Raw genomic sequence first — 57,671 nt, 5'->3', positions numbered from 1 at the left:
TCTCTGCCCCGCTTTCGAACAAGGGCAAAAGGGCGGCATCAAAACCGGGGGGCGCTGCTTCCTGGGTCAGGGGCGTATGCGATGTCTCCATCGGCATACGCTGTCCGGGCAAATTAAGATCGGTCGGCCCAATCGCCTCCCCATTCATCACCAGCAGTGCGTGATGAATGACATTCTCAAGCTCGCGGATATTGCCGGGCCAGGCATAGGCGGTCAGCAACCGTTCTGCGGCGGGTGACAGCCCGATACTGCGCATGCGCAACCGGTCACCGTAGAGTTTCAGGAAATGCCCAGCCAGCGGCAGGATATCGGCAGGACGTTCGCGCAGCGCCGGCACCCGGATCTGGGCCACGTTCAGGCGGAAATACAGATCCTCCCGGAACCGTCCGGCCCGCACGGCCCCTTCCAGATTGACATGGCTGGCGGCGATGATGCGGACATCGATGGGAATGGACGCACGGCCACCGACCCGGGAAATCTCCCGCTCCTGTAGAACCCGCAGAAGCTTCACCTGCATCGACAAGGGCAGGTCGCCAATCTCATCCAGGAACAGGGTGCCATGCTGGGCCGCTTCAAACCAGCCACGCTTGGCGCTGACCGCACCCGTGAAGGCGCCGCGCTCATGGCCGAACAACTCGCTCTCCACCAGGCTTTCCGGCAGGGCGGCGCAGTTGATGGCGATGAAGGGCCGGGCGGCGCGCGGGCTCAACCGGTGCAGCAGACGGGCGACCAGCTCTTTGCCGGTCCCCGTCTCACCGGCCACCAGGACCGTCGCCTCAGACGGGCCGATCCTGCCGATACGCTCGTAAAGCTGACGCGATGCCGGATCTTCGAACACGACGGCGCTGGCCCGGATGCTTTGCGAGTGAAAGCCCGGACTGTCGAAGGTCATTAAACCGGGCGGTCCTTCCCGCCCGCCAGGTTGCAGCGCCATCGCGTTCGCCTTCCCGCATCGGACAGCAGAGAAAATTCCCTACTCTTGTGCTTCGGATTTTAGGGCGTCGAAATTGCGGTGTCAAACAGTGAATTTTAATAATATACATTTAAAGAATGTATATTCTATCAAGCTCATCATGCCTCCCCCCGCCAATAGCCTTCAAGACCAAGACTTTTCAACGCATTCCCCGCGAAGGACGGCGCCAGAAGCGATGCGGCATCAATCCGCTGGCGGATCAGCTTGTTATCCAGGGCGTATTGCACCGTGTCCTGATAGCGTTGGGCAATATCGGGGGCGAACAGAGGCGCCCAGCGCTGCCGCCACGCGTCACCCTGCTCATCATAGGTACGGTTCAGTACGCTGCGCGGTGTCCCCGTCCGTCCCTGGAACTCCAGGTACTTATCCTTGTTGGCCGGATCAGAGGCCCAGTGCGCGGCTTTGATATAGGCGGTGACAACAAGCTGGGTCAGTTCCGGCTGGCTTTCGATGAAGTCCTTCCGCCCGAACATTTCCGTCCGCATCTTCCATTCCGGCCCCTGCCCCTTGCTGGACCAGAGGATGCGGGCAACGCCCTTTTCTTCGAGCAGGTAGGCGTCGGTCATCGTGAACAGCCCGTCGATCTTGCCCGCCGATACAGCCGCCGCCCCCGTCATCGGATCGATATTCAAAATGGTGAAGTCGGATGGTGACAAGCCGCGTGCCGCCAGCAGCCGGAAGAAGGGGATTTCCCAGGGCCGCCCACGATGCACCGCAATGCGTTTACCCTTCAGATCCGTCACATCCTTGGCCGTGGACCCGGCCGGCACCACTAGGAAGGTGTCGCCGCTGCCGCCCATGCCATTGGGAACCAGCAACCGTGTCTGCACGCCATTGGCATTGCAGATGATGGTGGGCAGATCGCCATAGGAGGCGAATTCCAGGGAACGGTTGGCAAAGCCCTCATTGATCTGCGGGCCCGTCGCCTTGTGTGACACGGCAAACGGCTCCAGCGCCACACCGCGCTTGTCCAGTTCCGCCGCCAGCCAGCCCTGATGCTCAATCACGGCGACATAGCCGGTCAATTGCAACTGGCCCTGGGCGAAGTTCACGCCGCCGGCGATGCGGATGGATTTGGGCAGGGCTTGCGCACGGGTGACGATGGCGGGTGCGGTGACGGCAGCCAAACCGGCAACACCGGCCTTCAGAAGGAAACGGCGATTGATCATGGTCCAACCTCCTTATGCCGCGGTCCGGATGCGGGCCTGCACCTCGGCCAGCGGGCGCGGGTCGATCCAGTCGTGAATGTTGAAGTCTTGGTCGAGCGCCCCGATGGAGGCGATGTAGTCCTTGAAGACCCCCAGTCCCATGATGCTGTCTTCCGAAAGCTCCACTGACAGCGACCGGTGCAACTGCTCCCCATAGGCGCGGCGCAGCCAGCGCTCCGACCAGCCCGTCTCCCGCGCCACCAGCGCCGTGGCATCGTCGGGATGCAGCGCCGCCCATTCGCCGGCCTTCACCACCTGACGCAGAAACCGGGTGACGATCTCTGGATGGTTCTCAATCGTCTCCTCGTTCACGGTTAGCGGACGTGGGGTGCAATTGGACACGCGGATAAAGGGGTCAGGATGGAAACCCAGATCAAAAATGATCCCGGCACCCAACAATTGCGTCACCTCCGCCCCGCGCACATCCTTGACATACACGGCGTCCACCTCGCCCCGGACCAGGGCATAGACCTCGTTGGTGTAGGAATGGCGACGGCGGCGACCGGCGAATGTTATGGTGGCGTCCGGCGCGCGCGGATCATTGGCCAGCGGCACCGCCTCATCGGCCAAGTCCTGCAATTGCACATCCTGGAGGGTCAAGCCTTCCGTCTCCAGCGCCACGGTAAAGGCACGCAGGGCGGAGATACGGTTATGATCAACCAGACTGCCATGATGGGGGATGCCCACGCGGCGGCCACGGAGATCGCGGACGGAGCGGATGCCCGACTGCGGCAGGGCAATGATGGCCTGGTATTCATCGGTCCAGGTGATGCCGATCACCTTGGTCCGCACCCCCTGCCCCCGCGCCCAGATGGGCGGAACCGACCCGCCCTGGCGGAAGGAATGGCGCAGGGAGTGGGTGAAATGGGATGCCTGCTCCGCCGGATCGGCAGATTCCCGCAACGCCTTGACGATGATGCCATCGGGGGCGAATTCCTGCTCGAACCAGGCGAACTGTGCTGCCAGCCCAAACGGTGTGGGCACGGAGCAGCGGGTGTACCAGAGCGTGTCAATATTGGCCGGGGCAGCAAGGGTCATGATAGGTTTCCTGAAGAAGGGCCGCGCGCGGGCTTAGCCGGCATGCAGCAGGGAAAGAATTTCGGCCTTCAGCGGCGTCAGGGCCGGGTCGGCGCGGTCACGCGGCTGGGTGCTGGGCACATGCAGGATGCGGGCGATACGACCGGGCTGCATGACGACAATGACGTCACCCAGGAACAGCGCCTCATCCACATCATGGGTCACCATGATCATGGTGCTGCGCCGGGTCAGCCAGATGCGTTGCAATTCCGATTGCAGACGCAGCCGGGTCAGGGCGTCCAGCGCCCCCAGCGGTTCATCCAGCAGAAGCACCTGCGGCTGTGGGGCCAGGGCGCGGGCAATGGCGGCGCGTTGCGCCATGCCGCCCGACAGCTGATGTGGAAAGGCCTGGGCAAACCCGTCCAGCCCCACCAGTGTCAACAGACTGGCCACGCGCGCCCGTTTGTCCGCCGCTGCCTCGTCGCTGTTTGACAGGGCCAGCAGCACATTCTGTTCAACCGTCAGCCAGGGGAACAGCCGGTGATCCTGAAAGATCAGGCCACGGTCCAGCCCCGGTCCCGACACAGGCACCCCGTCCAACAGGATGTCGCCGCTATCTTGCCGCTCCAGCCCAGCTATCAGGCGCAGCAAGGTGGACTTGCCGCAACCACTGGCCCCGACGATGGAGACGAACTGTCCGGGCGCAATGGTCAGGCTGACATCCTCCAGCACCGACAATTTGCGACCGTCGATATCGAAGCCCTTATGCACGTGCCGGATGGCAAGGCCGCCCGTGGCGGGCGCGCTGTCCACCTGGACGCTGCGCGGATCAATGATGGCATTCATGATGATCTTCCCACGTTCAGCCGGTGACGCGCCAGCGCAGCAGACGCGCGCGGACCAGCGACAGGATCAGGTTCAGGCCATAGCCCATCAGGCCGATGGCGATGACGCACAGCAGAACGACACCCATGTCGCCCGCCATCTGTGCGGTGTGCATCAGGGACCCCAGTCCAGCCCCCGTGCCAAACAGCAGCTCCACGCCGATGGTGGAAATCCAGGCAAAGGCCAGCGCTTGGCCCACACCGGTCAGGATTGACGGCAAGGCCGTGGGCAGCTGGATGAAGCGGAAACTCCGCCAGCGGGACAGCACCAACACCTGCCCTACCTCCAGATGCTTCTTCTCTGCCTGGGCAAAGCCCTCGTACGAATTGAGCAGCAGCGGATGGAAGGCAGCGACGGCGACCAGCAATTGCTTGGCCTCCTCCCCGCTGCCCAGCCACAGGCCGACCAGCGGCAACCAGCCCAGCAGCGGCACCTGCCGGAAGGCCTGCAACAGCGGCCCGAACAGCCGTTCAACCACCGGGAAACCAGCCATAAGGCTGCCCAGCAGGATGCCCGACACACCGCCCAGCGCCAGCCCGGTCAGGGCGCGGCCAAGGCTGGATCCGGCATTTATGGCCAGCTCGCCGGTGGACAACAATTGCAACAACCGCTCCCAGACCTGATCTAGCGGCACAAAGGCGTAAGCCATGCTGGCATCGATGCTGGACGCCCAATGCCAGGCGGCAGCCAGGAGAAACGGCAGCACCAGACCGCGCGCCCGCTTGACCAGGGCAACAAGCCAGGCCGGCGGCGGATCATGATCCTCAATGCGTTCGGCATAAACGAAAGAGGTGGGAGGGAATTCAGCGATCAGTGACATGGGTCCAACCCTCCTCAAACCGTTTTCCAGCGGACCAGCCGGCGCTCAGCCAACCGCACCCCCTGATCCAGGGCAAACCCGATCAGGCCGGTCAGGGCCACCCCCACCATCACCGTGTCGATGCGGAACATCTGGCGGCCCATCTCCATCATCTGGCCGATGCCATTCTCCGCCGCCATCAGTTCTGCCGCGACCAGCACGATCCAGGCGCGCGTCAGTCCCAGACGCAGGCCCGTCAGCACCGGCGGCACCGTGGCCGGCAGGATCAGACGAAACAGCACACGCAGGGGCGACAGGCGATAGATGGCGGCCACTTCCAGCCATCCCTTTGAAATGCCCTTGACCGCATCATGGGTGGCCAGAGCCACGGGGAAGAAAGCTGCCTTGGCGACGATGGCCAGCTTGAACCCCTCATCCACACCTAGCAGCAGGATCAGCATGGGCAGAAAGGCGATGGACGGCACCTGCCGCACCGCCTGAAAGAACGGGCCCGCAAAGGCATTCACCAGGGCGGAGCGAGCCAGCAGGATGCCGAAGCCCAACCCCAAACCCGAACCGATGCCGAAGCCCAGCAGCAGACGCGACAAGCTGGCGCGTAAATGGTCGGCCAGCTCGCCGCTGGCCAGCAACTCGTTGAAACTATCAAGAACGGCAGCGGGTGGCACCAACACCTGGGCCGTAAAATCATCCCCGCTGGTGACGGCGAACCAGGTGGCCAGGATCAGTCCGGGAACCAGTAATGGCAGCAAGCGTTGTTGAAGGGTCGATCGCATCGTCTCGCCTCCACCTCAAGCCACGACCGGAACGCCGGCCAGCGTTCCCCGCGTCAGCCGCGCCACTTCATCGGCAATACGATCCGCCTGGGCCAGCAATGCCGCAGAGGACAAGACGTAGCTGCCATCGACATCGACCTGAAAGTCCCCATCCCGGACGAACAGGCCCGTAGGCACCGTATGGGTGCCGAAATAGGCGAAAAGCGGTCGCAGTTGATGATCAATGATCGACAGCGGGTCCGCCGCCGCCCCCGTGGCGGCCAGCACCACGGTCTTTCCGGCCAGATCATCCGGGTCCAGCAGGTCAAGGAAATGCTTCAGCAGTCCGGTGTAGGACCCCTTCTGAACCGGCGTGCCGACCACCAGGATATCGGCAGTGCGCAGCGCCGCAAAAGCGTTGTATAGCGCGGGCAGCGCATCGCGCGGGTGCAACGTCCCGGCCAGGGCCGGGGCCAATGCCGCCACCTCCACCAGCCTTGTTTGGGCGGGCCCCAGCTGTGCGGCCAGACGACAGACCATATCCTCCACCAGCGTGGTGATACGCGACTGGCGGGACAAGCTGCCGGATAGGCCGACGATACGCATGGGAACCTCCATGGTGGGCGATATTGCCATGGAGCGTATTGGCAAATATCATGCCATATCAGCCAATATAGCGGCGAAGGCCGGAGTCTTTAGAGTTTTAGTATGTGAAACAAAAAATTCAACACAATTGATTTGTTTATTTGTTGGCTGAGCAACAGCCAAGCACCAGCCTGCCCATTCGAGGGTTGCGTATTCAACGGCTTCAAAAGACTTCCACAGTGCTCGCCTGTGGATGAGGTCCGCTGTGAGAGGCCATTGACCGTTTCGGCCTTCGTCACCCCTTCGTTCAGCGTGTGCGCCGAACAGCCGATCTTGGGACCACCGACGCTTTCCCCCCCCCTCGGCTTACGACCGATCTCTCTGTCGGTTACAGGCGCAACATCCAGGATGATCTCGTATCTCCAGAAGCCAAGTCATGGCCAGCCATCTGCCCCCTCTGCCAGAAGGTTGCAATAACCCGCATCTCAAAATAAGAAATTAGTAATTAACTTACGTCTCCCGGATGATTTAAGCCTATGGACCCCCACGTCTCGCCAAACACCGATACCTTACCGACATCGCTAATCCGGTATTGGCGCCAGTGCCTCCGGGAAGGGCTTCTGCGATCGCCGGATATGGCGGGGGCGCAATCGATCGATTCCGACGCCATCGGCCAGGGGCAGTTGCCGGCCACCGTCATGGACAGGCTGTATGATCAACTGAGCCCAAGGCGATCCGCCGCTCCGACGACGGGGAGGAAACGGGCTTCCAACGATGAGAATGGGGCTTTCCGGAAGGATCCGATCGAGCGTTTTCCCATCTCCGTCGTGGTCGCACCCTACTGCGTCTCCCCGGTCAGTGGTCGGTCGCGCGAGACCGATGGCGACCAACTGCCTCTCTATTGGGTACCCGCAATCCTGAACCCTGACGGCGGGCTGATGCCCGATCCCAGCCATCTGCCCTTCATCCCCCGTCCGCTGCTGGACCCTCCCGTGGGGGACAGAGCCAACGGCTGGCCGCCCCCGGTGGCGACCTATGACGACTACGATGCCGCCATCCGTGAGCAGGTGGTGAACAGGCAGGAAGACTGGTCCGCCCGACTTGCTTATGCCGAGGATATGTTCGCCAAGATAGCGGATGAACCCGCCCACCAGTGGCTGCCGGCGGGATGGCAGCGCGAACGACCTCTGGTGCTGGCCTGGGATCGGAATTCATCCTCCGGCAAGCTACTGCTGCCCCTCTATGAGGCGTGGGCAAAAGCCGAATCACTGCCCGCCACATTGACAGCCGTCATCAAAGGCAATCAGGGCCAATCGGCAGTCCCCATTCCCCCGAACACGCGTCGGTTGGGCCATACCGGTGGACGCGCCCTAAATGCTAAGCAACGGGACGCCGTTGCAGCGGCAGCCCTGTTGGAGGATGGCCAGGTCCTGGCGGTCAACGGTCCGCCGGGCACGGGAAAGACCAGCCTGCTCAAAAGCCTGATCGCCGACACGGTGGTGCGCGCGGCCGTCCTGGGACAGGAACCGCCCCGCATCATCATCACCTCTACCAATAACCAGGCGGTGCTGAATGCTGCCAAAGACATCGGCAAATCTGGTGCCAGCGCGTCGATTGAGGGTCAACGCTGGCTGCCGCAAATCGACCAATGGGTAGCCTACGTCTCGTCGGAAGACGCCAAGGCAAAAGCCAAGGAAAGCCTGATCTTCGATGAGTTGCGCGTCCGGCTGTTCGCCAAGCCCTATCAGGAAGAGGCACAGGTATATTTTCTAAGCCGGTTCACCGAATGGCAGCAGGCAACTGGCCCCCAATTCCGCGCCATTGATCCCGATGACGACGACATCACTACCGCATGCAAAGCGCTGTCCGCGGCGCTGAAACATGTCGTCAACGAGATCGATCAGCAATCCTGTCGCAAGCAAGATGTTGACCGCTGGCTGGCTGCCAGAGCGGCTCTTGCCAACCATATCGCCGCCTTGGCCGCTGCTGAAACGGAAGCCATCGCGGATCTGGCGCGCCTTGCCGACCGCAGGCAGCAAGAGCAGCAGCACCTGAAGGAAATCAGCCGGGAGCATGACAACGCCATCAACACGTTACGCTATCGCGCCACTCTGCATCCCTGGTGGATGAAACTGTTTTCCTTCGTGGCCGGGATTGACGCCGCTCGCGCTGAACTGTTGCGACAGAGCGCCATTTCACTGGCTATCCTCCCCCCGGAGACACCGGCACTACCCACGCTGATGTCCGTCTTTACCAGGGTCGATGCCCAATTCCAGGCTCAACGCCCAAGTACCCTGCCGGCCAATGCCGAAGCGGCAGCACAAGCACGGATCCAGGCGATACAGAGCGAACGAGCAGGGTTACTGCAAGCCGACACAGAAGGCCGGCAGACCGCAGAAGCGCTGCGCGGCTGGGTGGGCACGGAACCCGGCAACCCTGAATTTGAGACAGCCTTTCAAGACCGGATGGACAATGAACTGCGCGCCCGCGCCTTCGACTTGGCCCTGCGTCTGCGCGAAGGGCAATTTCTACAGCGCGTCAGCGATTGGGACGAAGCCTGGACCGGTAGCCGTGGCTACAAGGGGCGGGCAACACGCCCGCTTTTCCTGACGGCTTGCGCCCATGTGGTCCCCTGCATCGTCGGCACCGTCTACAAAGTGGCGCAGCACAATTGCTATTACAGCGGGGACCGGGACGGTACCCAGCCATTGCCCCTCCCCGTTGACCTGCTGATTTATGATGAGGCTGGTCAGGTTGCCCCCGACCTGGGCTTGGGGCTGCTCGGTCTGGCCCGCCGCGCGATCGCCGTGGGCGACGTGCACCAGTTGCAGCCTGTGGAAAATTTCTCCGAAGCGTCGGACGGGCAGCTTTTGGAAGCAGAAGGCTTTACAGACGCCCAGCAGATCGCGTGTCGTCGCCAGGGGTTGAACCATGCTGGCGGCTCTGTGATGGCTGCGTTTCAAATGGCAACGGCATTTGGCGATTCTGACACACAGGTGCCCGGCATACTGCTGCGCGAACATTTTCGCTGCGTGCCAAAGGTCATCAGTTTCTGCAACGACCTCGTCTACAAACGCCTCATCTGCATGAAGCCGGAGGAGAGCGATCCCTGGATCGAACCCATGTCCTGGGCCCATGTCAGGGGGCAAGCCAGACGGGTCGGTAAATCCTGGACCAACATGGTGGAAGCCCAGGCCATCGCTGAATGGCTGGCCCGCCATTGGAACACCCTGGGTGAATGTTACGGCGGCCCGCCGGACGAGCGCGTGGCAGTGATTACCCCATTCGGCTCGCAATGCGGGGTGCTTCGCCAAGCACTGGAGAAGCACCTTGGCGATAAGGCTGCGTTGGTGACGGTAGGAACCGTCCATACCCTGCAGGGGATGGAGCGAAATCTGGTGGTGTTTTCACCCACGGTTAACTTCGCCTCATCAAATGGCGGCACCCCCTTCTTCAACCGCGGCGTTCACATGCTGAACGTCGCTGTAAGCCGAGCAAAAAATACCTTCGTCGTCATTGGGGACATGAGCCTTTTCGATGCCTCGGCCGGTCACGCTCCCTCCGCCATCCTCGCGCGGCATCTTTATCGTTCGCCCGAGAACGAATTGACCGATGTGCGACCCGCTCTGGCCTATAGCAGCGCTGCCGCCCAAATGGAGCGGATCGACGGAACGGAACAGCACCGCACCCTGCTGGTGGAGGCGTTCCAGATTGCGCGAGAGCGGCTACTGGTCTCCTCCCCCTTCCTGACCCAGGCGGCCATCAATGCTGACCAGATCCTAAACCTTATAGAAACGGCAACGGACGCGGGCGTTGAGGTGACGATCTATACGGGTATGTCAACATCCCAGGAAATGCGCAGCGAGATCGATACAGCACCCCTGCGCACTGCCCTGGCCAAAGCTGGCGCTGCCGTCATGGTTACCACCAGGGTGCACGCCAAGACCCTTGCCGCCGACGACACGCTGCTGGTCGAAGGGTCGTTCAATTGGCTGTCCGCCAGCCGAGACTCTGCCTATAGCCGCAAGGAGACGTCGTTCGCCCTGCGTGGCACCCCAGTTCAACATCACACCAAAACACTATGGGAAGAATTTAGCGCGTTGGGAGCCAAACGATGGAGAGCTGATCCCTTGTGAGCAGACAGTTTCTGCACGGCATTCGGCATAGTCTGATCAACTCCTCAGGTGTCGGAGCGGCTTTGCAGCCCAAGGAAAGCCGCTCCGACACCACACACAGATGAGTTTTTCAGAATAAACTGATATGATTCGATGGTGCGCAGCCTGTGACGGGGTGGCGATGGGTGTTAACAGGCTTTCGCATCTGATGGACTGCGATTGAAATACCTGACTCCGGTCGGAATATAAAATAATAACAATGCGTTGAGGGGGCCATGCAGGAGTTGCTTCTGGATTTATATGCCTGCACATCCGCGCCTGACCGGTGGCCGCTGGCGCTTGACCACCTTTGCAAATACATGTCCATCCGTAGCGCAGTCGTCCAGGTTCTGGACTATAGGGCGGGGATTACGCGCCCCATCTGGAACATGCGGGATACCTATTCGCTGTCCCACCAGCAGAACCATGACCGTATCCTCAATAACGACAGCAATCCCCGGCTTCGCATTCCCCCCACACAACATATGGTCGGACAGGTGGCCATTGAGCGGGATGAGGAGATATTTCCGGCAGGTTCCGTGGAGTTGAAGGAAATACAGCGTCGCCGTCAGATGCTGGAATTCGGCCCTAACCTCAGTGGCATTATCGAATTGTCTCCGGGGCGTTTCCTGGCCCTTATCCTTCATCAGCCGGCAACAACCGATCAGCAGATGGGCCAGGAGGAGGAAAGGCTGACACAGCAGCTTCTCCTGCATCTACGCCAGGCAGTCCAAATCAGCGGGCAATTACAGGCGGCGGTATCGCGTGCCGATCTACTGATGGAGGCAGGCAACGCCCTGGGAGCCGGCCTTGTCCTGTGCAACGATACCGGCTTCATCATGTGGGCAAACAACGAAGCCTTGTCCATTCTGGATCGTTCCCCGGTCCTGCGGGAAGTTGCCGGACATATCCGCGCCATTCACCCCGTTGACAGCGGGGCCCTGCGATCCATGCTGGCGCAGGTGGCAGTTGATGACGGTGAGCGGTCACCGCAACTGACCTTGGGCCGGGCAGATGTGGAAACGTCGGTACAGGTCATGGCCCTTGGACTGCGTTCACAGTCGGCACAGGGCGCACGGGACATGTCCGGGACCGTGGCGCTGCTGCTGCGGGAACCGGGACGCCCCCTAAACATCTCTCCGGCGGCGGTCGCATCGCTTTTCGGCATGTCCAATGCGGAAGCGCGTTTGACGGCGGGCCTCTGCGATGGCCTGTCGCTGCGCGACTATGCCCAGCAACGCGGCATTTCGGAGGGAACGGCCCGCATCCAGCTGAAGAACGCCTTGGCGAAGGCCGGGTGCCCGCGGCAAGCCGAACTGGTCCGACGGGTCTGTACCTCGCTCGCCATGCGGCTCAGCCAGTAACGTTGCGGGCGTGGACGTCGCCCCTGCGAGCTATGGCATGACGCGGATAAATCCGCGCTGATCGTTACTGCGATATCCCATATGGGAGTCGCCGGTCATCCATCACTTCCCCAACAATGCAGGCACGAAAGCGAACGGAGACGCCATCCAGGCTCCAGTTTCGCAATGGTGCGGCCCAAAGCCGCCTGTCAGGGGGGAAGCTATGAAAGCTGGTCGAATTCTTCGTAACAGTGCTTTGGCGCTTATGGTCGCGCTGGCGCCCGGCATGGTGTTGGGATACCCGGCGCCGGCCCCGGACCCGACGCTGCCGGCATCGACCGTGCCGCCGGCGGTCCAGGATCTTCGCCGCAAGATGAATGACGCGGACGTCAATGCCCTGACGTTCCACGAGATGGATTATCTGTTCACCACGCGCACCGTGGCCCGGTCCGGCAGCATCTGGGAACTGCCCCGCGCCGACCATGCGCTGGATTTCACCTATACCTACAAGGGGCAGCAATATACGCCCGAACAGTTCCTGGAGCGGAATTACACCAACGCCTTACTGGTCATGAAGGATGGCCGGATCGTTTCGGAGATTTACCGGAACAATACCAATGCCCAGACGCGTTTCATGGCCTGGTCCGTCACCAAGTCCATCACCTCGATCCTGATCGGCGTGGCTGTGCAGGAGGGGCGCATCAAGTCCCTGGATGACAAGATCACCGTCTATCTGCCGGAACTGAAGGGCAGCGGCTATGACGGCGCGACCGTCCGTCAGGTTCTGCAGATGCGGTCGGGTGTCGATTACGAGGAACGGTACGATTTCGCCAATCCCGGCATTGCAGCCCGTAACCATGAACAGGCGCTGGTTTCCAACGTCATCCGCTTCGTCGATGCCGCCAAGACCATCAAGCGGCAGCACAAGCCGGGCGAGGTCTTTCAGTACAAGACCCTGGATACCGCCGTTCTGGGCCTGCTGCTGGAACGGGTCAGTGGCGGCAGCACCATTGCCGCCTATGCCGCTCAGCGCCTGTGGGAACCGTTGGGCGCGGAACGCGACGGGTTTTTCATCATGGATGGCCAGCCCGGCGTTGGGCGGGAATTCAATGGTGCGGGCTTCAATGCCACTGCGCGCGATTTCGCCCGCATCGGTCAGATGATGCTGCTGGACGGCAAGGCGAACGGGCGTCAGATCGTGTCGCCTGAATGGGTGCGGGAATCCACCAAGGCCACGGGTGGGCCGGGGCCCGGCTATGGCTATCAATGGTGGATCCCCAACGACCATTCGTTCCAGGCGATCGGGCTTCAGGGCCAGTACATCTTCGTTGATCGGGCGACCCGCACCGTTGTGGTCAAGCTCAGCTATTTCCCGCCCGGTAATGATGAGCCCCATGAGGAAGCCGATGCGTTCCTGGCCGCCGTCTCGGCATGGACGCCCCGGTAAGGGCCAAAACCCACGATCAGTTGAAAACAAAAATACCAACAAACCCGAATAAGACAGGGAGGGAATGAACGATGACGAAGGTCCATCGGAAAGTGGCGGGCTTGACCCTGGCCACCGCCACCGCGATCAGCACCGCCGCATTTGCACAGACAACGCCCCCGGAAACCGACGAAAAAGCCGGCTTCGTGCTTGAAGAGATTGTCGTCACGGCCCAGCGGCGTTCGGAAAACCTGCAGAAAGTGGCCATCGCCATCACGGCACTGGACGCCAGCCAGTTGGAAGCCAAGGCGGTGGTGCAGTTGGCCGATCTGCAAACCGCCACACCGTCGCTGTCGATCACCAATGCCGGCCAGACCCAGTCCGTGAACATTCGCGGCATCGGTCTGGCCAGCAATTCCCCCAATGCCACGGCAGGTGTTGCCACCTATGTGGATGGCCTTTTCCAGCCGCCAATCGTGCAGTTCAACAGTTTCTATGATCTGGCCGGTGTGGAGGTGCTGCGCGGGCCGCAGGGCACGCTGGTCGGTTCCAACTCTACCGGCGGGGCGATTTTCCTGACGTCACGCAGCCCCAAGATTGATGACCAGAGCGGGTACGTCACCGCTGGCTATGGCACCGACAACACCTATTCGCTGGAGGCCGCAACCGGTGTTCCGGTCGGCGATACGCTTGCCTTGCGCGTCGCGGGCTTCGTGCGGGGTCACGACAGCTATTACAAGGATGACGGGCCGTTCAATAACAAAGCGGGCAAACTGGAGGAGAGGGGTGCCCGTATCGGCCTTCTGTTCGAGAATGAAAGCGTCGAGGCCCTGGCCAAGGTTCAGTATAATGACATGCGTACCGGTGGTTACGCGTACCAGCCCATTCCCGGCACCTATTTCGCGCCGTACACCCCCCGCGACTATTTCGGGCTCAGCTACGACACCCCGACCATGCACCGGGAAGAGGCGCTGATCACCAGCCTGGAACTGCGCAAGACCTTCGCCAACGATATCGTCCTGCGTTCCGTCTCCGGATATCAGGACAAGACCATCAACAGCCTGGACGATATTGACGGTACCCGCGCCCCGGCGTCACTCGGTGGGCAGGTCGCCTGGGACTATTACGCCAATGAAAAGCAATATAGCGAGGAATTGAACCTGATCTCCCCGGAGGAGGAACGGTTCAACTGGATTCTGGGCGGCTATTTCCAGCGCAATGTCATTGATGTCCGTATCCTGGAAAACAGCGGCGGTTTCCCGACCGACATCCTGCCCCAGAACAAGCGGACCACGACCGGTCTGTTCATGCAGGGCAATTACGATCTGAGTAATCAGTTTGAGTTGCAGCTGGGCGGGCGGTATTCACACTACAAGGCGACGGGAACGGGCGGCGTCTTCATCGGGCGTGGCATTCCGGGTTTTCCGCCGACCGGGCTGGAGGTCAGCGACCTTTCTGGCGCGCACAAGGAGTCGGTCTACACCGGCAAGGCCAACCTGAATTTCAACATGGACGAGGATAACCTTTTCTATGTGTTCGCTGCCCGTGGGTACAAACCCGGCGGGTTCAATTCCATGGATTCCCGGTTCCGGGCGGAGACGGTCTGGGATTACGAAATGGGCTGGAAATCCACCCTGTTCGACGGGCATGTCCGCACCCAGGTGGCGGCCTTCTACAATGATTATTCGAACTTCCAGTTCGATATCCTGGACACCGCGTCCGGGCAGGCCGGTATCCGGAACATCACCAATGCCACCATCAAGGGTTTGGAGGCACAGGTGGAGGGACAGTATGGCGGCTTCCGCTTCGATGGCGGTGTGTCTTATGTGGATTCCCGCCTGAATGGTGGCGTCCCCTATGTCAATACCCGCCCGTTGCCGCCGGGCACCCTGGGCCCGCAATGCCCCGCCGGCACGCCGTCGGCACCGCCGCTCTGCTTTAACTATATGCCGTTCATGGCGGTGACCAAGGCAGGACCCAGCCTCTATTCCCCGACCTGGAGCGGCAATATCGGCGCCCAGTACACGTTCAGCATCAACGACCAGACAACGCTGGTGCCGCGTCTGAACTATTCCTATGTCGGTAAACGCTACAGCTATATCGGCTACTCGCCGATCTCCGACAGGCTTGCCGCCTATGACCTCATCTCTGCCCGCCTGACCTTGAACCGGGATAATTGGCGGGCGGAGTTGTATGCCACCAACCTGACCGATGAACGCTATGTCGCGGGCATGGCATCGGCGTCCACCAACCAGTTCCTGGGCGCACCCCGTGAAATCGGCGTGCGTTTCGGGGTGGATTTCTGACCGGATGGGGGGCGGCGGCGTCAGCCACCGCCCTTCAACGCAACAGATGCCGCCCGCGGATCCATGAACCGCGCCGTCGCAAATCTAGAATTTTCAGAGATTCCCAGGTCTTATCTAAGACGGGTGCCTGTTTCAGCCCCCGGCACCGGGCCGATCTGTGTAGTCCAGAGCCGGGGCACGGTCGCCCAGCAGGGGCGTGTATGTAAAATCCCTGCCCCGGCTTTTCAGAAGCTCCTCCTTCGCCTTCACGGCGATCTCCGGTTTGCGGAACAGTTCCGTGGCGGAAAGAGCAAGCGTCTTGGCCGCCACCACCGCCCCCTTGACACCGATGCTGGTGCCGCTGGCTGATGCCGCCTGCCAGCTATGGGGTGGTGTGCCAGCGGGCCAAGTGGCGGTCCCCAGACTGGCTGTTGGCACGACCCAGCTGATATCACCAACATCAGAAGAAGCGGACCCTTTGCGGCCAAATTCATAGGCCCCGATCTTCGACGGGTCGCCCGGATCGCCGTTGCCGCCGGGCAGCGTGGCCGCGACTGCCTTGGCATAGGCTGCTTCTTCCGCCGTGAAGCGATAGCCGCCAACCCGGTTCAGACTGGCATCCACCACCCGGCCCAGCGTGTCATTGGGCAAGGTGGAATAGGAACCTCCGATGATTTCAACCGAGACTTGCGTCCCGGTGGCCAGCGCCGCACCATCCGCCGCCTTCTTCACCCGGTTCCAGACATCCTGGACGACAGCCGGATCATGGTGGCGTACATAGTAGAAGCTCTGGGCATTGGCGGGTACGATATTTGGCTGATCGCCGCCGTTGGTGATGGTGTAGTGGATGCGGGTTTCCTGTGGCACATGCTCGCGCAGGTAATTCACCGCAATATTATGGATTTCCACGCCGTCCAGGGCCGAACGCCCCCGCTCCGGTGCCGCGGCGGCATGCGATGGCACCCCTTTGAAGGTGAACTTCGCGGTCAGCATGGACAGAAGCTGTCCCTGCGATGCCCGGTTAGAGCCGCCCGGATGCCAGGACAAGACGGCATCCACATCCTTGAACAGGCCCTCGCGCACAAAATAGACCTTGGCAAAGCCCCCTTCCTCTGCGGGGCTGCCGTAAAGGCGGATGGTGCCCTTGACGCCTGTTTTGTCCAGCCATTTCTTCAGCGCGATGGCCGCCGTAACGGAAGCAGCCCCCAGCAGATTATGACCGCAGGCATGGCCGGCAATACCACCGGCGGAATGCCGCTCTGCGGTGGGCGTTTGCGACAGGCCAGGCAGCGCATCATATTCGGCCAACAATGCAATGACCGGCCCGCCCGATCCCGCGGTCGCGACAAAGGCCGTGGGAATGCCCGCGACACCGGTTTCAATTTTGAAACCCGCGTCCTTCAGGTCCTTTTGCAGCCGCGCGGTGCTCTTTCCCTCCTTGAAACCCACCTCGGCATAGGACCAGACATCCTGGGCAGCAGCCGCCAGTTTGGGCGTCAGGCTGTCGACAGAAGCCAGGATGGCCTTGGCATCTCCCTCCTCCGGTGCCGCATATGCCGGAACCGACAGGCACAGCGCGATGCCGAGAGCCCGCAAGCATGCCTGCTTTTGCAATTCTCTTTTCATGATCGTCCTCCTTGGAGATGCAGGTCAGAACTTGGCATTCAGGTTCACGCCAACGGTGCGCGGCGCGATGCTGGTGACCGTCTCAATGCTGCCGCCCAACACATTGCCGGCGGCAACACGCCCGACCTCATCCGTCAGGTTGTTGACATAAAGCTGCAGCCCCCAGGTCCCATTATCGACGCCCAGCCGGACATTGCTCTGGTAGCAATCGCCCAGGGCGCGATAGCCGATGGCATTGGGCCGGAAGTCGGCGCGCGACGGCCCGACATAGTTCACATCACCCCGCACAAAGCCGTTCCACGCCGCGCTCACCGCCGCCCCATAGGTGGCGGACAGGGAGAAGCTTTTGCGCGCGATAAAGGGGACACGGTCGCCCTTGCGGGCCGTGGTCGCCAACGGCGTCACCCCGTCGGGTACCTGATCCTGGGTCAGCTTGGCCGATGTCAGCACCCCATATCCGGACAGCGTCAAGCCATCAAGCGGATGCAAGGCGGCTTCCAGTTCCAGCCCCTTGATGCGGGCGGCACCGGCATTACCCAGATAGACGAAGGATCCGGAATTGATGGACACCTGCATGTCCGACCAGTCGGTGATGTAGCCGGACAAGGCTCCCGTCAGCAGCCCATCGAACAGTGATGCCTTGGCCCCGGCTTCATAGGTTTTCAAATCATCGGGCTGATAGCCCAGCGCCTGGGCCAGACCCAGCACCTGATTGACGCCACCGGGCCGATAGCCACTGGCCGCCTGGGCATAAAGCTGGACCGCATCGTCGGGTTTCCAACTGATATTGGCCTTGTAGAGGCCACCCTTGTCACCGGACTTGTACAGCGCAAAGGGTGTCACGCTGGTGCGCAGAATGTCCAGACCGACCGTCGTATCCCCGCCGACTGTCTTGTCGTAATCGTAATAGCGACCACCACCCGTCAGTTTCAGGTCGGGCAATATCTCATAGGTTACCTCACCGAAAACCGCCTTCTGCTTCAGATCATCCACGACATGTCGCTGAAGCAGCGGGGCGGCAGCGATGGGCAGACCATTGGTGCCGCTGGTCCGCCGGGCCTCCGACAGGACCCTGGCATCACGATCCTCATAATAAAGGCCGACCGTCCATTGCAGCGGACCGCCATCCGACGATTGCAGCCGGAATTCATTGGTCCAGTTGCTGACCGATTGCGGCTGGTAATAGATAACGGGCGTCAGACTGTCGACATAGGCGTTGAAGGCCGTGATGCCGGCGGGCGTGGCGCAGAAAGCGGTGGCAAAGCGGGTCCGGCAATTGGCCGCCGAGTTCTTGAAGGACTGGAACAGGTAGGTGGGATCGCGCGTCACCACGCTGTCGCGGTCCTGATATGAGGTGGTGAAAACCGCATCGGCAAATCCCAGCTCGGCCTTGCCGGAGAAGCTGAACACCCGCTGTTCATCCGAATAGGGCACCTGGGAGCGATTGACGGCATTATAGGTGCCCGCCGCCGGTGACCATGTGCTGGCCCCGCCGGAGGAGCGCAGGTAATGCGCCGCCAGGTCCAGGGTCAGACCTTCCACCGGCAGGGCCCGGACCAGAAGGCGGCCACCATGGCTGAAGGTCCGGTTGATACGCTCCAGCCCCAGACCGGGATTGTCGACCCAGCCATCATCCTGCTGACGGAAATAGACGACACGGGCCGCCAGCTTGTCCGCCACCAATGGTGCGTTGAGGGCTGTGTTGATCTGATAGCCCTTGCCACCATGCCGGGTGCTCGTGCCGGTCAGGTCGATCTTGGCTTCCGGTTCGAAACCCGGCTTCTGCGTGACAAGACGGATGGTGCCACCCACAGAACCGGAACCGTACAGCGTACCTTGCGGCCCGCGCAGAACCTCGACCCGCTCGATATCGAACAGCCGGAAATCGGACTGGCTGGCGCCAGCATCACTGGTGGTGCCGGGCGGACCGACCAGCGGTGTTTCATCATAATAGATGCCAACCTGGGCATCACCAGCACTGCGCACACCACGCAGGGTGAAACGGCGCTGGCCCGGTCCCTGATCGGTGATGGTCAAGCTGGGCACGGCGCGAACCAGATCGTTGGCGCTGTCGATGCTGCCGGCCTTCAGGCTTTCTTCCCCCAGGGCCGTGATGCTGGCCGGCACGTCCAGCAGACGTTCACTGCGCTTCAGAGCAGTAACAATGATCTCGGTGATCGGACCGTTCGCCTCGGCCTCGGCGGCGGGCTGTGCATGGGCAATGGAAACGGCCAGCGGCAGAATGGGCGCCAGCAACATCGCCTTGCAGCGGATACGGGGGGTCATGATGGCTCCAGAACAGGATTTTGGAAATCCGTTCGACCAAAAATCACTCATGATTTTTGTTAATTTTGCCGAACTACATTTTACTCAGCAAATGCTGTACCAATTTTACAAATCCAAGGAAGATCCTGATAATTTTGATCTGGCCCCAGCGACGTCCTGGTGGGTTTTAACCAGCACCTGCGCAGAACCGCACACAGACGAATGCAATCCTGTGCAGATATGAGGGACGGGGTCTCAATCGTCGGCGCGTTTCAGGATACCAACCCGCTTCAGATAAGTGCGGATGACATTACGCGTCACGCCCAGGATGGAGGCCGTGCGCACCTGGTTTCCCTGCGCGAAGGCATGGGCCTCATGCATGATCAGATCGATCAGCCGGTCCAGCAGGTCCGGTTCCCCGCGCTGAAACAGTTGATGCAGCAGCGGACGGATGGCGTCCAGCGGGTCCTGGACGGGGTCGGGCACACGCGACCTGCCGGCGTCGACGGTCGGTAGGGGGTGCGCCGCCGTGGGCAGCAACAGGTCAGGCACCCGGATCAGGCCACCCTGGCAGACCAGCGTGGCGCGGTGGACGACATTTTCCAGCTCTCGGATATTGCCCGGCCAATGATAGGCGCGCAGCGCCATCGCCGCTTCCGGGGCGATGATCAGCGGGAGAGTGCTTTCATTGGAGGCGTAGAGACGCACGAAATGATCGGCCAGGGGCAAAATGTCGTCCCGGCGGTCCCGCAACGGCGGCAGCGGCAGATGCACCACCTGCAATCGGTAATAGAGATCCTCCCGGAAGCGCCCGGCGGCCACCGCCTTCAACAGATCGACATTGGTGGCGGCGATGACGCGGACATTGACAGGGATGCTGGTCCGCGCGCCCACCCGCACAACTTCACGTTCCTGCAGGACACGCAGCAGTTTCACCTGCAGCGACAAGGACAAATCCCCGATCTCATCCAGGAAGATGGTGCCGCCATGTGCTGCCTCGAACCAGCCGGGGCGGCCGGCGAACGCCCCCGTGAAGGCCCCCTTCTCATGGCCGAACAACTCGCTTTCGATCAGGGTCTCGGTGAAGGCGCCGCAATTGATGGCCAGGAACGGCTTGTCGGCGCGGTTCGACAGGCGGTGGATATGGCGGGCCGCCAGTTCCTTGCCCGTCCCCGTCTCACCCGTGATCATCACCGACGCATCGCTGGGCGCCACGCGCGCCATCAGGGACAGCAGCGCCCGCGATTTGTCATCATTGAAGATCAGGGCGCGGGCACGGGCGACACGGGGCGGGGCCTGGACATGATCCAGATGGATGACCTGACCGGCGGGGCCGGGCGACGGGTGGCGCGACAGAGCCGCGCGGTCGGTTCCATGGATCATCTCATCTTCCCCTTCGGCCGGGTCCGGCCCGTCATGCATGTCGCTGGCTGTCCTTGCTGTTCATGGAAGGCCGATGGGACAACAGAGATGACGGATCATGACGCCACCGCCCGGCCACTGGCCGCGATCAGGGATCGGGTATAGGGGTGGTGCGGGCAGTCCAGCAGCGGACCCGCCGCCCCCTGTTCCACAATGGCCCCGGCATTCAGCACCACCACCCGGTCAGCGATGGAGCGGACAAGGGCCAGATCATGGGTGACGAACAGTAGGGTCAGCCCCTCTTGCTGCAACCCACGCAGAAGCTCGACAATTGCCGCCTGCACCGACACGTCCAGGGCCGATGTGATCTCGTCACAGATCAGCAGATCGGGTTCGCAGATAAGGGCGCGGGCAATGGCCACGCGCTGCTGCTCCCCACCCGACAGTTCGGCTGGAAAACGGTCGGCGGCACTGGCGGGCAGCGCCACCTTGGCCAGGGTTGCGGCCACGCACGCCGCCGTCTGCCCCCGGTCCAGGGGGAGGAAATGCCGCGCCACAGCCCCCAGGATATCTCCCACCTTTTGACGTGGGTTCAGGGCACGTGACGGGTTCTGGAAGATGTACTGGATGCGGCGGCGCTGTGCCGTCCCCCGCAACCCCTCACGCAACCCTTGCGCCACACCGTCCAGCAGCAAGGTTCCGGCGATATCTTCCCCTAGCCCCATGATGGCGCGGGCCAGCGTGGTCTTGCCGGACCCCGACGCCCCCACCAGGGCCGTGCATTCACCGGCATGAAGATCAAGATCCACACCGGACAGCACCACCTGCTTGCCATAACGGGCCGTGGCACCCCGCACGGACAGCAAGGGCTCACGGCCACCGGTGCCAGCCGCCGGACCGGTCTGTTCAACGGCGACGGCCAGGGAACCGGAGACAGGATGATGACAGGCAACCCCATGCCCGCGGCCCTGCTCCTGCCAGGGCGGCAGGTCAAGGCAACGGTCGGTGGTTGCACCACAACGGCTGCGGAACGGACACCCCTCCCCGCGCGCGGCCGGGGCCGCGGCATGGCCGGGCACAGCCAGCAGATGGCGGCGCACCGCGATATCGGGCATGGCCGCCAGCAGGCCGCGCGTATAGGGATGGCGCGGCTCCGCGAACAGGGTATGGCTGGCCGCCGCCTCTACCACCCGGCCTGCATAAAGCACGACCAGACGGTCGACCAGATCGCGCACAACGCTGAGATCATGGGACACATACAGCGCGCATGCCCCCTGCCGGCGGCAGAGATGGTGCACGGTTTCCAGGACCTGCGCCTTGGTCACGACATCCAGCGCCGTCGTCGGCTCGTCCAGGACAACAAGCCGGGGCCGCAGCAGGAAGGCCAGGGCCAGCAGCACACGCTGCTGCTGGCCGCCAGAAAGTTGATGCGGGAAGCGCTGGCGAAAGGCGGTGTCGGTGGGCAGGCCGACATCCGCCATCACCGCCGCCACACGCTCCACCCGCTGATCCGGCGTCATGCCGGATGCATGTACATCCAGCACTTCATCCAGATGCGCACCGATGCGCAGCATGGGGTTCAGCGCGGCACCCGGGTCCTGCGGCACATGCGCCACCCTGGCCCCACGCAAATCCCGCAGGGCCGGTGCATCGGCGGACAGGATGTCCAGATCGTCCAGGATCACCCGCCCGCCCGTGATCACCGCTCCTTTGCGGGCATGGCCAAGCAGAGCGGCGGCAATGGTGCTTTTGCCCGATCCGCTTTCCCCGACCAGCCCCACAATCTCCCCGGGGCGCAGGGTGAAGCCGATATCGCTGACGATATCGGCCCTGGCACCTGTCAGGGAAACCCGCAACCCCTCCACCCGCAGCAGCGGTGCCGACGCGGGACCGATGGCGAATTCAGCCGGCATTGGTTTTCCCCCCGGTTGCGGCACCGATACGGGCATTCAGGCGCGACACGCCCTCGGCCACCAGATTGGCGCCCAGCGCGAACAGTCCGATCAGGACGACCGGTGCCAGGGCCGCCCAGGGCTGCAGCACCAGACCCGCCCTGTTCTCATTGATCATCAAACCCCAATCGGCGGTGGGCGGCGCAACGCCGTAGCCCAGGAAACTCAACCCCGCCAGCATGGAGATGGCCCAGGTCAGCATGATGCCGAAATGGACCAGCAGCGGTGTGGCGATGTTGGGCAGGATTTCCCGAAACAGGATGCGGGTGGCGGGATAGCCCAGCAGCCGCGCCGCCTCCACAAATTCCAGACGGGCCACGCCCATGGTGACGCCACGCGCAAGCCTTACGACACCGGGGACAAAGGCGATGGCCACCGTCAGCACGATCAACCCCGGCTCCCGCCCCAGCATGGAGACGACCAGCAGCACCAGGATCAGGTCGGGAAAGGCCAGCAGGACATCGGTGCCCCAGACGATGGCCTGATCCGTGCGCCGGCCCGCGAACCCGGCCAGGATGCCGATGGCGGCCCCCACCACCAGAGCGGCCAGTGCCGAGGCCAAGCTCATCCACAACACCGTCCAGCCGCCATGCAGCAGACGCGACACCACATCCCGGCCCAGATAATCATAGCCCAGCCAGACCGTGCCGGAGGGGGCGCCATAGGGCTGCCCCACCAGCGCATCCTGCGCATGCGGGGCCATAACGGGCCCGGCCAGCGCAAACAGCAGCACGCCCAGCAGCAGGGCCAGACCCAGGCGCAACTGCCGTTCCCGCGGCAGAGTTGGAAACGGCAACCTCATGTCCCACCCCCGCTCAGCTTCCAGGCCGCGCGCGAGCCGGGCTTCAATGTTGGCCGCGCCGCCGTGCGCAGGCGCGGGGTCAGCAGCACCGTGGCGATATCAGCCACCAGATTGACCAGCACCACCAGCGCCGCCTGCAACAGGGTGATGGCTTGGATGACCGGGATGTCCCGCATCTCGATCGCGGAATTGAGCGCACTGCCAAGGCCGGGATAGGAGAAGACCACCTCCACGATCACCGCCCCACCCAGCAGGACACGCGCCGTCATGGCGATACCCTGCACCGTGGGCACCAGGGCGTTCGGTACCGCATGCCGCCAGAGCAGGCGCCGTTCCGACAGGCCGCGCAGCCGGGCGGCGGCCACATAATCGGCCTCCAGCACCTCGATCACTCCGGCCCGTACCAGCCGCACCAGGAAGGGCAGGATGGACAGGACCAGCGTGACCGTGGGCAGCACCAGATATGAGGGCTGTGCCAGGGGAGACCGTTGTGGGTCCAGCAGCGACACCGCCGGCAGTACCTGCAGGATATTGGTGGCGAAGATCAGGATCAGACCGATGGCCAGGATGAAGCCGGGCAGCGCCTTGAACAGGATCAGGCCCGCCATGGCGATGCGATCCAACCGGCTGTCCCGCCGCACGGCCAGCGCCACGCCCAGCAGCAGCGACAGCGGCACCGTGACCGCCAGCACCAGCAGCATCAACACCAGCGAATTGCCGAACCGGTCGCGCACGATGGCGACGGCTTCGACATCGCTGTCGAGCGATCGGCCAAAATCAAGGCGCAAGGCATCGCCCAGCCAGTGGGCATATTGAATGGGCAAGGGCTGGTCCAGCCCCAATTGCCCGCGCAGCACGGCCACCGCCTGTTCGGTGGCCTCAGGCCCCAGGATCACGCGGGCCGGATCGGATGGCAGGGCCTGGGTCGCGGCGAACACGATGATGGTGATGGCGAATACCGTCGCCAGCCCGACCAGCAGCCGGCGCAACAGCCAGGGCAGCCAGGCCGGAACCGACCATGCGGCACGGGTATCCGTCAGAACGGGGGCAGTGCTGTCCGATGCCGTCATCCCACTTCCCGCCGCCAGAGGTCATCGAAGCGCCAGCCCGCGAACTGTGTCAGTTCCGATGCCAGACCACCGATATTGGCCCGCGCCGCCGCGCGCACATGGTTGAAACCCCAGATCAGCAGGCCGCCACGTTCATGCTGTATCTGCTGCGCCTCATGCACCAGGGGGGTGCGCTTGGTGATGTCGGGTTCCTTCAGCGCCGCTGTCAGCAATTCGCCGAAACGCGGATCGCGGAAATTGGTGCGGTTGGACGTGGCCGTGGGTGCATCATAATGCAGGGCACTCGCCAGGAAGCCGCGCGACGGGATGCCGCCCGTGCTGATCGCCCGCTGGTTTTTCTGCGGACCATTGAAGCTGGCATCGTCCAGTTTCTTGATGGTCAGGGACAGGCCCGCCTGTTTCGCCTGCTCGGCAAAGACCAGGGCCGCTGCGGCACCGGCATTATTGGTGGTGATTTCCGCCGCCAGCCCTTCGGCACCTGCCTGTTTCAGCAGGAAACGCGCCTGATCGGGATCATGGGGGCGCTGTGCGATGGCGTGGTTATAGGTTGGGTCGTGCGGGGCGTAGAGGTCGTTGGCCACCCGCCCCTCCCCACGCAGGGCGCGATTGACCAGATCCTGCCGGTCGGCCAGCAGCCGTAGCGCCTGACGCACCCGCACATCCTGAAACTGCGGATGGTCGAGATTGATGTCCAGCGACTGCACATTGTTGGTGGGCGACACCACCACGGCCACGCCCGGTGTGGCCCGCAGAAGCTGCGCCTGTTCAGAGGGCACCAGATCGGCAACATCGATCTGACCAGCGATCAGGGCATGGGCGCGCGCCGTCTGATCCCCGAACTCGATGATTTCCAGCGCGTCGATATAGGGCTGGCCCGGTTTGTAGTAATTTTCGAACCGGCGGAAGGTCGCGCGCTGGCCCGGCACAAAGCTTTCCAGCCGGAACGGCCCCGCCCCCACGACATTGGTGACGGGATGGTAATCGGTGGGCACAATGCCGCCGAAACTGATCCAGGTTTCCGGCAGCGCCACCAGCCCCTGCCCCGGCTTGGCGTGCAGACGCACCGTCAGATCGTCCAGCCTTTCGATCCGGTCCCTGTCCACCGGTGACACCAGGGCGGCATAGGGGGATGCGACGGCAGGGTCCGACAGGCGGCGGATGGAGAAGATCACATCATCCGCCGTGATCGACTTGCCATGGTGGAATTCCAGCCCCCGGCGCAGCCGTACGGTCAGGCTGGTGCCATCGGCACTGGTCTCGCTCTCCTCTGCCAGAGCCAGACGCGGGGCGCAATCATGCGTCCATTCCCAAAGCTTGGCATAGAGCGCCCAGCCCCGGATGATACCGGCACCCAGGGGCGCATGGGCATCCAGATTGCCGGATTGCGTCGCCTCGATGGTGCCGACACGGATCAAACCACCCCGGCGCGGGGTGTCATCAGTCTGAGCGGTGGTCGCAATGGGCGCCGTTCCGGACCCTCGTGCCAGCCACAGGCCCCCGCCAATAGCGGCGCCCCCGGCCAGGGCGCTGCCAAGGATAAGGCCACGGCGCGTGAAAGGCGGGCTTGTCATGCGACCAGGGCCTCCTTGGCATTGGCAGCCGCCTTTGGCTTGGGAGCTACCTCACTCACCGGTGGGGTCACCCGCAGCGAGGGGATGTCGAACCCATGATCCAGGTTCAGCAGCGGGAACAGCAAATCGGCGACACGCTGCGCTTCCCCCACCAATGGGAACCCGGACAGTATGAAGGCATCTGTTCCCTGATCGGCATATTCGCGAAGGCGGGCCGCGACATTCTCGGCACTGCCGACCAACGTTGTCCCCGAGGCCGGACCCATGATGTCAAAGCCAAACCAGGCGGGTCCCACCCAGACATTGGGGTAGATTTCCAGATCACGCGCGCTGGGCAGGCGACCGGACCGCAGACTTTCCAGATTGCGCTGTACCTGCGGATCGTCGCTGACATAGGTGTCGAACGTCTGTCCCGGTGGCAGACGCTGTTCCACCGACCGGCGGGCATTTGCCACCGAAGAGCGCTGCAACAGCCATTCGGCATGGGCCCAGGCCTCCTCCTCCGTCTCGCGCACGATGACCTGCAACCGGGTGCCGTATTGCAGGGTCCGCCCGATCTTCGCGGCTTCTGCGCCGACGCGGCGGAACTTGTCGCCCAACTTGGGCGGGGTATTGGCGAAGGACAGATAGACATCCAGCAGCTTCACCGAATGCGCCACGCCGGGATCGGACGTGCCCGCACCCCAGAGCGGCACACCCGCTGCCTGATACGGTCCGGCCCAGACACTCATCGGGGCAGCCCCTTCCGGGCGCGGGGCCAGCTTCACGAACTGACCGTCATAGCCGCCGCGTTCACCGGCATAGACCCGGCGGAACGCATCCCAATATTCGAAGCTGAACTCATAGCGCTCGTCATGGGGATAATGCACACCCAGCGCCGCCAGACCGGCATCATTGCCGTTCACAACATTGAACAGCAGCCGGCCCTTGGAGAAATGGTCGAAGGTCTGCGCATATTTGGCCAGGACGGCGGGCGACACCTCGCCCGGATGCTGGGCCACCAGAAACTTCATCCGTTCGGTGGCCGGGATCAGGGCAGCGGCCACCGCCAGGCTTTCATAGGCGCTGGTACCCAGCAATGCGCCATAGAAACCCAGCCGGTCGATGGTGGCGGCCAGTTGCTGGAGATGGTCCAGGCCCGTATGCCACCGCCCCTCCGGCTGCCACGGATAGGGGCCATCGGGGGCGGTCAGATACCAGAGCAGCTTGATCGGTCGGGTCATGGATCAGGTTCCGTTGAACGGGGCAGCAGCCTTGCTTGTGATATTACGCAAGGACCATGCCAATTTCACACTTATTGAAATGGTATTGCTGCGTAACGATTGGACAGTTTATCATTGTTAAACTGTTGTTTTATGCACAGGGCGCGCACAGAACTGGTGATATCTGCGCAGGCCTGCCCCGGCCCCTGCCAACCGCTGTCACACCCACAGCTTATCGAAGCGCCAGGTCGGGAAATGCGAGTTCTCGGCCTCCGCCCCACCGACCCGGTCGGCAATGCCATCCAGGGTGTTGGAAAAGCCCCAGATGATCATGCCGCCGCTGTCATGCTGGATACGCTGCGCCGCATGCACCAGGGATTTACGCTTTTCTAGGTCCGGTTGGGCCAGGGCCGCCGTGAACAGACGGGCAAATTCCGGATCGCGGAAATGGGTCTTGTTGCCGGCGGAGGTCGGGGCATCGGTATGCAGGCCCGTGGGGATCCAGGACAGGCCCAGCATGCCGCTGCCCATGGCCCCGCCGCTGGAAAGGGCCCAATCCAGCCGCTGCGGTCCGGTGAAGGTGGGATTGTCCACCTTGCGCACCGTGATTTCCACACCCGCCTTCTTGGCCTGTTCGGCCAGGACCAGGGCGGCACTGGCCGCCGCCGGACTGGCCACCAGTTCCACCTTTAGCGTGCCATACCCCGCCTCATCCAGCAGACGGCGGGCGGCGGCGGGGTCGTGGGTGCGCTGGGGGATGGTACTGTCAAAGGTCGGGTCATGCGGGGAATAGAGGTCGTTGGCGATGCGTCCCTGCCCCAGCAGGGCACGCTCCACCAGATCCTGGCGGTCCACCAGCAGGCGAAAGGCCTGCCGCACCCGGACATCGTTGAACGGGGCCACGGATGTGTTCATGTCAAAGGATTGCCAGCCATTGGTCTGCGACACCAGAACCCGCGCCCCGCTGCCCGGCCGGATCAGCCCCACCTGTTCGGGCAGCAGCGCATTAGCCAGATCAATCTGCCCGGCCAGCAGGGCCGCGATGCGGCTGGTCTGGTCCTTGAACTCAATGATCTCCAACTCGTCGGCATAGGGTTTGCCGTCCTTGAAGTAATTCCCGAACCGGGTGAACAGCGCCCGCTGACCCGGTACATAATCGCCGGGATTTTTCAGCTTGTACGGCCCCGCACCGACCGGGTTGGTGACCGGGTGATAATCGGCCGGCACGATGCCGCCAAAATTGGTCCAGGTGTCGGGCAGGGAGATGAAGCCCTGACCAGCGCGCACGGGGACGCGGACAGTCAGCCCGTCCAGCCTTTGCAGATTGTCCCGGTCGATCTGGTTGACCAGTGACCCATAGGGCGAGGCCAGTTGCGGATCAGTGAGACGCCGGATGGAAAAGATCACGTCATCAGCCGTGATGCTTTTGCCATTGTGGAATTCCAGGCCGGGTTTCAGGCGGATGGTCCATTGGGTGGCATCGTCGTTGACCTCCGCGAATTCGGCGAGGGCCAGGTCCGGCGTCATCGATGGCGACCATTCCCACAGCTTGCTGTACAGCGCGAAGCCACGGATGGTACTGCCCAGCCCCACCGGCTTGTGCGCATCCAGATTGCCCGACCGGTCGCCATCGACAATGCCCAGGCGCAGACGCCCGCCCCGGCGCGGCACCGGGCCCGGGCCCGGTCCGGTGGATTTCTGCTCCGACGGTCCGCAGCCCGACAGGGCCAGCAAGCCACCGGCACCTGCGGCTGCAAGCAGAAGGCGGCGTGTAAGACTGTTCATGGTACCCCTCCCACTCAACCCGCGCCGCCGGCCCGCAGGCCCAGGCGGGGAATGTCGAAACCATGGTCGATATCCAGCAGCGGGAAGACCAGGTCGGCGAAACGCTGCGCCTCGCTGATCAACGGGAAGCCGGACAGGATGAAGGCGCCACAACCCTGCGCCTCATACTCACGCAGGCGCGCGGCGACATTCTCGGCACTGCCCACCAGGGCGGTACCGGCCAGCGGCGACAGGATGTTGAAGCCGAACAAGGACGGCCCGACCCAGACATTGGGATAAATCTCCAGGTCCTTGGCCTGTGGCAGCCGACCCTGGCGGACAAGCTCCAGATTATGCTGAATGCGGGGATCTGGGCTGGTGAAGCTGTCGATGGTCTGCCCGCGCGGCAGCTGCATCTCAATCGACTGCCGGGCATAGTCGATATGGGTGTGATCCAGCAGCCATTGCGCGTAGTCCCAGGCCTCCTCCTCCGTCTCGCGCACGATGACCTGCAGACGGGTGCCGTAATTCAGGGTGCGGCCAATAGTTGCCGCCTCCGCCGCCACGCGCCGGAACTTGTCACCCAGCTTGGGCGGCGTGTCGGCAAAGCTGAGATAGGTGTCCAATAGCTTCACCGAATGCGCCACACCGGCAGAAGAGCTGCCCGCCCCCCAGAGCGGCACGCCATCGAGCTGCACCGTCTTCAGCGGCGCCTCCCGCACGCCGCGCCGGCCCAGGCCATATTCGGGCGGGGCCGGGGCCAGCTTCACGTATTTGCCGGCATAGCCGTCACGCTGGCCCTTGTAGAAGCGCTGGAACGCGTCCCAATATTCGAAGCTGAAATCATACCGCTCGTCATGGTCGTAATTGACCCCGAACACTGGCAGCACCGTGTCATTGCCATTCACGACATTGAACAGCATACGCCCGCCGGAGAACCGGTCCTGAGTCAGGGCGATCTGTGCCAACTTCACCGGCGACAGCAACCCCGGATGGATGGCGGCCAGGAACCGCATGCGTTTGGTCACCCCGATCATGGCGGACGATACCGTCAGCACCTCGTCCCCCAGGCCGGTGCCCAGCAGGGCGCCGTAATAGCCCAGCCGGTCGATGGTCACCGCCAGTTGCTGCATATGCCGGAAATCGGTGTTCCAGCGCCCCTGCGGTTCCCAGGGAAACGGGCCATCGGGTGCCGTGAGATACCAGAGGATCTTGACCGCCATGATAGAAGTACCTTTCAGATCAGAAGCGGACGGTGAAGGTCGCCTGGAACGACCGGGGCTGCAGAGGCTGCAGGAATTCACCGCCGGTCAGCGCGTTCAGGAAATTATGCTGGTTGGTCAGGTTGATGACCCGGACCGCGAAATCATAGTCAGGCTGGCGGTAGGAAAGCGTTAGGTTCGCCTGATACCCGTCCGGCACCTCCACACTCTCGCTCAGGTTCGTGTAGAACTTGCCCGTGTACCAAAGCGCCAGTTCGGCACCCAGGCCGCTTTCCAGCCGGTAATCGACAAAGCCGTTCAGCGAATAATCGGGCACACCCGGCAACCCGTAACGCCCGCCCGTGCGACCGATCAGACGGTTGCTGTCGCCGAATACGGTGGCATTGTCGGCCACGAACCCGAACGGGGAAAAGCCGCCGGGGATGATGAAGGTGTTGACCGCGTCCAGCTTGGTGAAATTCAGCCCGCCCGACAGGTTGGACGAATGCTGATACCGCAGGGATGCCTCAATACCCTTGATCCGCACCCGCGCCATGTTGCCGTTGGTGTCGGGTGACAGGTCACGATACTGGACAAAGCCGGTGGCGGACGTGGCCAGCTTACCGGGGATCGCGTCCCACTTCACCCCGCCCTCATACAGTTCCGACAGGCTTTTGAAGGCCAGCGGGTTCAGCTTGTTGCCGGGGCCCCAGGTCAGGAAGCTGCCGAACACGCCGGTATTGACCGCCTTGGACCGGTCATAGGTGGCGTAGATGGTGGTCTCCGGCACCGGCTTAATGAACAGGCTGGCCTGATAGCTGGGCAGGGTATAGCTGTCCTTGTCGCTATACTGTGCGGCCGCCGTGCGATAGACGGGATTCTGGATGAAGGCGTCGATGCGGGTGACGTTCAGGCCCAGGTTCAGGCCGACCACATCGGCAAAGCGGAAATTCTGCTGCGTGAAGCCGCTATATTGCCGGATATAGCCACTGGAGGTGTAGACGGCACCCGCCGGCGGAAACCCGCCCGGCTCGGCATACAATCCGCCTTCCACCGGCACCATGACAGGCAGGTTCAGATAGCCGAAATAGGGCGACAGTTGCGGCACACCGGGTGTGCCGATCCAGGAGCCCGACGCCGCACCGGTCTGGCGAAGACCATAGAGCGAGGCCGGGGTGATGTTGGACGGGTCCAGGGTCAGGTCGTAAGGATTGTAGTTGAAATTATTGTTGGCCGACAAAGCCTTGTAATTCAGGTTGCGGAAGGCGGCCCCGCTGTTGTTCTGCAATTCCACCGGCACGCCGAACAGGCTGAAATCGAACTTGCCGCGCGCTTCCAGCCGCTGGTCGATCAGGCTGCTGCGATTGCGGTAGAGGAAGGAACCGACGCTGTCATTGGTATTCACCGAATGCTGGAAGTAGGTGGAAGACAGGAAGTTCCAGTTTTCAGACGCGTCGAACCCGACCTGAAGCTGCGCGATCTCCCGCTTGGCGGTGTTCTTGTCCTCCGCCCGTCCGGACCCGGTGGACCCATCGATCTGGGTCAGGCCGTTGCCGGGGATGGTCGAATCATAGACCCAGCCGACGATGGTTCCCGCCGCACCCGCCGTGGCATTGGGCAGCGCCCCCAGGATCGTCGGGCCGGCAATATACTGCGCTTGCGGATTGCGGGTACGCACCTGATAGCCGACGGGGGCGGATGTCGGGTTCGAAGAGGTGAAAACCGGCGAAATAATGCGCCCGTCGGTCAGCCGGATCAGGGGCGTGGCGCGACCGCCATAGTAGCTGCCGAAATTATCGACTAGTTCCTGCGTGGGCCGGTTCCAGCCACGGGTGACGTTGAAATCATAATAATCGTCATAGGACGCATTGAAATCGACCGTTACCCGGTCGGTCGGGCGCCAGGACAGCGCGCCATAGGCGCTGTCATAATTATTCTCGACATTGTCGTAATAGGTGCCGCCGCGCTTGCCCTTCAGGCTGAAACGGTATGCCAGTTCCTCTGAAATCGGGCCGCCCGTATCTGCGGTCAGGCTGAAGTCGGAAAAGCTCTCATTGGTACCCGGAACCCAAGTGCCCAACTCACCGGTGATGAAGCTGCGCTGACGATCAAAATAGGGCTTCTTGGTCTCGTAATTGACGTAGCCGCCCGTGGCGTTGGACGGGCCGAACACCACTGATGACGGGCCGGCCACAATATCCGCTGCCTCAAACGCGTTCAGGTTCAGCGGGTGGTCATTGCCTTCCTTATAGATGCGCTGGCCGTTCTGGAACACTTCCGACGCCAGCCCACGCAGGGTGGGGGCGGCGCTGTTCCCCTGCCCCCCGCCACGGGTGATACCCGGCGCGTATTTCACATAATCATCGGTGCTGCGGATCGGATCACGCAGCAATTGTTCGGCAGACACCTCCGAAACGGCGCGCGGCGTATCCAGAACAGAAGCCTCGATCCCATAGATCGACCGGGGCGGGCGTTCGGGCAGCACCGATGACTTTATGCGCTCTCCCGTCACGACCACCTCATTCTCGGCGATCAGGCTGGCGGTCTGGGTGGGCGTTTCCTGGGCCAGGGCCGGCGTCAGGCCGGTCAGCAGGCTGCCGCCCAGCAGGGCATGGCGGAAAGATTTCAGATACAGGTTCATGATGACAAAGCCCCTTCATGCCGCAGCCCCGCATGGTGGCAAGGGGCTGCGTTCGCCGCCGGGTTGGTCCCGGAGCGTGATTGGATTGGATGGTGAAGACCCGGCATCCCCGATGCCGGGTCTGGAATGATCAAACCGGTTGCAGGAAGCGGGAGCGCCCCTCCGGTGCCACCGGGAAATCAATGGGCGCCGCATCGTTCAACGCATGGTCACCGATGGCGTGCAGGCGCCAGCGGATGGGGTCATGTGTGGTATGGGTGCGCGCATTGCGCCAGAACCGGTCTAGGTTGAATTTCTCCTGCACGGCACTGGCGCCTAGCAGATCGAACAGGCCGCTGCCGACCTTCAGCGACGCCTGATCCGACGCGACACGGGCATGGGCCACAGCCAGGATGGCCTCTGTCGTCAGGGCCTCATCCGCCGGGTCGGCCAAGGCCCGGTCATAGAGATCCGCCGCGTTGCAAAGCAGGATTTCGGCCGCATAGACGGCGGAGGTGAATTCCCCGATCTGCTTGATGACATGGGCTTCCTGGTTGATATGTTCCACCCCGCTTTCGATCCAGGCGCGCGAATGGTGGCGCAGATAATCGATGGCGGCGTCCAGTGCACCACGGGCGATGCCGGTATCAATGGCGGCATGCAGGATCTGCGGCCGGGTCAGGACGGCCCGGCTCGTGCCCCGGTTGCGCTGCGGCGCATGATGGGGCGGAACATGGACATTCTCGAAGATAACAGTCCCGCTCATCGTGGTGCGCTGACCAAAGGCCCGCCAATCATCCAGCACCGTCACCCCTGGCGCATCCCGTTCCACAACGGCAAAGGCCGGCACACCGTCCGGCGACACACAGCCGACCGACAGCCAGTCCGCCAGATAGGACCCGGTGGAATAGAATTTCCGCCCATTCAGCACAAAACCGCCGCCCGGCTTCGGGGACAGGGTGGTGCGCAGGGCCAGCTTGTTCTTGCCCCCCACCTCGGCCAGGGCATTGGCGAAACGCTGCCCGTCCAGAATACGCGGCGCGAAATAGTCACGCGTCTCGGCCAGGGGGGAATTCACCAGACCGGCGATCATCACATTATGCAGTTGCAGCACCTGACCGATGCTGCCATCGGCATGGCTGATGATGCGGACCGTTTCCGCGATGGTGCGGATGGAGGCGCCGATGCCGCCCAGGTCGCGCGGTACCGCAATGGCCGGCACCCCGCTGGCGAACAGGATATCCAGTTGTTCGCGGGGCAGGTCGCCTTCGCGGGCCTTGTCCTGTGCGATGGGGCGGATAAGGTCGGCAACCGCACGCGCGGCGGCGATGGCGGCGGCCTCATCTGCCAGACGGATGGCGGGCTTTCGTTCGGTCATGACGGGGGCTTTCACTGATTGCCACAGGCTTCCAGACCGACGACCAGCGGCAAAGGCTGCTGATCATTGGCCCCTTTGGCCTCCGCACGCTGGCGGAACCGGGGCAGCACATGCTCGCCCAGCCGGTAGATCTCCTCCAGATGCGGATAGCCATTGATGAAGAACCAGGACAGGTCCAGGGCCGCGAACTGGCGGATCTTGGCCTCAACGGCATCATAGGACCCGACAAAGGCAAAGCCCGGCGGGATGCCGACATAGCCGAAGCCGCCCCACAGGTTCGGTTCGATGAACAGATCCTCGAACCCGTTCACCTCCTTATTGTTGTAGCGCTTGTAACGGGCCTTGTTCGTGTCCGACAATTGCTCGGACCGCTGCGCCGTGGCCTGCACCGTTCCGGCCTTCACCCCTTCATCGAAGAAGCGCTTTGCTTCGCGGAAGGCCTCCTCATCCGTCTCCCGCACGATCACATCGACAGAGAGGCCGAAACGGATTTGATCCGCACGGCCATATTCACGGGCCAGCGCCTTCACATCGGCAATGTGGCCCGCGACGATGGCGGGATCTTCGGCCAGCAGCAGATAATAATCGGCATGCCGGGCCGCCAGACGCTTGGCAGCGGGCGAGGTCCCGGCAGAGCAGATGATCGGGATCGGCGCGCGCTTCAGCGGGCCGCGCAGACCCAGACCATTGGCCTGATAGTAGGTGCCCCGGTAATGGAAATTTTCCTGCGACCAAAAGCCCTTGACCACATCCAGGAACTCGATGGCCCGTTCATGGCGGTCATCGTGGGCCAGCGGATCGCCCAGCGCCCGCTGCACACTGTCCGACCCGCCCTGGATGATGTTCCAGACCAGCCGTCCACCGCTGGCGCGCTGGAAACTGGCCGCCATCTGCGTGGCCTGCCAGGGGCTGAAATGGAACGGGTGGAAGGCATCGACAAAACGCAGCCGTTTCGTCTCCCGCGCCAGGATGGCAGAGGTGATCCAGGGTTCATCGCCGAACGGCGCATTGACCAGCAACGCCCCACCGAACCCGTTCAGTTCGGCGGCACGCGCCACCTGCGACAGGTAATCAATGTAGGTGAAATCATCCCCGACCCGGAAATGCGACACCGCACCCGTGCTGTCGGCAGGCGACCGGTTCCAATCACCCCGGTTCCGGTTGTCACCTGGGATGAACTGGGTCTCCCCATGCAGGGGCAAACGGGAAAAGAATTCTATCGACATGATAAATCCCCATATTTTCAATGGGAATTACGCAACAAGCATGCCAGATCAAGCTGTGCAATGCATACGGGCTCATGCATCCCGATCTGTTGATGATTTTTAACCAGCAAACTGGTGAAATTTCACCAGACTGCGCCGTTTGGTACAGCGCGCCTCAGCCCTCTTCCATAATGGCCATAGCCTCGGTACGGATGGCGTCCTTCAGCCATTGTACCGGCGTGGGGGTGGGGCCGATATCCGGCTCGATAAAGGTGAAATCCAGGCTGACCAAAGGGTCCAGGGGGCGTGTCACAACCCCCACCCGGCGGAACAACCGTGCGGAAAAGGGTTCGACAATCGACACGCCCAACCCCGCAGCCACATAGGCGTACATCGGCATGGATTGCTGACATTCCAGCATCCGCAACGGTTCAACGCCTGCGGAAACCAGGGCCACGTCGATGCCATTCCACAGGGCGTCCGCGTCATGCATTGGGCCGATGAACCGTTCGCCGGCAATGTCCGGGACTGTCACACAATCCTTTGCAGCAAGCCGATGTCCAGGGGGCAAGGCGCAAAGGTAACGGGCGCGGGCCAGAAGTTCAGTTCGGATACCATCACGGGGCGGGGCCGTGACCCCGATGCCCAGGTCGGCCTGCCCCAGAAACAGCCGGTCCTCCACCGCGCGGTGGCCCAGCGCCTCCACCGTCACCTTGATCTCCGGATAAAGCGCATGAAACGCGCCAAGAACACACGGCAGCACATTAATGGCGAAGTTGGGTAGGATGGCCAGCCGTACCGTGCCCACGGGATGGGCCCGGATACGCCGCGCGGCCTGGGCCAGCAGGTCCAATCCGGTGAAGGACCGCTGCACCGCCTCGAACAGGGTTTCCGCCTGCTTGGTCGGGTGCATACGGCTGCCCCGCCGTTCGAACAGCTGAAAACCGACCGAATGTTCCAGGTCAACGATCAACCGGCTGACGGACGGTTGGGAGATGGACAGCATGCCGGCGGCGGCGGTGACCCCACCGCTCATCATCACCGCCCGGAATGCCTCAATCTGCCGCATACGCATAAGCTCATAGTATTCACGTATGGGAGACGAAAGCAATTCGATTGGAGAGAATACCCCACTTTGTAAGAAGATATTTCCCGGATAAACACCGTTTTCGACGTGGAATATGATCTAAGAAGCACAGCAGGAGCAGTTCCGGCGCGATGCCATCCTGGCCCTGCGCTCAGAACAACAGGTGACATTCGTCGGATCGAAAACACAGATATAGAAGCCAGTATCCGAATAAATTTAAATCATAAGATCAGAAGTCAAATCATTAAAAACGAACGCCCGGCATAGGGATAATGCCGGGCTCTTATTGTTTTCACTCTTAACCCTATATTTATCTGTAAATATTCTATATCTACATAATTTTCCCTCAATTCCTATTGACTGAATAGGATTAAATCGGCACGATCCCCCCTATACCGCACAAGCGGATTGTTGAATTAATGGGAGCCTGGAAAGAAATGACACAAACTGCTCGTATCCTGGCTGGCAGCCTGCTTTTGGGCGCCGTAACCGTCACCGCCCTTCCCGCCATCGCTCAGGTGGCGGGTGACGGCCCTGTCGTGCTGGAAGAAATCATCGTCACCGCGCAGAAGCGGTCACAGAACCTGCAAGAGGTGCCCGCCTCAATCGCCGTCGTGCCGGCCTCAGTGCTGGAAAACCGGCCCGGCACCAATATCGAGGGGCTGCAAACCCTTATCCCCTCCCTGAACTTCCGCAAGGGCGGCACGTCGCTGGACAGTTCCCTGTTTCTGCGCGGCGTCGGCACCATCAATTTCGCCATCGCGGCGGAAAGCAGCGTGGCCTTCGTTCTGGACGGCGTCGTCCTGGCCCGCGCGGGTGAGGCGTTCGGCGATCTTTACGACGTGGAACGGATTGAGGTGCTGCGCGGGCCGCAGGGTACCCTGTTCGGCAAGAACGCGTCCGCCGGTGTGGTCAGTCTGGTGACCAAGCGTCCCGGCGACACGTTCGGCGGCACGCTTGAACTGACGGCTGCCGAGGGACGGGAACATAAGGGCAAGGTGGCTGTCGACCTGCCCCTGTCCGATACGGTCCGCGCCCGCCTGACCGGCTTCACCGGCACCTATGACGGCAACATCACCAACCTCTACACCGCCGACCCGGCATCGAAGAAGTCCAAGGTCAATGGTTATGACCGCAAGGGCGTGCGCGGTGTCGTGGAATGGGATGCCGCTGAGGCGCTGAAATGGACCTTCATCGCCGATTACCGCAAATCCGAAGATGACAGCTTGGCCGAAGTGATCGGCAGCAGCCCGACCGCGGGAGCCAATCAGGCGGCGCTGTTGTCGCTGCTGTCCGGCATCGACCTGAACGGCGACAAGACCCGCCAGGTTCGCCATAATCAGGCCAGCCTGTCGGAAGAGGAAGGCTGGGGCTTCTCCGCCCAGGCCGACTATACCGTCGGCGACCATACCATCACCTCCATCACCGCCTGGCGCGAATGGGACATCTGGGGCCAGCGCGATGGCGACTGGCTGGACCGCACCGCCGCCTATGTCGGCAATGCCTTCGCCCAGTTGCATGATTACGGGCCGCAGGATAACCGGACCTTCAGCCAGGAACTGCGCATCGCATCGCCGTCGGGCCAAGCGCTGGAATATGTGGCCGGCGCCTATTATTCCAATTCAAAGGGTGACCGCACCTTCACCCGCGACACCACCGTCTGCACGGCTAGCACCCTGGCCGTGGACGCAACGGGCGTGCGCCCCTGCCTGCCCGGTGCGTCCACCTATGTCTCCGGCACCTCGTCGGCGACCTTCGGTTCGAAAAGCGAGAGTATCGCCGGTTTCGCCCAGGGCACCCTGCGCCTAACCGATCAGTTGTCGGCCATTGCCGGCCTGCGCCTGACCCATGACAAGCTGGAGGCCTATCACAACCGCATCCCGTCGACCGCCCCGATCGACCTGCCCGGCATCCGCCGCGACCTGTCGGGTTGGGTGGACAAGGCCAGCAAAGACAATGTCTCTGGCAAGGCCGGCCTGTCCTATCAGGCCACGGACGAGGTTTCCACCTACGCCACCTACAGCCGTGGCTATAAGGGCCCGGCCTTCAATGTGTTCTTCAATCAGGCCGCCAATCAGCGCAACCTGATCAAGGCAGAAACAGTGGACGCCTATGAGGTGGGCGTGAAGTCGGAACTGTTCGGCCGCCGTGCCCTGGTCAATGTCGCCGGCTTCTGGTCGAAATACGATAATTTCCAGGCCAATAATTTCGACAATCTGAACGGCGTGGTGATCACGCGCCTGACCAATGCCGGCGAGGTCTCCACCAAGGGGATCGAGGTGGACAGCCAGGTGCGCGTGACGGAAGATTTCCGCCTGACCGGTGGACTGGCCTATACGGATGCCCAGATCGACAAGTTCCGCGATGCCACCGGCGTTCTGTCATCGGCCCGCAAGGGGGAGTCGCTGCCACTGGCCCCGAAATGGAAGCTGTCGGTTGGCGCTGAATACACCATCGCGCCGGAAAGCCTGCCCGTCGATTTCCATCTGAACGGCACCTACTCCTATACCAGCGGCCAGACATCGGATCTGGGCAACAACCCGCTGCTGCATATCCATTCCTATGATCTGGTGAATGTCGGCTTCGCCATCTCTGACAAGGAAGATCGCTATCGTCTTTCGCTGTTCGTGAACAATCTGTTTGACCAGAGCTTCCCCATCCAGATCGCCCCCGGCGGTCCGGGCGGCAGCCTGCGTTATGTCATCCCGCGTGAGGCGGACCGCTATGCCGGCGCATCGCTGCGCGTGAAGTTCGGAGCATAGACGATGGTTGGCACCTCCAGGGGCAATACGCGCCGGACCTTCCTGACGATGGCCGGCCTTGGCGGGCTAGCCCTGCTGTCGGGCTGTGGCAAGGGTCAGGATGACGAGGCGGTGACCACCATCCGCGTCGGCTATCAGAAGAATGGCGTCTTCCTGCTGGCCAAGCAGCGGGGCGCCTTCGACAAAGCTCTGGTCAAGGCGGGTGCGGCAAAGGTGGAATGGGTGGAGTTCGCATCCGGCCCGCCGCTTCTGGAGGCGCTGGCCGTGGGGGGCATCGACCTGGGCGGGACGGGCGACACACCGCCGATCTTCGCCCAGGCAGCGGGCGCCCCCCTGCTCTATACCGCCGTACAGAAACTGTCCGGCAAGGCGGGGGGCATCCTCACCCCCGCCAATTCCGGCCTGACCAGCATCGCTGACCTCAAAGGCCGGAAGCTGGCCTTCACGCGCGGATCGTCGGCCCACAATATCGCGGTCGTAGCGTTGGAACGGGCCGGGCTGACCCTCGATGATGTGGAGGTTGTCAATCTGGGTCCGGCCGATGCGGCAGCGGCCTTCACCCAGGGTGGCATCGATGGCTGGGTGATCTGGGACCCCTATTACATGCTGGCCATCCGCAACAATGGTGCCCGTACCCTGTCGATCGGCGGGCCGGAGGAACAGATCAGCGGGGCCGGTTATGCGCTGGCCAACCGCACCTTTGCCGACCGACACGCACCGCTGCTGGTGGCGGCCATGGAGGCGCTGGCCGCCGAGGGGCAGTGGGCCGAGCAGAACCGGGAGGCCATGGCCGAGCTGATGGCAAAGGAAACGGGGCTGCCACTGGATTTGCTGCGTGACACGGTGGAGCGCGCGGACTTCGCCTACACGCCCATCACGCCGGAGGTGGTGGCACAGCAGCAGGCGATTGCCGACCGCTTCCACCGCCTGGGCATCATTCCCGCCTCCATCAAGATCGCGGACGCCGCCTGGACTGGATGGAACGGCGCATGAGCGACAAACGGAATAGTGAGACGCTGCCCCTGGCCTGGATCATGCCGGGGGCTTTGCTGCTTCTGTGGCAGGCCAGTTCCAGTCTGGGCTGGCTGTCGGCCAATATCTTGCCGGCCCCCTTGTCAGTGCTGGCATCGGCCTGGACCCTGACGCTGGATGGAACATTGCCACACAATCTAGGCGTCAGCGCGGCCCGTGCGGTTGCCGGGCTGCTGATCGGCGGGGGCATCGGCTTTGGTCTGGGCCTGTTGACCGGCCTGTCACGGATCAGCGAACGGTTGCTGGACCCCACCTTGCAGATGGTGCGCAACGTGCCGCATCTGGCCCTGATCCCCATGGTCATCATCTGGTTCGGGATTGAGGAGGAGGCGCGGCTGTTCCTGGTGGCGCTGGGGGTCTTCTTCCCCATCTACCTGAACACCTTGCATGGCATCCGCAATGTCGATCCGCAGTTGATTGAAATGGGGCGGGTCTATGGCATGTCGCCTCGCCGCCTGTTCCGCCGTGTCATCCTGCCGGGTGCCCTGCCCTCCATCCTGGTTGGCCTGCGCTATGCGCTGGGGATCATGTGGCTAACCCTGATCGTGGCGGAAACCATTGCCGCCAAATCCGGGATCGGCCACATGGCCATGAATGCCCGGGAATTCATGCGTACCGACATCGTGGTGCTGTCGATCCTGATCTATGCACTGCTGGGTAAACTGGCGGACAGCGCCACCAAGGCGCTTGAACGGCGCTTCCTGCGCTGGAACCCGGCCTATCGCCGCTGACGGAGGGGATGATGAGCAAGAACAATGGTGCTGCCCTCACCCTTTCCCAGGTCACGAAACGCTTCGGTGACACGCCGGTGCTGCATGGTATCGACCTGTCCATCGCGCCGGGCAGCTTTGTCGCCATCATCGGCAAAAGCGGCTGCGGGAAAAGCACGCTGCTGCGCGTGATCCTGGGCCTCGAACCGGCCAGCGGCGGCAGCGTGGCCAGCGACAGCGATGCCGCCCATGCCCGCCTGATCTTTCAGGAACCTCGCCTGCTGCCCTGGGCCAGTGTCGCCGCCAATGTGGCCGTCGGTCTGGGGGAACGCGGGGACGGGCCGGATGGGGCGGCCGCCGCGCGGCAAGCCCTGGCCGATGTCGGTCTGACCGGAAAGGCCGATGACTGGCCCAGCACCCTGTCGGGCGGGCAGCGGCAGCGTGTGGCCCTGGCCCGCGCCCTGGTCAGCAACCCGACCCTTCTGGCCCTGGACGAGCCGCTGGGTGCCCTGGACGCCCTCACCCGGATCGAGATGCAGTCGCTGCTGGAAAATGTCTGGCAGGCGCAGGGCTTTACCGCCCTGCTGGTCACCCATGATGTGGGCGAAGCCGTGGCGCTGGCCGACCGCGTGCTGCTGATCGATGCGGGCCGGGTGACGCTGGATCAACCGATCTACCTGCCCCGCCCCCGCCGCCGGGGCGACCCCTCCTTTGCGGCCTTGGAAGGGGCCATCCTGGAACGGTTGCTGGATGCATCGGTGTCAGCGGGGAGCCGCTGACACCCATGTGCCTATCCTCAACCGACATTCAGTTCAGCAAACTCCACCGCCCGCTTTTCCCGCGCGCTGATCTCCGCCGCCGTGCCCATGGCCACCGCCCGCAGCCCGTCACGGGCCGTTACCTGCACCGGGGCACCCTTCTGAATGGCATCGATAAAGGCGCGCTGCTGGAAATATGTCGCCCCATGGTGCGAACCGGCGGCCAGTACCGTCTCATCAACCCCGACGGTGCTGCGCTCCACCCGCTTTGGCTGACGGAAGCCGACCCGTGGGCTATAGACCAGTTCGCCGGACGGCACGAACACTTCCAGCTTGGCCTTGTCGCCGGTGGCGGCAATCTCCTCCTGCTGTTCTGCCCCATCGGCGAACATGCACAGGTCCAGCAGGGCGCGCACGCCATTGTCGAAATCAACGATGGTATAGCTGTTGTCGATGATATCCGGTCGCTCCCCGCCATAGCGTTCGTCCAGATGGTTCACATCCATCCCACCGGAACAATGAATACGAACCGGTTCCGCCCCGACAATCAGCCGCATCAGGTCGAAGAAATGGCAGCATTTCTCCACCATGGTGCCGCCGGTATTGCGGCTGAACCGGTTCCAGTCACCAACCTTGGGCAGGAAGGGGAAGCGGTGTTCGCGCATGGCCAGCATCACCAGGCGACCCACCCGGCCTTCATGGACCTGGCGGATGAACTCTGCGGCGGGCGGCATGAAACGGTATTCCATGCCAACCCAGAACACACCCCTATGCGACGCCGCCCGCTCGGCCACCCGCTTGGCATCCTCAAGATCGGAACAAAGCGGCTTTTCGCAAAGGATATGCAGGTCGGCCCCGAACAACGGCGTCAGCACATCATGATGCGTATGGTTGGGGGAGGAGATGATGACGCCATCCAGCTTCAGCCCCGCCGCCAGCAGGTCCGGCACATTGGCAAACTGCGCCACACCCGCCGCCCTCTCGCCCAAGGCCCGCACCGCATAGCGCAGCGAAGACGGCACCGGGTCCACCAGGGCCACCAGTTCAGCCTCATCGAACAGGGCTAGGTTGGTAAGATGCTCAACCCCCATCATGCCGGCGCCAATCAGCGCGAACCGCAACTTAGACATCAAATCACCCAATTCCCTTTAAAAAATCCAGGCAGACGTGACGGAGAATTATCAATGAATAATATTACTGTCCACACAGAATATCGCAAGATAAATGAAAATATTCCGTTAATATCTCCACTTGGCTGGGGCATGTGGCGCTATCGCGGTTCTGATATTGAAAAATCACGCACCATTGCCGAAACTGCATTGGAAAGCGGAATTAATTTATTTGATACCGCCGATGTTTACGGCCCTGACAATGGTGAAGCCTTTGGTGCCGCCGAAGCCCTGTTCGGTCGCGTTTTGAAGACGGCACCGGGGCTGCGCGATCGAATTGTGCTGGCCACCAAGGGCGGCATCATCCCTGGCATCCCCTATGCTTCGCGTGCCGACCATCTGGTCCGCGCAGCCGAGGCCTCCCTGGCCCGGCTGGGCACGGACGTGATCGACCTTTATCAGGTTCACCGTCCGGACCTGCTGGCCCACCCGGCAGAGGTCGCCGCTGCCCTGGACAGGTTGCAGCAGGATGGGAAGATCAAGGCGGCAGGCGTATCCAACCATACACCCTCGCAGGTTGCCGCCTTACAGGCACATCTGCCGTTCAAGCTGACCTCTATCCAGCCGGAACTCTCCGCGTGCGCAGTCGGCGCCTTGTTCGACGGGGTGCTGGACCAGGCCATGGAACGCGGCCTAACCGTGCTTGCCTGGTCTCCTCTGGCCGGTGGCCGGCTGCTGGGGGCGGACAATGACGCACGAACCCGGGCCGTGATCACCGAACTGGACCGGATTGCACTGGCTAACAATGTGGGCCGGGCCGCCGTCGCCTATGCCTGGATCCTGGCGCACCCGTCGCGCCCCATCCCGTTGATCGGCAGCCAGACACAATCGCGGATCAGGGAAGCGACGGATGCCTTCAAGGTGCATTTGACCGACACCAACTGGTACGCCGTGTTGAAGGCGGCCCTTGGCACCCCGCTTCCCTAATCCGATTTGATTATATCCGCTCTTTGAAAGGCCCTTGCCATGTCCCGCCGCCCGCTTGAGATCGCCTGGTTCTCCGCCCTCTGCGATGATGATTTCGAATTCCTGGGCCAGCCCGATCCCGCGCTGCAATCCAGCTTCGACCATTGCCGCACCATCGCCCAAACGGCGGACAGGTTGGGTTATGACAATCTGCTGCTGCCATCCGGTTACCAACTGGGCATCGATGGGGTGGCGTTCGCGGGCGGCATCGCACCGCTGCTGAAACAGATCAAGCTGCTGCTGGCCATCCGCTGTGGAGAGTTCTGGCCACCGCAGATCGCACGCCAAGTGGCCACCCTGGACCAGATGTTGAATGGACGTCTGACCATCAACATCATCTCCAGCGACCTGCCGGGCGAAACCCTGGCCGCCGGCCCTCGTTATGATCGCACGGTAGAGGTGATGCAGATTCTGAAGACGCTGCTGAACGGAAAGCATCTGGATCATCAGGGCGAGTTCTACAAGCTGAAGCTGGACCCGCCCCGCATTCGCACCGTTTCCGGCCAATGCCCACCGCTCTATTTCGGGGGCCTGTCAACCGAAGCAAGGGAGGCGGCGGCCAAGGCAGCGGATGTCTATCTGATGTGGCCGGACACGCTGGATGGCGTGGCGGGCATCATCCAGGACCTGCGCGCGAGGGCCGCAAACCATGGCCGTACCCTGCGGTTCGGCTATCGCGTGCATGTGGTGGTCCGAGAAACGGAAGCCGAAGCGCGCACCGCCGCTGACCGACTTCTGTCCCGGCTGGATGCAGACACAGGCGCCGCCATCCGCGCTAAATCACTGGATTCACAATCCTACGGCGTCCGCCGTCAGGCCGAGCTGCGCGAAACGGCCAGCCAACAGGACGGCTACATCGAGGATAATCTCTGGACCGGTATCGGCCGCGCCCGGTCCGGCTGTGGTGCCGCCATTGTCGGCGATCCTGATCAGGTGCTGGCCAAGCTGAAGGCCTACCACGCCCTGGGGCTGGAGGCCTTCATCCTGTCCGGATATCCGCACGCCGCCGAATGCGACCTATTTGGCCGGCATGTGCTACCGGCTTTGCGTCGCTGGCAGGCGGAGCCGGCATGATCCGCGTTAGCGGGAGCCAGCCAGATTGAACCCGCCATCGGCCAGCAGGCTTTGCGCTGTGGCTGGCCGGCGCCACCCCACGCATCCTCCTGGAAGCCGGCGACCATGGCGATGCGGGTGACGCCGGGGCCGCTGGGGGGGGGCTGGCGATGGACAGCCATTCCGGCTGAACGGACCGGCGCTTTATCTCTGCCTAAGTCTGTCGGTGGGGCGGAAGGACAGCGTGGGCAGCATCGACGGGCCAGCAACCCATTGGGATCATAGGGTGAATGATGACCAATGGCAGCAGCCAGGCGATCTTCTTCGCCTGTTGGGTCTGGCACAACGCCAGGCGTTGTGTGACAATAACATCCATTCTCTGGGCGGCGCCGCTCTCCACATCCAGCGGTGCCAATCGAAAATTGTACGAGGGCTGATCCCGCGTATGGCGCGGGCGTGGCCCGAGCGCTTGGCCTCGACGTTTCCGCGCACACCGCTGAATGAGGAAACACATGGTCGCACAACTCACCCGCGCCGAGCGGCAGTTCGCCCTTCTAACCCTTGGCCTTCTTGCCCTGTGCGGTCTGCTAATGGCGGCCGGAGCCAATGACGATCTGTTCGCCCTGCATGGGGGGCTGATCCTGGCCTTTGCCGTAGGCTTGGGTTTTCTGGTCATTTCCGGCCTGGATGCGCCGGAACCAGCGGACGGAAGACTGGCCGAATATTATGATGACCCCAGCCGAGTGGCCATCGTGCTGACCATGGGCTGGGCGCTGTTCGGGCTGGCGGTGGGTGATTGGGTGGCCTGGATGCTGGCCTATCCGCATCTCACCTTCGATGCGGCCTGGGCCAGTTTCGGGCGGATCAGACCCATTCATACGACGGGTGTAATTTTCGGCTTCGGCGGCAATGCGCTGATCGCCACCTCCTTCCATGTGGTCCAGCGCACCTGCCGGACCCGGCTGGCCGGGCAGTTCAGCCCCTGGTTCGTGCTGCTGGGCTATAATTTGTTCTGCCTGCTGGCGGTATCCGGCTATCCGCTGGGCATCACGCAGTCCAAGGAATATGCCGAGCCGGAATGGTATGTGGACCTCTGGCTCTGTATCGTCTGGGTGACCTATCTGGTGCTGTATATCCGCACGCTGGCCCGGCGGCGGGAGCCGCATATCTATGTGGCCAACTGGTACTATCTGGCCTTCATCATCGTCGTGGCCATGCTGCATATCGTCAACAATATCGCGGTACCCGTGGCCTGGAACCACGCCCGAGCCTATTCGGCCTTTGGCGGCGTGCAGGATGCCATGACGCAATGGTGGTACGGGCATAATGCGGTCGCCTTCTTCCTGACGGCCGGCTTCCTGGGCATGATGTATTATTATCTGCCCGTGCGCGCCCAGCGGCCGATCTTCAGCTATCGGATGTCCATCATCAGCTTTTGGGGCATCACCTTCATGTACATGTGGGCGGGCAGCCACCACCTGCATTACACGGCCCTGCCGCATTGGGTACAGACGCTGGGCATGACCTTCTCGCTGATCCTGCTGGTTCCGTCCTGGGGATCGGCGGCCAATGCGCTGTTGACCCTGAACGGGGCCTGGCACCGGGTGCGCGACGACGCCACCCTGCGCTTCATGATGGTGGCGGCGATCTTCTATGGCCTGACCACGTTCGAAGGGTCGTTCATGGCCATCCGCGCCGTGAACTCGCTGTCGCATTATACCGACTGGACCGTGGGCCATGTGCATGCCGGCGCCCTGGGCTGGGTAGCCCTGATCAGTTTTGGCGCGCTCTACAGCCTGACGCCGGCGCTCTGGGGACGCGCGCGCATGCATTCCGCCTGGGCCGTGGAGGCGCATTTCTGGTTGGCCCTGGCCGGCACCCTCATCTACGTTTTCTCCATGTGGAACTCGGGCGTCATCCAGGGCCTGATGTGGCGCACCTATGACGCGGGCGGTACGCTGGCCTATCCTTTCATCGATACCGTCGTGGCCATGCACCCCTACTACATCGCCCGCGCGGTGGGCGGAGCGCTGTTCCTGGCGGGGGCGGCCATTGGTGCCTGGAATGTCTGGATGACCATCCGCGGCCCCGCAGCCGCATTGCAGCCGGCAGTGGACGACCGACCGCTGACCGTCCTGGCGGGGGAGTGAGCCGATGTTCGGACTGCATTACCGTCTGGAAAAGCATGGCATGGCCCTGGTGCTGAGCATAATCTTCGTCGCCTCGATCGGTGGGCTGGTAGAGATCGCACCGCTTTTCACCATTGATGAGACGGTGGAGGATGCACCTGACATGCGGCTCTACACCCCGCTGGAGGTGGCCGGGCGCAACATCTATATCCGGGAGGGCTGCTACGCTTGCCATTCCCAGATGATCCGCACGCTTCGTGACGAGGTGGAGCGCTATGGCCCCTATTCGCTCGCTGTTGAGTCCAAATATGACCATCCCATGCAATGGGGGTCGAAGCGCACCGGTCCCGACCTCGCCCGCATCGGCGGCAAATATTCCGACGAATGGCAGGTGACGCATCTGATCGACCCGCGCGCCGTGGTGCCGCAATCGATCATGCCCTCCTACCGGTTCCTGGCGACCACGGCCCTGCGCACCGACGATCTGGGCCTACATCTGAAGGCGCTGAGCCGGGTGGGCGTGCCCTACACGGACGACATGATCGCCAACGCCACGAAGGACGCCATCGCCCAGGCTGGGGCGGATGGCAGCGAGGGGCTGAGCAGCCGCTATGGTGACGCAACGCAGGCGCGGGTCTTCGATGGCAATCCGGGGCGGGTGACGGAAATGGATGCCCTGGTCGCCTATCTTCAGATACTGGGCCGGCTGACCGATGCCGCCCATGCCAACAGCCAGCCGGCGGAGGAATGAGATGGCGGAGACAGGCCACGCGCTGACCGTTCTGCTAGCTAAGGGGTTCGGGCTTTTCTACCTGTTGGCTTTATCGGCTTGCGTCCTGATCTATACGTTCTGGCCCGGCAACGGAAAGCGCTTTGAACAGGCGGCGAAATCTGTGCTGCGTGGGGAGGACAGGCCATGAGCGGCGGGGCCGAGCGCGATCCCCTGACAGGGCACATGACCACGGGTCATGAATGGAACGGCATCAAGGAATTGAACACGCCGGTACCCCGCATCGTCTGGTTCTTCCTGATCACCACCTTCCTGTTCAGCCTGTTCTGGTGGGTACTGATGCCGGCCTGGCCGCTGGGACACACCTATACAAAGGGCCTGATGGGTATCGACCAGCGGCAGATGGTGGCCGACGACCTACGCCGGGCGGCGGAGAAGGCACCCCCCTGGCGGGCGGAGGTTATTCGTCTGGATTATGCAGATATCCAGGCTGATCCGGTTCTGATGGAGCAGGTACGTCGGCATGGTGCAGTGCTGTTCGGTGACAATTGCGCCGCCTGTCATGGGCCGGGCGGCACGGGTGGGCCGGGTTTCCCTGCACTGGCAGCGGGGGCCTGGCTGTGGGGCGGGGCGCCGGAGGTGCTGGCGGAGACTATCCGTGTCGGCATCAATTCCGACCACCCCGATACACGCGTGTCTCAGATGCCGGCGTTCGGGCGCGACCAGATGCTGACCAGGGCGGAGCTCCAAACCCTGAGCGGCTATGTCGTCGCCCTGTCGGCATTGGAAATGCCGATCGAAGTTGCACAGGGGAACGGATACGCGCTGTTCGCTGCCAACTGCGCCGCTTGCCATGGGGAGGATGCGCGCGGGATGGTGGAAACGGGCGCACCAAACCTGACCGACAATGTCTGGATCTATGGCGGCGACGGCGAGACCATCTTCACTACCCTTTTTTACGGGCGGCAGGGGCATATGCCGCGCTGGGACCAACGCCTATCCGATCTGGACCGCAAGGTCCTGACGCTTTACGTCGCCGATATGGCGGAGGGCGGGCATGGTGATCGTTAGGCATTGGCGCGTGCTACTGCTGGTCGCGACCGGCATCGCGCTGCTGGCTGGTGCCAATGTGCATCTGGTGATGGTGGCGCTGGAAAGCCAGCCAGCCTGTGTGCCGCATCAAAAACCGGGCGTAACGCCGGCCACCGCCGGCTACAGCGCCGCCAAATCCGCCTGTTGAGAGGGCCCCCCATGATCGCCGTTCCCGACAGCCTGCCCCCCACCGTCCCGCCTCTGCCCCATGTCAGCCCGCATGCGCGCGGCCTGCCGGCCTCTGCGGCGCTGGGCTGGCTGGCGGCGGGATGGCGCGACCTGTGGGACAATCCTGGCGGCAGTCTGGCCTATGGTGCCGTGATGCTGCTGGTCTCATTACTGGTAGTGGCGGGACTGGTCGGGTTGGGGCGGGATTATTTCCTGTTTCCGGCCCTGTCGGGCTTCGCCATCGTGGCCCCGGCCTTTGCCACCGGTCTTTACGAGAAAAGCCGGCGCCGGGCGGCGGGGGAACGGATCGGGCTGGGCGCCATGCTACGCGTCCGGGCGGCGTCGGGCCGGCAGATCCTGTTCGTGGGTGTGCTGCTCTGCCTGCTGATGCTGCTGTGGATGCGCGCCGCCGTGCTGCTTTACGCCCTGTTCTTCGGCTGGCAGCCCTTTCCGGGGCTGGATCATGTGGCCGCCATGCTGGTCACCAATCCGTTGGGTTGGGCCCTGTTGCTGGTGGGGGGTGCCGTGGGCGGGCTGTTCGCCGCTTTCGCCTTTGCCATCTCCGTCTTTTCCCTGCCCATGCTGCTGGCCGAACGGGTGGACGCCCTCACTGCCATGGGTACCAGCATGGCCATGGTCTGGCACAACCTGCCCGTCATGCTGACCTGGGGAGTCATCGTCCTGGCATTGCTGATCCTGGGTCTGCTGCCCGGTTTGCTGGGTCTGGTGCTGGTGTTCCCGACGCTCGGCCATGCCACATGGCATGCTTACCATATCGTTCGAGGGGGGTAAAACTTCATATAATAAAACAGCGCTCGCGAATAGACAGAAAAAGAAAATTGATCAATAATAAAAAAATTGAGATGTATAATATAAATTATAAAATAATATGTCTAAAATTATTTCACTATAATTTATTTGATAGCGTAAATAATCAAGGCACATATAAAGTTTTTTAAATAACCGCTTCGCCAAGAGCAAGGGACGGGGCTTTAAGAGGATTATGATATTGTCCCGAAATGCCATACTGGCACGCCCATCTTGCGTGCCTTGTCGGCGAGGTTCTGGGTGATGCCGGAACCTGGAAAGGCGATGAGGCCGATGGGAAGCGTTTCCAGCATCTGGTCGTTGCGACGGAAGGGTGCCGCCTTTTGTGGCGGGTCCAGTCGGGTTTAAAGACGATCTGGGGGGGACGCGACGATTCTCGGCCCAGCAGGCGGCGATGCGCTCGGCACCCTTGGGGCTGCCGCCATGCAGCAGGACCATGTCGGGATGTTTGACATGGACCTTGTCCAGCGCGGCCCAGATGCGGTCGACATCGTTACACTCCCCCCCACCGGTGAAGGCCACCTTGGGGCCGGGGGGCAGCGGCGGGCTGGCTGACATCGCATTCCGGCGTGCCACCCTCAGGGATCACCTCCTCCAGCGGCGGTTCATCTTCGCGGCGAACAAAGCCGCGCTCCACCCGCAATTCCCCTTCCGCGTTCACACGGACATAGCAGCCGGCCCGCGCCATTTCGTCGGGATCGAAACGCTCAGGCCGCTCCTCCAACTGCGCGATTTCAGCCGCCAGGGCCGTCAGCCGCTGATCGACCTCCTCGGGGATGTCCTCGCCCGTGTCATGCTCTTCGGCCAGCCGTTCATATTCGGCGGAAAGGTCGGCGTACCGCGCCTCCTCAGCCTCCGTCCGGGGAACGATCTCAGCCTTCAGGCGGCGCTGACCGACGGTGTGGCCATAGAGGAAATCGACATTCACCTCGACCCATTTCCAGCCCTCCGCCATCACCCCCTCGGCGGCCTTGGCCAGCTTTTCCGCCACCAGCCGTTCCAGCAGCGGCACATCACCCAGCCAGCCGCCGTCATCCGGCGTGAACAGGTCGCGCATGATCGGGCCACCGGCGGCGATATAGGCGTCCAGCCCGACAAAGCGGGCGCGCTTGTCATAGGCGGGGATGCTGCTTGCCGTCAGGGCACGGCGGATGTGATAGGGCTCCTTCTGCCAAGGCTGGGTGAGTGATGCCCAAACCTGTTCCTGCCGCTCATGGCTGTCGCCGACACTGAAGGCCATCAGCGTGTCGAGATTCATGCCATCCTCGGCATAAATCTCCAGCAGCTTGGGCGAAACCGACGCCAAGCGCAGCCGCTGCTTGACCACTGCCGGGGTGACAAAAAAGCGGGCGGCGATGTCTTCTTCGCTGAGGCCCTTGTCCATCAGGGTCTGGAAGGCGCGGAACTGATCCAGCGGATGCAGCGCCACCCGTTGCAGGTTCTCCGCCAGACTGTCCTCCTCGCCCAGCCCCTCGGTGCGGATGATGCAAGGGATGGGGGGAGTTGCGGGCTAGGCGCTTCTGCTTGACCAGCAGTTCCAACGCCCGGTACCGGCGCCCACCGGTGGGGACCTCATACAGCCCAGTCTCCTGGCCTTCCCCGTCAACCTGTGCCCGAACCGACAGGCTTTGCAGCAGGGTCCGGCGGGCAATGTCTTCGGCCAGATCGGCGATGGACACGCCCGCCTTGACGCGGCGGACATTGGCCTGGGACAGGACCAGCTTGTTGAAGGGAATATCCTGGGACCGGCTCAGGATGATCTTGTCGGCTGCTTTCGTGGCCATGGGTTTTCTCCATGACGGGCGGATGGAAGCCTCTCTCCCATCTCATCGCCCGTCACGAAGCGCCCAGCCTCCTCTGCCTCTGTCCCCGCCACCGGTCAGGCGACCCGGTCCAGCAGCTTCTTGGCCCGGGCCTCCATATCCAACCGCGCATCCTGGTGCGGCTTGTCACGGGCCACCGCCGTGATGCCCTGGACAAAGTCAAAAATGCTTTCCGGCTTGCGCCCCTCCTCCGCCAGCACGGTGTCGATGATCTTGCCCGTCTCGGCCTTGGAGAAGCCGCGCTTGCGCAGGAATTCGTCGCGGTCGTCATCTGACCGCGCCACGATCTGTTCACGCGAAGCCTTGATGCCGTTGATGAAGGGCATGGGCGAGGAATTGGCAAAGCGGGTCAGGGCGGGGGCCGCCTCATGGGCAAAGCGCGAGGCGGCATATTTGGAATGGCGAATGGTGATTTCCTGGAAATCCTCCACACCCCACAGGTTACGATTTTGACATACGGCCTGCAGATAGAAGCTGGCCATGCCCAGGGTCTTGGCCCCGACCTCGCTGTTCCAGCAATAGAAGCCCCGGAAATAGAGGTCCGGCGCCCCATCGGGCAGTCGCCCCGCCTCAATGGGGTGGGTATCATCAACCAGGAACAGGAAGACGTAGCGGTCGCTGGCATAGAGCGTGGTGGTATCCCGCGTGATGTCCACATGCGGATGATAGATGCCGGTCGACCAGTCCAACACGCCCGGCACCTTCCAGCGCGTATCGCCGGTGCCATGGCCGGCAATGCGCTGCACCGCCTCGACCAGTTCATGATCAAAGATGCGGTCATAGTCGGGGCCGGTGACGGCACGCAACTCAACGCAACCGTCCTCAATCTCCAGGGTCTTGACCTGTTCGGCCCGATGCGCGGTCAGCCCATATTGCAGATTAATTCCGGCCAGCGCTGCTGGAAGCTGCCGAAGGTAAGCGGCGGGAGCCCCCACCAGCCCCGCCAACTGCCCAAAGCTCCAATGGGTGGGGGCCACGGGACGCTCACCCCCCGGCAGCAACAGCGACAGCCGCTCCGGCGCATGACGGTGCGCCTTCAACCTGATATCGGCACTGGCCAGGGTGCGCGTCCGGCTGCGCTCCGTGCGGGTCTTGACTGACGCATAGAGGTCCGACAAAGACAGAAACCGTTCATCATCGGGCCGGGAGAACCATTCCGACGATACCCTGCTGTTGCGTTGGCCACGGTTCGCATCCACCCGGTAACCGCGCGCGGCATCACGGGGATTGTCGAGGATTTCCACCTGGGTCATGGCAGGTCTCCGTGACGGGTGCCGAAGGCCATCCGACAGCATCAGATGCTCGCCCCCGTCAGGTTCCATGACGATGGTTGCGAGGGTCCGAACCGCTTCCAGGTCGAACAGGTCGTCCTCCGGCGTCGCAGCTTTCGCTGGCTCCGCGGCGACCGCGAGAACCGATAGGCATGCTTCGGGTTGCCAGTAGGCTTTGGCACCGCTGGTAATGTCGGCGAAACATCACCCCCCAGTTCGGGGTGTGCGCCGTGGTATCCAACCGCACCACGGTACGGTCAGTGCTGGTCAAGCAGGTGCTTTATTTCAGCGTTTCTTTGAAACCGCAATTCCGTTTGAGCCACTGCCAAGCCCAGCCGGGCCGGTCAATATGCTGCAATGATTGATAGGCCGCACCATCCAGCCAATCCGGCACAGATAATGCGGCTTCCACAGGGCTCCTATTCTGCATGGGTTGCCACCTCCCAACTGGCTGTGCTGGCACAAAGCACAGCGGTGGAATAATACCGCCAACTGCCAAGCTGGCTGCATCGATGATTATTGATAAGTTTTCCCCCGAAAACCTTCACGAAACCGGAATGACTATCAAAATTCTGCTAAATTAATGAGCAGAAAAACAATGAATTTATGAGAAATTTTCAGGTAAAATTTGATAATAAGAGCTAAACCCTAAATCACCGAGATATATTTATTATGTATATATAGATTTTACCTGCCTCAGCCTCATTTTCGTCTTTAGTACCGGCAACAATCAATCAAAACAAGAAGGGAGATCACCACTATCTATATAAGGAGACTCTGATGGATATACAAAGCTTCATAGACTTCCGATCGGACAGATTACCCAGTGGCATCCAACCGCTGCATCGTGTCCGCCACGACTGCTACGTCATCGGACGCTATCTGCTCGATGAGTGCGCTGATGCAAAACTCGGATCCCCACAACTGACGCTGATCCAGCATGATGGGCAACCCTTAACGTTGCGATAGCATCCGGTTGATCAGGTTTCTGCCATTCAGCATCGCGTCAAACCGGGTCAGATCCATCTAACACCACCCGAACGCATCATTCAGGTCTCGTGGTCCGGCCGGCAATCGGTGTTCGTCGTGGCCCTGGAGGTCAGATTCATCACTAGTTCCGCCTGCGGGGGCACTGTTGAGATTCTCGACAGCATGCCGGCGCAGCTCGATATCCAGGATACGCGAATTGGATACATTCTCGAAATCCTCAAAGAAGGACTGGAACAGTCAACAAGTTCCGGCACCCTCACGTTGGCCTGCGTGCTGCTGGCCGGGAGATTGCTGGAGATTTTCGGCAGCAAACCTATGCCACCGGCCGTCAATGGCGGCCTGGGCCTTTCGCGCCAGCGGCGGGTGCTGTCCTACATCGACGCCCATCTGCAAGATGATCTGACCCTGGAGCGGCTGGCAGCGGAAGTTGATCTCAGCCCCGACCATTTTGGCCGGGCCTTCCGGGCCAGCTTGGGGACGCCCCCTTTGCGCTATATCGCCCAGCGGCGGCTGCATCGTGCCAAGGCTCTGCTGCTTGATCCCGGCATGTCCATCACCGACATTGCCATGGCGCTCGGCTTTGCCACGCCCAGCCATTTCACCAGCAACTTCCACAAGGCGACCGGAACAACGCCATCACAATGGCGGCGGGATCGGCGGTAGTAGAAGGCTGGCACCCCATGGAGGGTTTCTGCGATATGGAGAGGAATGCCCAGTCGGAGAAAGATGATGGCGCCGCATTCCCCTTTGACCCTGGCCGGTTTAGCGGCCCTGGGCGCAGAAAAGCTGGCGCAATTGATCCTGGACGAGGCCGCGGAAAGCCCTGCCTTTGCGCGGCGGGTCAAGGCGGCGCTGGCCGGTGGCCAAGGACCAACCGCCGTTGCCAAGCTCATCGAACGGCCGCTCTCATCCCTGGATCGCGCCAAGGCCATGGTGCCCTGGGAGAAGGAACACGCGCTGACCGCCGATCTGGATGCCTTGGTCGACAGTATCGAACGCGAGCTTGCCCCCTTGTCCCCCCTGATGGCGGCGCAACGCCTGATCCGCTTCATCAGCGGCCACGGTTCCCTGTTCAATCGGATTGATGATAGTTCCGGGCGTATTCAGGCCGTCTATTGGCGGGGCGTTGATATCCTGCCGCGCATTGTGGAGCAGATGGCAGGCCCTGACCGCGCCAGTCTGCCAAGTCTGCTGGACGAGGCCCTAACCCGCGACAGCCATGGACAGATCCCAGCGCTGGCCATCGCCTCGGCTCCGCTGCTGCCACCGGTCATCCTGGCCGACTGGGAGAAGGGTCTGTCCAAGGCCACGCCCGACGAATATGGCCGGGTCATCCAGATCCGGCAGGCCATTGCCGATGCCATGGGCAACCTCGACCATTACATCGCCCTGGAATCCAGCCTGCCGGAGCATCGGCGCGATCCTTTGCGCATCGCCGCCAAGCTGCTGGAGGCCAAACGAGCCAACGAAGCATTGGAATGGGTTCGCAAAACAGCGCCCCGACCAATCCCCCGCGACCTGTCGGATGATTTCTACGGGGCGGGTGTTGCGCCAAGGGCTGACCGCGATCAGGTCAAACTGGAAGCCCGCATCCTGGAAGTCCTGGGTAACAGGGCAGAGGCCCAAACGCTGCGCTGGTCGCAGTTTGCTCAGTCCCTGGATGCCGCCTTGCTGCGCGATTACATCGCCAAGCTGGAGGATTTCAACGACCGGGAGGAGACCGCGCGAGCCCTGGCCCATATCGCCGCCAGCCCCTATTTCAGCAACGCCCTGCAGTTCTGCCTGAATTGGCCGGCGCTGGACTTGGCCTCAGACTTGGTGGTGACCCGCCCCTCCGTATGGTCAGGGCGGCATTACGCGCTGCTGGCCCCGGCAGCAGAAGCCTTGGCCGACGATTACCGGCTGGCAGCCAGCGTGCTCTACCGCGCCTTGCTGGATGACATCCTGGCCCGCGCCAAATCACCCGCCTATGGGCATGGGGCAAAGTACCTGGACCATCTCGACCGGCTGGCCCAACAGGTCACCGACTGGCAGTCCCTGCCCGATCATGTCCACTACCGCGAGCAGATCAAGAAGGCCCATGGCCGCAAGCTGGGGTTCTGGAGCCTCGTCAAATGAGCGCGGGGGGGGCGGCACCGTATGGCGCCATCTACGCTCATTTTCACTTTCATCTGGTGGCTATATGGTAGCTAGGTTATGTTTTGGGGTGGTTTCTGCGGACAGCAAAAAGCCGCTGATTCTTGTTTAGAATCAGTGACTTGAGCGTTGGATACGGGGGCTCGCATTGACCGATGGCATGACAATCTATCCGCTAATATTTAACGGCACAACTCAATCAAGATATAATTTTGGCTACCTCACGGCGGGAATCACGTGCCTTCGTGTGGTGTAGGAGCGCTGGTGTCGGATTGCCACGCAGGTCAGCAGAGCCAGCCGGAGGCACCGACCCGACGCACGGGTCCCCATATCCAGACCGTGACCAATGAATTCCACCATCACTATTCAGGCCATTCGGTTCACCCGTGTGTAGCCTTCACAGCGGCGGCACCTGGGAAAGGTGAAAAACCTCGCTATCAGACCAGCTTCTTCTCCGGCGGCCCCCAATGGTGGCAGGCGACCTTGTGGCCGGGTGCCTTTTCTTCCAGAACGGGCACATCACTGGCGCAGATGTCCGTGGCCTTGGGGCAGCGGGTGCGAAAGACACAGCCGGACGGCGGCTTCATCGGGCTGGGCAGGTCGCCGCCCAGCACGATGCGTTCCTTGTTCTTCTCCACATCCGGGTCCGGCACCGGTACTGCGGAGATCAGGGCCTGCGTATAGGGGTGCAGGGGGGCGGCATAGATGGCGTCTCGGGTTGCGATCTCCATCACCCGGCCCAGATACAGCACCATGACCCGGTGGCTGACATGGCGGACGACGGACAGGTCGTGGCTGATGAACAGCAGCGACAGGCCCATTTCCTGCTGCAAATCCATCAGCAGATTGACGATCTGCGCCTGGATCGACACGTCCAGTGCTGAGACGGGTTCGTCACAGACCACCATCTTCGGCTTCAGGATCATGGCGCGGGCAATGCCGATGCGCTGACACTGCCCGCCGGAGAATTCGTGCGGATAGCGGTTGATCATCTGCGGCAGCAGGCCGACCTTGGCCATCATGTCGCGGACCAGGCCTTTGCGCTCTTCCTTCGACAGTTTGGGGCGATAGACGGTCAGCGGCTCGGCGATGATGTCGCCCACTGTCATGCGGGGGTTCAGGCTGGCCAGCGGGTCCTGGAAGACGATCTGCATCTCCTCCCGCTTCTGGCGCACCATTTCCGCGCCCACGCCCGTCAACTCTGACCCCATGAACACCACCTGGCCGTCGGTGGGCTTGATCAGTTGCAGGATGGCGCGGCCCAGCGTGGATTTACCACAGCCGCTTTCCCCCACGATCCCCAGCGTCTCCCCCTCGTTCAGCGTGAAGGAGACACCGTCCACGGCCTTCAACGGCGTGTATTGGCCGATCAGCAGACCGCCGGTTCGGATGGGGAAATGGACCTTCAGGTCCGAAACACGGAGCAGTTCCTTGGACATGGCATCAACTCCGCACGGTCAGGCGACGACCAGCGACGGGGCCGCCGGGTCGGAAACAGGG

47 protein-coding genes (1 of these 47 running past the window's edge) are annotated in these 57,671 nt (G+C 62.4%); 20 read left to right on the top strand and 27 right to left on the bottom strand.

Annotated features, from left to right (window positions below; genetic code table 11):
- The 7 genes from ACT6Q8_RS05500 to ACT6Q8_RS05470 all read right to left on the bottom strand — a co-directional run.
- Positions 1 to 934: the 5' portion of a sigma-54-dependent transcriptional regulator gene (locus ACT6Q8_RS05500; protein ID WP_082372494.1), read on the bottom strand. Its footprint begins 140 nt before the window's first position; only the first 934 of its 1,074 coding nucleotides appear in the window; it begins with the start codon at positions 932 to 934; the stop codon falls past the left edge of the window.
- 137 nt (positions 935 to 1,071) lie between these two features.
- Positions 1,072 to 2,142: an ABC transporter substrate-binding protein gene (locus ACT6Q8_RS05495; RefSeq protein ID WP_444734236.1), complete on the bottom strand. Its 1,071-nt coding sequence runs from the start codon at positions 2,140 to 2,142 to the stop codon at positions 1,072 to 1,074.
- Between the two features lie 12 nt (positions 2,143 to 2,154).
- Complete coding sequence (locus tag ACT6Q8_RS05490; protein ID WP_444734237.1) at positions 2,155 to 3,219, bottom strand: ABC transporter substrate-binding protein; 1,065 nt, start codon at positions 3,217 to 3,219, stop codon at positions 2,155 to 2,157.
- A 33-nt stretch (positions 3,220 to 3,252) separates the two neighbouring features.
- Positions 3,253 to 4,044 carry an ABC transporter ATP-binding protein gene (locus ACT6Q8_RS05485; RefSeq protein ID WP_444734238.1) on the bottom strand — a complete coding sequence of 264 codons (792 nt, stop codon included), beginning with the start codon at positions 4,042 to 4,044 and terminating at the stop codon, positions 3,253 to 3,255.
- A 16-nt stretch (positions 4,045 to 4,060) separates the two neighbouring features.
- Positions 4,061 to 4,903, bottom strand: a complete 843-nt coding sequence (locus ACT6Q8_RS05480; protein ID WP_444734239.1) for an ABC transporter permease — start codon at positions 4,901 to 4,903, stop codon at positions 4,061 to 4,063.
- A 14-nt stretch (positions 4,904 to 4,917) separates the two neighbouring features.
- The gene (locus tag ACT6Q8_RS05475) at positions 4,918 to 5,676 is read right to left on the bottom strand and encodes an ABC transporter permease (RefSeq protein ID WP_444734240.1); all 759 of its coding nucleotides are present in this window, start codon (positions 5,674 to 5,676) and stop codon (positions 4,918 to 4,920) included.
- 15 nt (positions 5,677 to 5,691) lie between these two features.
- Positions 5,692 to 6,261, bottom strand: coding sequence for an NAD(P)H-dependent oxidoreductase (locus tag ACT6Q8_RS05470; RefSeq protein WP_444734241.1), 570 nt, complete (start codon positions 6,259 to 6,261; stop codon positions 5,692 to 5,694).
- A 10-nt stretch (positions 6,262 to 6,271) separates the two neighbouring features.
- Here ACT6Q8_RS05470 and ACT6Q8_RS05465 point away from each other — a divergent pair, with 10 nt between their 5' ends.
- The 5 genes from ACT6Q8_RS05465 (at position 6,272) to ACT6Q8_RS05445 (ending at position 15,469) form a co-directional block, all read left to right on the top strand.
- Positions 6,272 to 6,412, top strand: coding sequence for a hypothetical protein (locus ACT6Q8_RS05465; RefSeq protein ID WP_444734280.1), 141 nt, complete (start codon positions 6,272 to 6,274; stop codon positions 6,410 to 6,412).
- A gap of 463 nt (positions 6,413 to 6,875) precedes the next feature.
- Positions 6,876 to 10,376, top strand: coding sequence for an AAA domain-containing protein (locus ACT6Q8_RS05460; RefSeq protein ID WP_444734242.1), 3,501 nt, complete (start codon positions 6,876 to 6,878; stop codon positions 10,374 to 10,376).
- Between the two features lie 338 nt (positions 10,377 to 10,714).
- The gene (locus tag ACT6Q8_RS05455) at positions 10,715 to 11,758 is read left to right on the top strand and encodes a helix-turn-helix transcriptional regulator (protein ID WP_444734243.1); all 1,044 of its coding nucleotides are present in this window, start codon (positions 10,715 to 10,717) and stop codon (positions 11,756 to 11,758) included.
- 265 nt (positions 11,759 to 12,023) lie between these two features.
- Positions 12,024 to 13,184: a serine hydrolase domain-containing protein gene (locus tag ACT6Q8_RS05450; protein WP_444734244.1), complete on the top strand. Its 1,161-nt coding sequence runs from the start codon at positions 12,024 to 12,026 to the stop codon at positions 13,182 to 13,184.
- Positions 13,185 to 13,255: 71 nt separating this feature from the next.
- Positions 13,256 to 15,469 carry a TonB-dependent receptor gene (locus ACT6Q8_RS05445; RefSeq protein ID WP_444734245.1) on the top strand — a complete coding sequence of 738 codons (2,214 nt, stop codon included), beginning with the start codon at positions 13,256 to 13,258 and terminating at the stop codon, positions 15,467 to 15,469.
- Positions 15,470 to 15,601: 132 nt separating this feature from the next.
- Here the strand turns inward: ACT6Q8_RS05445 and ACT6Q8_RS05440 are convergent, their stop codons facing one another.
- The gene (locus ACT6Q8_RS05440; RefSeq protein ID WP_444734246.1) at positions 15,602 to 17,044 is read right to left on the bottom strand and encodes an amidohydrolase; all 1,443 of its coding nucleotides are present in this window, start codon (positions 17,042 to 17,044) and stop codon (positions 15,602 to 15,604) included.
- Between the two features lie 54 nt (positions 17,045 to 17,098).
- Positions 17,099 to 19,360 carry a TonB-dependent receptor gene (locus tag ACT6Q8_RS05435; protein ID WP_444734247.1) on the bottom strand — a complete coding sequence of 754 codons (2,262 nt, stop codon included), beginning with the start codon at positions 19,358 to 19,360 and terminating at the stop codon, positions 17,099 to 17,101.
- Between ACT6Q8_RS05435 and ACT6Q8_RS05430 the strand changes: the two genes are divergently transcribed.
- Complete coding sequence (locus tag ACT6Q8_RS05430) at positions 19,359 to 19,583, top strand: hypothetical protein (RefSeq protein ID WP_156344728.1); 225 nt, start codon at positions 19,359 to 19,361, stop codon at positions 19,581 to 19,583. The two genes, ACT6Q8_RS05435 and ACT6Q8_RS05430, sit on opposite strands and share 2 nt — an antisense overlap.
- Before the next feature lie 11 nt (positions 19,584 to 19,594).
- On the opposite strand, the gene ACT6Q8_RS05425 is transcribed toward ACT6Q8_RS05430, so the two are convergent.
- The 12 genes from ACT6Q8_RS05425 to ACT6Q8_RS05370 all read right to left on the bottom strand — a co-directional run bounded on the left by ACT6Q8_RS05425 (position 19,595) and on the right by ACT6Q8_RS05370 (position 36,542).
- On the bottom strand, positions 19,595 to 20,761 hold the full coding sequence (locus tag ACT6Q8_RS05425; protein ID WP_444734248.1) for a sigma-54 interaction domain-containing protein: 1,167 nt from the start codon (positions 20,759 to 20,761) through the stop codon (positions 19,595 to 19,597).
- Between the two features lie 56 nt (positions 20,762 to 20,817).
- The gene (locus ACT6Q8_RS05420; protein ID WP_444734249.1) at positions 20,818 to 22,614 is read right to left on the bottom strand and encodes a dipeptide ABC transporter ATP-binding protein; all 1,797 of its coding nucleotides are present in this window, start codon (positions 22,612 to 22,614) and stop codon (positions 20,818 to 20,820) included.
- Complete coding sequence (locus ACT6Q8_RS05415) at positions 22,604 to 23,455, bottom strand: ABC transporter permease (protein ID WP_444734250.1); 852 nt, start codon at positions 23,453 to 23,455, stop codon at positions 22,604 to 22,606. Before ACT6Q8_RS05415 ends, ACT6Q8_RS05420 begins: the two co-directional genes overlap by 11 nt.
- Complete coding sequence (locus tag ACT6Q8_RS05410) at positions 23,452 to 24,525, bottom strand: ABC transporter permease (RefSeq protein WP_444734251.1); 1,074 nt, start codon at positions 24,523 to 24,525, stop codon at positions 23,452 to 23,454. Before ACT6Q8_RS05410 ends, ACT6Q8_RS05415 begins: the two co-directional genes overlap by 4 nt.
- Positions 24,522 to 26,096 (bottom strand): ABC transporter substrate-binding protein, encoded by a 1,575-nt coding sequence (locus tag ACT6Q8_RS05405; RefSeq protein ID WP_444734252.1) that lies wholly within the window; start codon positions 26,094 to 26,096, stop codon positions 24,522 to 24,524. The genes ACT6Q8_RS05410 and ACT6Q8_RS05405 overlap by 4 nt, the downstream gene beginning before the upstream one ends.
- Positions 26,093 to 27,319, bottom strand: coding sequence for an LLM class flavin-dependent oxidoreductase (locus tag ACT6Q8_RS05400; RefSeq protein ID WP_444734253.1), 1,227 nt, complete (start codon positions 27,317 to 27,319; stop codon positions 26,093 to 26,095). Before ACT6Q8_RS05400 ends, ACT6Q8_RS05405 begins: the two co-directional genes overlap by 4 nt.
- Before the next feature lie 198 nt (positions 27,320 to 27,517).
- Positions 27,518 to 29,083 carry an ABC transporter substrate-binding protein gene (locus ACT6Q8_RS05395; protein WP_444734254.1) on the bottom strand — a complete coding sequence of 522 codons (1,566 nt, stop codon included), beginning with the start codon at positions 29,081 to 29,083 and terminating at the stop codon, positions 27,518 to 27,520.
- Positions 29,084 to 29,097: 14 nt separating this feature from the next.
- A complete protein-coding gene (locus tag ACT6Q8_RS05390) occupies positions 29,098 to 30,285 on the bottom strand; it encodes an LLM class flavin-dependent oxidoreductase (RefSeq protein ID WP_444734255.1) in 1,188 nt (395 codons plus the stop codon).
- A 19-nt stretch (positions 30,286 to 30,304) separates the two neighbouring features.
- Positions 30,305 to 32,905, bottom strand: a complete 2,601-nt coding sequence (locus ACT6Q8_RS05385) for a TonB-dependent receptor (protein ID WP_444734256.1) — start codon at positions 32,903 to 32,905, stop codon at positions 30,305 to 30,307.
- A gap of 130 nt (positions 32,906 to 33,035) precedes the next feature.
- Positions 33,036 to 34,262, bottom strand: coding sequence for an acyl-CoA dehydrogenase family protein (locus ACT6Q8_RS05380; protein WP_444734257.1), 1,227 nt, complete (start codon positions 34,260 to 34,262; stop codon positions 33,036 to 33,038).
- An 11-nt stretch (positions 34,263 to 34,273) separates the two neighbouring features.
- Entirely contained in the window at positions 34,274 to 35,488 is a 1,215-nt protein-coding gene (locus ACT6Q8_RS05375; protein ID WP_444734258.1) for an LLM class flavin-dependent oxidoreductase, read from the bottom strand.
- A gap of 154 nt (positions 35,489 to 35,642) precedes the next feature.
- Positions 35,643 to 36,542: a LysR substrate-binding domain-containing protein gene (locus ACT6Q8_RS05370; RefSeq protein ID WP_444734259.1), complete on the bottom strand. Its 900-nt coding sequence runs from the start codon at positions 36,540 to 36,542 to the stop codon at positions 35,643 to 35,645.
- A gap of 449 nt (positions 36,543 to 36,991) precedes the next feature.
- Here ACT6Q8_RS05370 and ACT6Q8_RS05365 point away from each other — a divergent pair, with 449 nt between their 5' ends.
- From ACT6Q8_RS05365 to ACT6Q8_RS05350, 4 genes are read left to right on the top strand one after another with little or no spacing between them, the layout of a single operon-like run.
- Entirely contained in the window at positions 36,992 to 39,316 is a 2,325-nt protein-coding gene (locus tag ACT6Q8_RS05365) for a TonB-dependent receptor (RefSeq protein ID WP_444734260.1), read from the top strand.
- Positions 39,317 to 39,319: 3 nt separating this feature from the next.
- Positions 39,320 to 40,309 carry an aliphatic sulfonate ABC transporter substrate-binding protein gene (locus tag ACT6Q8_RS05360; protein WP_444734261.1) on the top strand — a complete coding sequence of 330 codons (990 nt, stop codon included), beginning with the start codon at positions 39,320 to 39,322 and terminating at the stop codon, positions 40,307 to 40,309.
- The gene (ssuC, locus tag ACT6Q8_RS05355) at positions 40,306 to 41,079 is read left to right on the top strand and encodes an aliphatic sulfonate ABC transporter permease SsuC (RefSeq protein WP_444734262.1); all 774 of its coding nucleotides are present in this window, start codon (positions 40,306 to 40,308) and stop codon (positions 41,077 to 41,079) included. The genes ACT6Q8_RS05360 and ssuC overlap by 4 nt, the downstream gene beginning before the upstream one ends.
- A gap of 8 nt (positions 41,080 to 41,087) precedes the next feature.
- Positions 41,088 to 41,837 carry an ABC transporter ATP-binding protein gene (locus ACT6Q8_RS05350; RefSeq protein WP_444734263.1) on the top strand — a complete coding sequence of 250 codons (750 nt, stop codon included), beginning with the start codon at positions 41,088 to 41,090 and terminating at the stop codon, positions 41,835 to 41,837.
- Between the two features lie 17 nt (positions 41,838 to 41,854).
- Here ACT6Q8_RS05350 and ACT6Q8_RS05345 read toward each other — a convergent pair whose 3' ends face one another.
- Positions 41,855 to 42,946, bottom strand: a complete 1,092-nt coding sequence (locus tag ACT6Q8_RS05345) for a Gfo/Idh/MocA family protein (protein WP_444734264.1) — start codon at positions 42,944 to 42,946, stop codon at positions 41,855 to 41,857.
- On the opposite strand from ACT6Q8_RS05345, the gene ACT6Q8_RS05340 reads away from it, so the two are divergent.
- From ACT6Q8_RS05340 to ACT6Q8_RS05305, 8 genes are all read left to right on the top strand, one after another.
- On the top strand, positions 42,893 to 43,912 hold the full coding sequence (locus ACT6Q8_RS05340) for an aldo/keto reductase (RefSeq protein WP_444734265.1): 1,020 nt from the start codon (positions 42,893 to 42,895) through the stop codon (positions 43,910 to 43,912). The two genes, ACT6Q8_RS05345 and ACT6Q8_RS05340, sit on opposite strands and share 54 nt — an antisense overlap.
- 39 nt (positions 43,913 to 43,951) lie before the next feature.
- Positions 43,952 to 45,025: an LLM class flavin-dependent oxidoreductase gene (locus ACT6Q8_RS05335; protein ID WP_444734266.1), complete on the top strand. Its 1,074-nt coding sequence runs from the start codon at positions 43,952 to 43,954 to the stop codon at positions 45,023 to 45,025.
- Positions 45,026 to 45,516: 491 nt separating this feature from the next.
- A complete protein-coding gene (gene ccoN, locus ACT6Q8_RS05330) occupies positions 45,517 to 47,154 on the top strand; it encodes a cytochrome-c oxidase, cbb3-type subunit I (protein WP_444734267.1) in 1,638 nt (545 codons plus the stop codon).
- A gap of 4 nt (positions 47,155 to 47,158) precedes the next feature.
- Entirely contained in the window at positions 47,159 to 47,884 is a 726-nt protein-coding gene (gene ccoO / locus ACT6Q8_RS05325) for a cytochrome-c oxidase, cbb3-type subunit II (RefSeq protein ID WP_444734268.1), read from the top strand.
- A 1-nt stretch (position 47,885) separates the two neighbouring features.
- Entirely contained in the window at positions 47,886 to 48,053 is a 168-nt protein-coding gene (locus ACT6Q8_RS05320; RefSeq protein WP_082372488.1) for a cbb3-type cytochrome c oxidase subunit 3, read from the top strand.
- Positions 48,050 to 48,934: a cytochrome-c oxidase, cbb3-type subunit III gene (ccoP, locus tag ACT6Q8_RS05315; protein ID WP_444734269.1), complete on the top strand. Its 885-nt coding sequence runs from the start codon at positions 48,050 to 48,052 to the stop codon at positions 48,932 to 48,934. Before ACT6Q8_RS05320 ends, ccoP begins: the two co-directional genes overlap by 4 nt.
- Complete coding sequence (locus tag ACT6Q8_RS05310) at positions 48,921 to 49,103, top strand: hypothetical protein (protein WP_054169152.1); 183 nt, start codon at positions 48,921 to 48,923, stop codon at positions 49,101 to 49,103. Before ccoP ends, ACT6Q8_RS05310 begins: the two co-directional genes overlap by 14 nt.
- A gap of 11 nt (positions 49,104 to 49,114) precedes the next feature.
- Positions 49,115 to 49,915, top strand: a complete 801-nt coding sequence (locus ACT6Q8_RS05305; protein WP_444734270.1) for a DUF2189 domain-containing protein — start codon at positions 49,115 to 49,117, stop codon at positions 49,913 to 49,915.
- A gap of 51 nt (positions 49,916 to 49,966) precedes the next feature.
- Here ACT6Q8_RS05305 and ACT6Q8_RS05300 read toward each other — a convergent pair whose 3' ends face one another.
- The 4 genes from ACT6Q8_RS05300 to ACT6Q8_RS05285 all read right to left on the bottom strand — a co-directional run bounded on the left by ACT6Q8_RS05300 (position 49,967) and on the right by ACT6Q8_RS05285 (position 53,475).
- A complete protein-coding gene (locus ACT6Q8_RS05300; protein WP_444734271.1) occupies positions 49,967 to 50,509 on the bottom strand; it encodes a DUF2493 domain-containing protein in 543 nt (180 codons plus the stop codon).
- Positions 50,445 to 51,380 (bottom strand): ParB/RepB/Spo0J family partition protein, encoded by a 936-nt coding sequence (locus ACT6Q8_RS05295; RefSeq protein ID WP_444734272.1) that lies wholly within the window; start codon positions 51,378 to 51,380, stop codon positions 50,445 to 50,447. The genes ACT6Q8_RS05300 and ACT6Q8_RS05295 overlap by 65 nt, the downstream gene beginning before the upstream one ends.
- 450 nt (positions 51,381 to 51,830) lie before the next feature.
- Positions 51,831 to 53,027: a DUF932 domain-containing protein gene (locus ACT6Q8_RS05290; protein WP_444734273.1), complete on the bottom strand. Its 1,197-nt coding sequence runs from the start codon at positions 53,025 to 53,027 to the stop codon at positions 51,831 to 51,833.
- 298 nt (positions 53,028 to 53,325) lie between these two features.
- The gene (locus ACT6Q8_RS05285) at positions 53,326 to 53,475 is read right to left on the bottom strand and encodes a transcriptional regulator domain-containing protein (protein WP_444734274.1); all 150 of its coding nucleotides are present in this window, start codon (positions 53,473 to 53,475) and stop codon (positions 53,326 to 53,328) included.
- Positions 53,476 to 54,131: 656 nt separating this feature from the next.
- Between ACT6Q8_RS05285 and ACT6Q8_RS05280 the strand changes: the two genes are divergently transcribed.
- Both ACT6Q8_RS05280 and ACT6Q8_RS05275 read left to right on the top strand, forming a co-directional pair.
- Positions 54,132 to 54,698: a helix-turn-helix domain-containing protein gene (locus tag ACT6Q8_RS05280; RefSeq protein WP_444734275.1), complete on the top strand. Its 567-nt coding sequence runs from the start codon at positions 54,132 to 54,134 to the stop codon at positions 54,696 to 54,698.
- Between the two features lie 63 nt (positions 54,699 to 54,761).
- Positions 54,762 to 56,153 (top strand): DUF6880 family protein, encoded by a 1,392-nt coding sequence (locus tag ACT6Q8_RS05275; RefSeq protein WP_444739351.1) that lies wholly within the window; start codon positions 54,762 to 54,764, stop codon positions 56,151 to 56,153.
- Between the two features lie 455 nt (positions 56,154 to 56,608).
- On the opposite strand, the gene ACT6Q8_RS05270 is transcribed toward ACT6Q8_RS05275, so the two are convergent.
- The gene (locus ACT6Q8_RS05270) at positions 56,609 to 57,610 is read right to left on the bottom strand and encodes an ABC transporter ATP-binding protein (RefSeq protein ID WP_444739350.1); all 1,002 of its coding nucleotides are present in this window, start codon (positions 57,608 to 57,610) and stop codon (positions 56,609 to 56,611) included.
- Between the last annotated feature and the right edge of the window lie 61 nt (positions 57,611 to 57,671).

Origin of the sequence: Niveispirillum sp., assembly GCF_052437035.1 — a bacterium.
In the GTDB taxonomy this organism is placed as follows: Bacteria; Pseudomonadota; Alphaproteobacteria; order Azospirillales; family Azospirillaceae; genus Niveispirillum.
This window is presented reverse-complemented; position numbering and strand designations above follow the sequence as displayed.

What these genes read in the sequence shown, in the direction of transcription:
- ccoO (WP_444734268.1), top strand. Translation starts at nt 47,159, where the DNA reads ATGTTCGGACTGCATTACCGTCTGGAAAAGCATGGCATGGCCCTGGTG.
- ACT6Q8_RS05290 (WP_444734273.1), bottom strand. Translation starts at nt 53,027, where the DNA reads ATGACCCAGGTGGAAATCCTCGACAATCCCCGTGATGCCGCGCGCGGT.
- ACT6Q8_RS05485 (WP_444734238.1), bottom strand. Translation starts at nt 4,044, where the DNA reads ATGAATGCCATCATTGATCCGCGCAGCGTCCAGGTGGACAGCGCGCCC.
- ACT6Q8_RS05320 (WP_082372488.1), top strand. Translation starts at nt 47,886, where the DNA reads ATGGCGGAGACAGGCCACGCGCTGACCGTTCTGCTAGCTAAGGGGTTC.
- ACT6Q8_RS05400 (WP_444734253.1), bottom strand. Translation starts at nt 27,319, where the DNA reads ATGACCCGACCGATCAAGCTGCTCTGGTATCTGACCGCCCCCGATGGC.
- ACT6Q8_RS05305 (WP_444734270.1), top strand. Translation starts at nt 49,115, where the DNA reads ATGATCGCCGTTCCCGACAGCCTGCCCCCCACCGTCCCGCCTCTGCCC.
- ACT6Q8_RS05490 (WP_444734237.1), bottom strand. Translation starts at nt 3,219, where the DNA reads ATGACCCTTGCTGCCCCGGCCAATATTGACACGCTCTGGTACACCCGC.
- ACT6Q8_RS05425 (WP_444734248.1), bottom strand. Translation starts at nt 20,761, where the DNA reads ATGCATGACGGGCCGGACCCGGCCGAAGGGGAAGATGAGATGATCCAT.
- ACT6Q8_RS05435 (WP_444734247.1), bottom strand. Translation starts at nt 19,360, where the DNA reads ATGACCCCCCGTATCCGCTGCAAGGCGATGTTGCTGGCGCCCATTCTG.
- ACT6Q8_RS05375 (WP_444734258.1), bottom strand. Translation starts at nt 35,488, where the DNA reads ATGTCGATAGAATTCTTTTCCCGTTTGCCCCTGCATGGGGAGACCCAG.
- ACT6Q8_RS05460 (WP_444734242.1), top strand. Translation starts at nt 6,876, where the DNA reads ATGGCGGGGGCGCAATCGATCGATTCCGACGCCATCGGCCAGGGGCAG.
- ACT6Q8_RS05480 (WP_444734239.1), bottom strand. Translation starts at nt 4,903, where the DNA reads ATGTCACTGATCGCTGAATTCCCTCCCACCTCTTTCGTTTATGCCGAA.
- ACT6Q8_RS05410 (WP_444734251.1), bottom strand. Translation starts at nt 24,525, where the DNA reads ATGACGGCATCGGACAGCACTGCCCCCGTTCTGACGGATACCCGTGCC.
- ACT6Q8_RS05465 (WP_444734280.1), top strand. Translation starts at nt 6,272, where the DNA reads ATGGTGGGCGATATTGCCATGGAGCGTATTGGCAAATATCATGCCATA.
- ccoN (WP_444734267.1), top strand. Translation starts at nt 45,517, where the DNA reads ATGGTCGCACAACTCACCCGCGCCGAGCGGCAGTTCGCCCTTCTAACC.
- ACT6Q8_RS05390 (WP_444734255.1), bottom strand. Translation starts at nt 30,285, where the DNA reads ATGGCGGTCAAGATCCTCTGGTATCTCACGGCACCCGATGGCCCGTTT.
- ACT6Q8_RS05300 (WP_444734271.1), bottom strand. Translation starts at nt 50,509, where the DNA reads ATGTCAGCCAGCCCGCCGCTGCCCCCCGGCCCCAAGGTGGCCTTCACC.
- ACT6Q8_RS05270 (WP_444739350.1), bottom strand. Translation starts at nt 57,610, where the DNA reads ATGTCCAAGGAACTGCTCCGTGTTTCGGACCTGAAGGTCCATTTCCCC.
- ACT6Q8_RS05370 (WP_444734259.1), bottom strand. Translation starts at nt 36,542, where the DNA reads ATGCGTATGCGGCAGATTGAGGCATTCCGGGCGGTGATGATGAGCGGT.
- ACT6Q8_RS05470 (WP_444734241.1), bottom strand. Translation starts at nt 6,261, where the DNA reads ATGCGTATCGTCGGCCTATCCGGCAGCTTGTCCCGCCAGTCGCGTATC.
- ACT6Q8_RS05475 (WP_444734240.1), bottom strand. Translation starts at nt 5,676, where the DNA reads ATGCGATCGACCCTTCAACAACGCTTGCTGCCATTACTGGTTCCCGGA.
- ACT6Q8_RS05430 (WP_156344728.1), top strand. Translation starts at nt 19,359, where the DNA reads ATGATGGCTCCAGAACAGGATTTTGGAAATCCGTTCGACCAAAAATCA.
- ACT6Q8_RS05415 (WP_444734250.1), bottom strand. Translation starts at nt 23,455, where the DNA reads ATGAGGTTGCCGTTTCCAACTCTGCCGCGGGAACGGCAGTTGCGCCTG.
- ACT6Q8_RS05365 (WP_444734260.1), top strand. Translation starts at nt 36,992, where the DNA reads ATGACACAAACTGCTCGTATCCTGGCTGGCAGCCTGCTTTTGGGCGCC.
- ACT6Q8_RS05310 (WP_054169152.1), top strand. Translation starts at nt 48,921, where the DNA reads ATGGTGATCGTTAGGCATTGGCGCGTGCTACTGCTGGTCGCGACCGGC.
- ACT6Q8_RS05350 (WP_444734263.1), top strand. Translation starts at nt 41,088, where the DNA reads ATGATGAGCAAGAACAATGGTGCTGCCCTCACCCTTTCCCAGGTCACG.
- ACT6Q8_RS05380 (WP_444734257.1), bottom strand. Translation starts at nt 34,262, where the DNA reads ATGACCGAACGAAAGCCCGCCATCCGTCTGGCAGATGAGGCCGCCGCC.
- ACT6Q8_RS05285 (WP_444734274.1), bottom strand. Translation starts at nt 53,475, where the DNA reads ATGCAGAATAGGAGCCCTGTGGAAGCCGCATTATCTGTGCCGGATTGG.
- ACT6Q8_RS05275 (WP_444739351.1), top strand. Translation starts at nt 54,762, where the DNA reads ATGATGGCGCCGCATTCCCCTTTGACCCTGGCCGGTTTAGCGGCCCTG.
- ACT6Q8_RS05340 (WP_444734265.1), top strand. Translation starts at nt 42,893, where the DNA reads ATGCTCAACCCCCATCATGCCGGCGCCAATCAGCGCGAACCGCAACTT.
- ACT6Q8_RS05405 (WP_444734252.1), bottom strand. Translation starts at nt 26,096, where the DNA reads ATGACAAGCCCGCCTTTCACGCGCCGTGGCCTTATCCTTGGCAGCGCC.
- ACT6Q8_RS05360 (WP_444734261.1), top strand. Translation starts at nt 39,320, where the DNA reads ATGGTTGGCACCTCCAGGGGCAATACGCGCCGGACCTTCCTGACGATG.
- ACT6Q8_RS05345 (WP_444734264.1), bottom strand. Translation starts at nt 42,946, where the DNA reads ATGTCTAAGTTGCGGTTCGCGCTGATTGGCGCCGGCATGATGGGGGTT.
- ACT6Q8_RS05335 (WP_444734266.1), top strand. Translation starts at nt 43,952, where the DNA reads ATGTCCCGCCGCCCGCTTGAGATCGCCTGGTTCTCCGCCCTCTGCGAT.
- ACT6Q8_RS05450 (WP_444734244.1), top strand. Translation starts at nt 12,024, where the DNA reads ATGGTGTTGGGATACCCGGCGCCGGCCCCGGACCCGACGCTGCCGGCA.
- ccoP (WP_444734269.1), top strand. Translation starts at nt 48,050, where the DNA reads ATGAGCGGCGGGGCCGAGCGCGATCCCCTGACAGGGCACATGACCACG.
- ACT6Q8_RS05420 (WP_444734249.1), bottom strand. Translation starts at nt 22,614, where the DNA reads ATGCCGGCTGAATTCGCCATCGGTCCCGCGTCGGCACCGCTGCTGCGG.
- ACT6Q8_RS05445 (WP_444734245.1), top strand. Translation starts at nt 13,256, where the DNA reads ATGACGAAGGTCCATCGGAAAGTGGCGGGCTTGACCCTGGCCACCGCC.
- ACT6Q8_RS05395 (WP_444734254.1), bottom strand. Translation starts at nt 29,083, where the DNA reads ATGAACAGTCTTACACGCCGCCTTCTGCTTGCAGCCGCAGGTGCCGGT.
- ssuC (WP_444734262.1), top strand. Translation starts at nt 40,306, where the DNA reads ATGAGCGACAAACGGAATAGTGAGACGCTGCCCCTGGCCTGGATCATG.
- ACT6Q8_RS05455 (WP_444734243.1), top strand. Translation starts at nt 10,715, where the DNA reads ATGTCCATCCGTAGCGCAGTCGTCCAGGTTCTGGACTATAGGGCGGGG.
- ACT6Q8_RS05495 (WP_444734236.1), bottom strand. Translation starts at nt 2,142, where the DNA reads ATGATCAATCGCCGTTTCCTTCTGAAGGCCGGTGTTGCCGGTTTGGCT.
- ACT6Q8_RS05385 (WP_444734256.1), bottom strand. Translation starts at nt 32,905, where the DNA reads ATGAACCTGTATCTGAAATCTTTCCGCCATGCCCTGCTGGGCGGCAGC.